General features: G+C 38.5%; 53 protein-coding genes and 1 pseudogene (1 of these 54 only partly in view). 32 read left to right on the top strand and 22 right to left on the bottom strand.

Annotation, left to right across the window (positions count from 1 at the left end):
• The 3 genes from nhaA to LC419_RS22280 form a co-directional block, all read right to left on the bottom strand.
• Positions 1-331: the start of a Na+/H+ antiporter NhaA gene (gene nhaA / locus LC419_RS22290; protein WP_223609418.1), read on the bottom strand. Its footprint begins 848 nt before the window's first position; 331 of the gene's 1,179 nt are visible here — the first part of the coding sequence; its start codon is at positions 329-331; its stop codon lies off the left edge, out of view.
• Between the two features lie 2 nt (positions 332-333).
• Positions 334-2,544 carry a bifunctional (p)ppGpp synthetase/guanosine-3',5'-bis(diphosphate) 3'-pyrophosphohydrolase gene (locus tag LC419_RS22285; RefSeq protein WP_034731136.1) on the bottom strand — a complete coding sequence of 737 codons (2,211 nt, stop codon included), beginning with the start codon at positions 2,542-2,544 and terminating at the stop codon, positions 334-336.
• Between the two features lie 112 nt (positions 2,545-2,656).
• Positions 2,657-3,019, bottom strand: coding sequence for a hypothetical protein (locus tag LC419_RS22280; protein ID WP_090026747.1), 363 nt, complete (start codon positions 3,017-3,019; stop codon positions 2,657-2,659).
• Positions 3,020-3,255: 236 nt separating this feature from the next.
• Here LC419_RS22280 and LC419_RS22275 point away from each other — a divergent pair, with 236 nt between their 5' ends.
• Positions 3,256-4,512, top strand: a complete 1,257-nt coding sequence (locus tag LC419_RS22275; RefSeq protein WP_223609417.1) for a YCF48-related protein — start codon at positions 3,256-3,258, stop codon at positions 4,510-4,512.
• 257 nt (positions 4,513-4,769) lie between these two features.
• Here the strand turns inward: LC419_RS22275 and acs are convergent, their stop codons facing one another.
• From acs to LC419_RS22230, 9 genes are all read right to left on the bottom strand, one after another.
• Positions 4,770-6,710, bottom strand: a complete 1,941-nt coding sequence (acs, locus tag LC419_RS22270; protein WP_368734508.1) for an acetate--CoA ligase — start codon at positions 6,708-6,710, stop codon at positions 4,770-4,772.
• A 29-nt stretch (positions 6,711-6,739) separates the two neighbouring features.
• A complete protein-coding gene (locus tag LC419_RS22265) occupies positions 6,740-8,626 on the bottom strand; it encodes an AMP-binding protein (protein ID WP_223609415.1) in 1,887 nt (628 codons plus the stop codon).
• A 130-nt stretch (positions 8,627-8,756) separates the two neighbouring features.
• Positions 8,757-9,119: a response regulator transcription factor gene (locus tag LC419_RS22260; RefSeq protein ID WP_223609414.1), complete on the bottom strand. Its 363-nt coding sequence runs from the start codon at positions 9,117-9,119 to the stop codon at positions 8,757-8,759.
• A 39-nt stretch (positions 9,120-9,158) separates the two neighbouring features.
• Positions 9,159-11,834, bottom strand: coding sequence for an ATP-binding protein (locus LC419_RS22255; protein WP_306666592.1), 2,676 nt, complete (start codon positions 11,832-11,834; stop codon positions 9,159-9,161).
• Entirely contained in the window at positions 11,824-12,018 is a 195-nt protein-coding gene (locus LC419_RS22250) for a hypothetical protein (protein ID WP_034731116.1), read from the bottom strand. The genes LC419_RS22255 and LC419_RS22250 overlap by 11 nt, the downstream gene beginning before the upstream one ends.
• 70 nt (positions 12,019-12,088) lie before the next feature.
• Positions 12,089-12,316, bottom strand: a complete 228-nt coding sequence (locus LC419_RS22245; RefSeq protein WP_223609410.1) for a DUF6814 family protein — start codon at positions 12,314-12,316, stop codon at positions 12,089-12,091.
• A gap of 43 nt (positions 12,317-12,359) precedes the next feature.
• Complete coding sequence (locus LC419_RS22240; protein ID WP_223609409.1) at positions 12,360-13,940, bottom strand: MFS transporter; 1,581 nt, start codon at positions 13,938-13,940, stop codon at positions 12,360-12,362.
• Between the two features lie 50 nt (positions 13,941-13,990).
• A complete protein-coding gene (locus LC419_RS22235; protein WP_223609408.1) occupies positions 13,991-15,370 on the bottom strand; it encodes a porin in 1,380 nt (459 codons plus the stop codon).
• A gap of 327 nt (positions 15,371-15,697) precedes the next feature.
• On the bottom strand, positions 15,698-16,114 hold the full coding sequence (locus LC419_RS22230; RefSeq protein ID WP_223609407.1) for a helix-turn-helix domain-containing protein: 417 nt from the start codon (positions 16,112-16,114) through the stop codon (positions 15,698-15,700).
• A 160-nt stretch (positions 16,115-16,274) separates the two neighbouring features.
• Here LC419_RS22230 and LC419_RS22225 point away from each other — a divergent pair, with 160 nt between their 5' ends.
• From LC419_RS22225 to argH, 8 genes are all read left to right on the top strand, one after another.
• On the top strand, positions 16,275-16,880 hold the full coding sequence (locus LC419_RS22225) for a GNAT family N-acetyltransferase (RefSeq protein ID WP_223609406.1): 606 nt from the start codon (positions 16,275-16,277) through the stop codon (positions 16,878-16,880).
• Positions 16,849-18,042 carry an argininosuccinate synthase gene (argG, locus tag LC419_RS22220; RefSeq protein ID WP_223609404.1) on the top strand — a complete coding sequence of 398 codons (1,194 nt, stop codon included), beginning with the start codon at positions 16,849-16,851 and terminating at the stop codon, positions 18,040-18,042. Before LC419_RS22225 ends, argG begins: the two co-directional genes overlap by 32 nt.
• Before the next feature lie 121 nt (positions 18,043-18,163).
• Positions 18,164-19,126 carry an N-acetyl-gamma-glutamyl-phosphate reductase gene (gene argC / locus LC419_RS22215; protein WP_223609403.1) on the top strand — a complete coding sequence of 321 codons (963 nt, stop codon included), beginning with the start codon at positions 18,164-18,166 and terminating at the stop codon, positions 19,124-19,126.
• A 292-nt stretch (positions 19,127-19,418) separates the two neighbouring features.
• Positions 19,419-20,558: an aspartate aminotransferase family protein gene (locus LC419_RS22210; protein WP_223609402.1), complete on the top strand. Its 1,140-nt coding sequence runs from the start codon at positions 19,419-19,421 to the stop codon at positions 20,556-20,558.
• Between the two features lie 49 nt (positions 20,559-20,607).
• On the top strand, positions 20,608-21,567 hold the full coding sequence (locus LC419_RS22205) for an acetylornithine carbamoyltransferase (RefSeq protein ID WP_223609400.1): 960 nt from the start codon (positions 20,608-20,610) through the stop codon (positions 21,565-21,567).
• Positions 21,568-21,707: 140 nt separating this feature from the next.
• On the top strand, positions 21,708-22,502 hold the full coding sequence (gene argB / locus LC419_RS22200; RefSeq protein ID WP_223609399.1) for an acetylglutamate kinase: 795 nt from the start codon (positions 21,708-21,710) through the stop codon (positions 22,500-22,502).
• Entirely contained in the window at positions 22,477-23,559 is a 1,083-nt protein-coding gene (locus LC419_RS22195) for a M20 family metallo-hydrolase (RefSeq protein WP_223609398.1), read from the top strand. The genes argB and LC419_RS22195 overlap by 26 nt, the downstream gene beginning before the upstream one ends.
• A gap of 267 nt (positions 23,560-23,826) precedes the next feature.
• Positions 23,827-25,131, top strand: a complete 1,305-nt coding sequence (gene argH, locus LC419_RS22190) for an argininosuccinate lyase (RefSeq protein ID WP_223609397.1) — start codon at positions 23,827-23,829, stop codon at positions 25,129-25,131.
• A 134-nt stretch (positions 25,132-25,265) separates the two neighbouring features.
• Here argH and LC419_RS22185 read toward each other — a convergent pair whose 3' ends face one another.
• Positions 25,266-25,727, bottom strand: coding sequence for an Lrp/AsnC family transcriptional regulator (locus LC419_RS22185; RefSeq protein WP_034731090.1), 462 nt, complete (start codon positions 25,725-25,727; stop codon positions 25,266-25,268).
• 240 nt (positions 25,728-25,967) lie between these two features.
• Between LC419_RS22185 and LC419_RS22180 the strand changes: the two genes are divergently transcribed.
• The 14 genes and pseudogenes from LC419_RS22180 to LC419_RS22115 all read left to right on the top strand — a co-directional run bounded on the left by LC419_RS22180 (position 25,968) and on the right by LC419_RS22115 (position 42,749).
• Positions 25,968-26,858, top strand: a complete 891-nt coding sequence (locus LC419_RS22180; RefSeq protein ID WP_262901741.1) for an aspartate carbamoyltransferase catalytic subunit — start codon at positions 25,968-25,970, stop codon at positions 26,856-26,858.
• A gap of 175 nt (positions 26,859-27,033) precedes the next feature.
• Entirely contained in the window at positions 27,034-28,107 is a 1,074-nt protein-coding gene (locus LC419_RS22175) for a carbamoyl phosphate synthase small subunit (protein WP_223609396.1), read from the top strand.
• Between the two features lie 41 nt (positions 28,108-28,148).
• Positions 28,149-28,501: pseudogene (locus LC419_RS22170) on the top strand (four helix bundle protein).
• A gap of 59 nt (positions 28,502-28,560) precedes the next feature.
• Positions 28,561-31,743 carry a carbamoyl-phosphate synthase large subunit gene (gene carB, locus LC419_RS22165; protein ID WP_223609395.1) on the top strand — a complete coding sequence of 1,061 codons (3,183 nt, stop codon included), beginning with the start codon at positions 28,561-28,563 and terminating at the stop codon, positions 31,741-31,743.
• 150 nt (positions 31,744-31,893) lie between these two features.
• Positions 31,894-32,712 carry a M12 family metallopeptidase gene (locus tag LC419_RS22160; protein ID WP_223609394.1) on the top strand — a complete coding sequence of 273 codons (819 nt, stop codon included), beginning with the start codon at positions 31,894-31,896 and terminating at the stop codon, positions 32,710-32,712.
• Positions 32,690-33,826 (top strand): hypothetical protein, encoded by a 1,137-nt coding sequence (locus LC419_RS22155; RefSeq protein WP_223609393.1) that lies wholly within the window; start codon positions 32,690-32,692, stop codon positions 33,824-33,826. The genes LC419_RS22160 and LC419_RS22155 overlap by 23 nt, the downstream gene beginning before the upstream one ends.
• Before the next feature lie 164 nt (positions 33,827-33,990).
• On the top strand, positions 33,991-34,578 hold the full coding sequence (locus LC419_RS22150) for a hypothetical protein (protein ID WP_223609392.1): 588 nt from the start codon (positions 33,991-33,993) through the stop codon (positions 34,576-34,578).
• A gap of 168 nt (positions 34,579-34,746) precedes the next feature.
• The gene (locus LC419_RS22145) at positions 34,747-35,517 is read left to right on the top strand and encodes an isocitrate lyase/phosphoenolpyruvate mutase family protein (RefSeq protein ID WP_223609391.1); all 771 of its coding nucleotides are present in this window, start codon (positions 34,747-34,749) and stop codon (positions 35,515-35,517) included.
• Positions 35,518-35,522: 5 nt separating this feature from the next.
• Positions 35,523-36,566 (top strand): bifunctional transcriptional activator/DNA repair enzyme AdaA, encoded by a 1,044-nt coding sequence (locus LC419_RS22140; protein ID WP_223609390.1) that lies wholly within the window; start codon positions 35,523-35,525, stop codon positions 36,564-36,566.
• Positions 36,567-36,590: 24 nt separating this feature from the next.
• Complete coding sequence (locus LC419_RS22135) at positions 36,591-37,166, top strand: Crp/Fnr family transcriptional regulator (RefSeq protein WP_223609389.1); 576 nt, start codon at positions 36,591-36,593, stop codon at positions 37,164-37,166.
• Between the two features lie 60 nt (positions 37,167-37,226).
• Positions 37,227-38,051, top strand: coding sequence for an acyl-CoA thioester hydrolase/BAAT C-terminal domain-containing protein (locus tag LC419_RS22130; RefSeq protein ID WP_223609388.1), 825 nt, complete (start codon positions 37,227-37,229; stop codon positions 38,049-38,051).
• Between the two features lie 148 nt (positions 38,052-38,199).
• Positions 38,200-40,383 carry a TonB-dependent siderophore receptor gene (locus tag LC419_RS22125; RefSeq protein WP_223609387.1) on the top strand — a complete coding sequence of 728 codons (2,184 nt, stop codon included), beginning with the start codon at positions 38,200-38,202 and terminating at the stop codon, positions 40,381-40,383.
• A 58-nt stretch (positions 40,384-40,441) separates the two neighbouring features.
• Entirely contained in the window at positions 40,442-41,707 is a 1,266-nt protein-coding gene (locus LC419_RS22120; protein ID WP_223609386.1) for a PepSY domain-containing protein, read from the top strand.
• A gap of 10 nt (positions 41,708-41,717) precedes the next feature.
• Positions 41,718-42,749, top strand: coding sequence for an alpha/beta hydrolase (locus LC419_RS22115; RefSeq protein WP_223609385.1), 1,032 nt, complete (start codon positions 41,718-41,720; stop codon positions 42,747-42,749).
• A gap of 121 nt (positions 42,750-42,870) precedes the next feature.
• Here LC419_RS22115 and LC419_RS22110 read toward each other — a convergent pair whose 3' ends face one another.
• From LC419_RS22110 to LC419_RS22100, 3 genes are all read right to left on the bottom strand, one after another.
• Complete coding sequence (locus tag LC419_RS22110) at positions 42,871-43,284, bottom strand: hypothetical protein (protein ID WP_223609384.1); 414 nt, start codon at positions 43,282-43,284, stop codon at positions 42,871-42,873.
• A gap of 164 nt (positions 43,285-43,448) precedes the next feature.
• On the bottom strand, positions 43,449-44,498 hold the full coding sequence (locus LC419_RS22105) for a hypothetical protein (RefSeq protein ID WP_223609383.1): 1,050 nt from the start codon (positions 44,496-44,498) through the stop codon (positions 43,449-43,451).
• 7 nt (positions 44,499-44,505) lie between these two features.
• Positions 44,506-45,360 carry a hypothetical protein gene (locus tag LC419_RS22100; protein WP_223609382.1) on the bottom strand — a complete coding sequence of 285 codons (855 nt, stop codon included), beginning with the start codon at positions 45,358-45,360 and terminating at the stop codon, positions 44,506-44,508.
• Positions 45,361-45,436: 76 nt separating this feature from the next.
• On the opposite strand from LC419_RS22100, the gene LC419_RS22095 reads away from it, so the two are divergent.
• The 6 genes from LC419_RS22095 to LC419_RS22070 all read left to right on the top strand — a co-directional run bounded on the left by LC419_RS22095 (position 45,437) and on the right by LC419_RS22070 (position 48,216).
• A complete protein-coding gene (locus tag LC419_RS22095) occupies positions 45,437-45,955 on the top strand; it encodes a Crp/Fnr family transcriptional regulator (RefSeq protein ID WP_223609381.1) in 519 nt (172 codons plus the stop codon).
• Between the two features lie 60 nt (positions 45,956-46,015).
• Positions 46,016-46,558, top strand: a complete 543-nt coding sequence (locus LC419_RS22090) for a DinB family protein (protein WP_306666591.1) — start codon at positions 46,016-46,018, stop codon at positions 46,556-46,558.
• Positions 46,551-46,643, top strand: coding sequence for an MGMT family protein (locus LC419_RS24245; RefSeq protein ID WP_368734507.1), 93 nt, complete (start codon positions 46,551-46,553; stop codon positions 46,641-46,643). The genes LC419_RS22090 and LC419_RS24245 overlap by 8 nt, the downstream gene beginning before the upstream one ends.
• A gap of 73 nt (positions 46,644-46,716) precedes the next feature.
• Complete coding sequence (locus LC419_RS22080) at positions 46,717-47,322, top strand: DUF2911 domain-containing protein (RefSeq protein WP_223609379.1); 606 nt, start codon at positions 46,717-46,719, stop codon at positions 47,320-47,322.
• A gap of 4 nt (positions 47,323-47,326) precedes the next feature.
• Positions 47,327-47,854, top strand: coding sequence for a GNAT family N-acetyltransferase (locus LC419_RS22075; RefSeq protein ID WP_223609378.1), 528 nt, complete (start codon positions 47,327-47,329; stop codon positions 47,852-47,854).
• The gene (locus LC419_RS22070) at positions 47,851-48,216 is read left to right on the top strand and encodes a cupin domain-containing protein (protein WP_223609377.1); all 366 of its coding nucleotides are present in this window, start codon (positions 47,851-47,853) and stop codon (positions 48,214-48,216) included. Before LC419_RS22075 ends, LC419_RS22070 begins: the two co-directional genes overlap by 4 nt.
• A 231-nt stretch (positions 48,217-48,447) precedes the next feature.
• On the opposite strand, the gene LC419_RS22065 is transcribed toward LC419_RS22070, so the two are convergent.
• The 5 genes from LC419_RS22065 to LC419_RS22045 form a co-directional block, all read right to left on the bottom strand.
• The gene (locus LC419_RS22065; RefSeq protein ID WP_223609376.1) at positions 48,448-49,191 is read right to left on the bottom strand and encodes a dienelactone hydrolase family protein; all 744 of its coding nucleotides are present in this window, start codon (positions 49,189-49,191) and stop codon (positions 48,448-48,450) included.
• 165 nt (positions 49,192-49,356) lie between these two features.
• A complete protein-coding gene (locus LC419_RS22060; protein ID WP_223609375.1) occupies positions 49,357-51,018 on the bottom strand; it encodes a S41 family peptidase in 1,662 nt (553 codons plus the stop codon).
• A gap of 15 nt (positions 51,019-51,033) precedes the next feature.
• Positions 51,034-51,750, bottom strand: a complete 717-nt coding sequence (locus LC419_RS22055) for an outer membrane beta-barrel protein (protein WP_223609374.1) — start codon at positions 51,748-51,750, stop codon at positions 51,034-51,036.
• Positions 51,751-51,978: 228 nt separating this feature from the next.
• The gene (locus LC419_RS22050; RefSeq protein WP_223609373.1) at positions 51,979-52,593 is read right to left on the bottom strand and encodes an HAD family phosphatase; all 615 of its coding nucleotides are present in this window, start codon (positions 52,591-52,593) and stop codon (positions 51,979-51,981) included.
• Between the two features lie 357 nt (positions 52,594-52,950).
• Positions 52,951-53,382 (bottom strand): type I restriction enzyme HsdR N-terminal domain-containing protein, encoded by a 432-nt coding sequence (locus LC419_RS22045; protein WP_223609372.1) that lies wholly within the window; start codon positions 53,380-53,382, stop codon positions 52,951-52,953.
• A 7-nt stretch (positions 53,383-53,389) separates the two neighbouring features.
• On the opposite strand from LC419_RS22045, the gene holA reads away from it, so the two are divergent.
• The 3 genes from holA to trxB all read left to right on the top strand — a co-directional run bounded on the left by holA (position 53,390) and on the right by trxB (position 56,820).
• Positions 53,390-54,427 (top strand): DNA polymerase III subunit delta, encoded by a 1,038-nt coding sequence (gene holA / locus LC419_RS22040; protein WP_223609371.1) that lies wholly within the window; start codon positions 53,390-53,392, stop codon positions 54,425-54,427.
• An 84-nt stretch (positions 54,428-54,511) separates the two neighbouring features.
• Positions 54,512-55,408, top strand: a complete 897-nt coding sequence (locus tag LC419_RS22035; RefSeq protein WP_223609370.1) for a hypothetical protein — start codon at positions 54,512-54,514, stop codon at positions 55,406-55,408.
• Between the two features lie 470 nt (positions 55,409-55,878).
• The gene (gene trxB / locus LC419_RS22030) at positions 55,879-56,820 is read left to right on the top strand and encodes a thioredoxin-disulfide reductase (RefSeq protein ID WP_034731014.1); all 942 of its coding nucleotides are present in this window, start codon (positions 55,879-55,881) and stop codon (positions 56,818-56,820) included.
• Between the two features lie 620 nt (positions 56,821-57,440).
• On the opposite strand, the gene LC419_RS22025 is transcribed toward trxB, so the two are convergent.
• Positions 57,441-57,656, bottom strand: coding sequence for a hypothetical protein (locus LC419_RS22025; RefSeq protein ID WP_223609369.1), 216 nt, complete (start codon positions 57,654-57,656; stop codon positions 57,441-57,443).
• Positions 57,657-57,671: the final 15 nt, after the last annotated feature.

Below are 57,671 nucleotides of genomic sequence, written 5' to 3'. Positions count from 1 at the left end.
TCACCGCGGGAACCAGCATTCCGCCCACAGCTGCAAAAATAGGAAGAGAGGCATTTTTAAAAGAAGAAAGCTCTCCTTCCACCATTTCCCTTTTGATCTCTAGTCCTACCAGCAGAAAGAAAACAGCCATTAGGCCGTCATTGATCCAGATGCTGACCGGATAGGTAAGGTGGAACAGGTGAGTGCCCACTTCTTTGTCTAAAAAGTTCTGGAAGCCTTCACCTGCAGACGAATTTGCGATTAATAATGAAACCAGTACACAAAAAATAAGGATAATTCCTGATGCCTGATTACTGCTGAAAAATTTTTTGAAATATAGAGATAAATTCATGCTTAGGATTGTACCCGTCTCACTCTTGAAACGCCGTCAATATTTTTAAGTTTTTTAAATGTTTCTTCCAACTGACCTTTATTTTTTACTTCGAGATTGATATTCCCGGTAAAAATGCCGTTGTTGGATTCTATGGACATGCTTTTCATATCCATTCCCATACTTCCGCTGATCACCGTGGTAATATCGTTGATCATTCCCATTCTGTCCAGACCTTCGATTTCGATCTTCACTCTGTTCTTGAAGCTTTCCGCATTCACCCATTTGGCGGGAATCACACGGTAATCGTACTGAGCTCTCAGGTTGATCGCATTCGGGCAGTTATCGCTGTGAACTTTAATACCATCAGAAATTGTTATAAATCCGAAAATTTTATCACCGGGAATTACCGTACAGCATTTTGCATAGCTATAATTCAGTTTTTCTTCGTCTTTCCCGAAAATGATCATGTCGAGGTTCTGCTCTTTCGGCTCCTCATAATGCACGTTTTTCGGTGGCGATTTTCTGAATCTTGAAAGTAAATTGTTGAATACGTTTTTACTTTCGATATATTTTCTCAGGCTGCTGACATCCAGTTCATTGCTTTGAAATTTAAGGAAGAGTTCCTGAGAGGTTTTTAAATTAAAGAATTTCTGAAGTTTGTTGACCTCTTCATCATTAAAATTGATTTTCGCATGGCGCAGTTTTCTCTGAAGGATTTCTTTTCCTTCTTCCACCAATTGGTTTTTCTGAGAGTTCAGATAACTTTTAATCTTCGACTTTGCTTTGGACGTAACCACAAATTCCAGCCAGTCAGACTTCGGTTTCTGGTTTTGTGAAGACAGAATGTCGATCTGGTCACCATTCTGAAGCACATAGGAAATAGGAACAAGCTTTCCGTTGATCTTCGCCCCAAGACATTTCATCCCAAGGTCAGAGTGAACGGAAAAAGCAAAATCCAGCGCCGTAGCATTGGTGGGAAGGATTTTAATTTCCCCTTTTGGCGTAAATACAAATACTTCCTTGGAATATAAATTGAGTTTAATATTATCCAAAAGTTCAGACGTAGAAAGATTTTGCTGCTGTTCAAGAACTTCACGGATTTCCGTCACCCATCTTTCGAAATTACGGTCTTCAGAGCTTTGTTTGTAGCCTTCTTTGTATTTGTAGTGAGCGGCAACCCCTTTTTCTGCAATCTCATTCATCCTTTCCGAACGGATCTGTACTTCGATCCATTTTTTATCCGGACCGAGAACCGTTAAATGGAGACTCTCATACCCTGTGGAACGGGGCTGTGTGATCCAGTCTCGCATCCTTGACGGATTACTGTGATAAACGTCGGTTACGATAGAATAGATCTTCCAGGCAAGAAATTTTTCATTTTTTGCATCCGATTTGTAAATAATCCTGATCGCATAGTTGTCAAAAACTTCCTCGAAAGAAACCCCCTGCTTCAGCATTTTTCTATAAATGGAAGAAATAGCTTTTGCGCGGCCTTTGATATTAAAGTTTAAACCTTCTTCTTTTAATCTTTCCGAAACTTCGGTTTTGAACTCTTCAATATATCTTTCACGGTTTTCTTTGGCAGATTCCAATTTTTCCGTGATCTCGTTGTAAACTTCCGGGTTGTTATATTTTAATGAAAGATCTTCAAGCTCTGATTTGATATTATACAGACCCAGACGGTGTGCCATGGGAGCATAAATATACACGGTCTCCGAAGCGATTTTTTTCTGCTTATCCGGAGCCATGCTTTCCAGCGTTCGCATATTGTGAAGGCGGTCGGCAATTTTGATCAGAATAACCCTGAAATCTTCAGAAAGAGTCAGCAAAAGTTTTCTGTAATTTTCAGACTGAACAGAAATGTTCTGATGGTTCATGATGGAGATCTTCGTGAGTCCGTTCACAATATTGGCGATCTTTTCTCCAAAAATCTTTTTCAGATCCTCATAGGTGTAGTCAGAGTCCTCTACTACGTCATGCAACAGGGCACAGGCAATAGAAGTAGCCCCCAAACCGATCTCAGTAGCTACAATTTTAGCAACGGCAATAGGGTGGTAGATGTAAGGTTCCCCGGATTTTCTCCTTTGGTCCTTGTGAGCATCCAATGCGATATCGAATGCCTTCCGGATGAGCTTGTTATTTTCCTCGTCCAGAGTTCTGTATGTATTAGAAATCAGATCCTTATACCGGGCAAGGATCTCTTTGTTTTCCTGTTCTAAATCGTAACTCATTTGTGCTAATGCCTATATTTAAACGAAAATACGAAATTTTTTAAACTTTTCACGCATAAAAAATCCGCAGAACGCTCCGCGGATTTCCGGTTATTAGATTTTATGTTTTTTGTCAGAATTTCACTTCTGAATCCATGCCACTGCTTGATGCCTTTATTTTCACATCGGGGCTGTTATGGATGTCGGCTCTGTTTCTGGCATCGATAAATCTTTTGAGATTATCGTAATTCGCCTGCCCAATACCCATATTCTCGAATAAATAGGTCTTCAGTACTGAATTTTGGCTAAAAATATTCCGGGCGCCATCAGTTTGGTTATTATCTTTTACCGCAACACTCGCCAGGTACTGAGAGGTTTCAGAGCCATTAAGATATACTATGTAATCTGAATTTTCAAATCCTGAATTTTCCAGATCGGCTTCAAGCTTTTTGTAATCGCTGTGATGTGCAAATAATCCAGCTAATATATTTGACATAAGCAATAGTTTTTAAATTGTACTTAAAGATAATAAATATTTTCTAATATAACTACTATTAATTTAATAAAACTTATTATTTATTATTTTATCTATAATATAATGTTAAAATGTTTGAGGATATCTATTGAACATACGTTTGATTTTTCATAAATTTTAAATTTTACATGCTTCAAAGTATTGTACGGATCCTTTAAATAATTCAAATTTGTTTTTTTATTAAAAATTAATCAACCATGAGAAAAATTTTATTTACTTTTTCCTTACTGTCTTCGCTGATGCAGGCGCAGTACAGCTGGACTGCTTTTTCCTATCCGCCATCTAACGGAGGTGGAAGATATGATGATGTGTTTTTTCTGAATGAGAACTTGGGTTGGGCAGTACGCGGAGGAGGCGGAGCTGTTTTTAAAACAACAAACGGAGGAGATACCTGGGTGCAAAAGACGGTGAACGGGCCTGCTAATCAATATTACCGGAATATAGAATTCCTCAACGAAAATGTAGGCTTTCTTGGAACTTTGAATAACAGTTTCTATAAAACCGTTGACGGCGGAAATTCATGGGAAAGAATAAATAATATTTCACCTTATCCTGCTGCCATCTGCGGTTTAGACTGTGTAGGTACGTCCACCGTTTATGGCTGTGGCGCATGGTTTTCCCCGGCCTATATTATAAAATCTACAGACAGTGGAACTACATGGGAGTATATTGATATGTCTTCGTATGCCAATGCCCTGGTGGAAATTACTTTCATTAACGAAAATGTAGGTTTTGTTTCAGGAAATGACAATGACGGAGCTGTCATTCTTAAAACGCTTGACGGTGGGGCAAGCTGGACAAAAATTTACAACAGCAATATCGCCAGTGAATTTGTTTGGAAAATGCAGCTTCTGGATCATAATAAAATTTTTTGCGCTATTGAATCTGAGGCTACCAACGCGGGGAAACTTCTTAAATCAACGAACGGGGGATTTACATGGGAGACAAAAGATTTTCCGGATCCCTATGTGCAGGCTGTTGGTTTCATATCGGAAACCCATGGCTGGATGGGCGGACACAGTACAGGATTTTATGAAACCTTAGACGGTGGAAGTAACTGGACCAATACCGGAGTAGGCGGTTCTTTGAACAGAATCTTTTTTGTTAACAATAATCTTGCTTTTGCTGCGGGATCTAATATTTATAAGATGACGAGAGGAACTTTAGACGTTAAAGAAAACCCTGGTGAAAATCAGGAAAGAAAGCTGAAAGTGGAAGTCGCTCCGAATCCTGTAAAAGATAAGCTGAACCTTAATGTTTATTATTTACATACCGATCATATCGTTGTGGGGCTGTATGAAGCTTCTGGAAAGTTTATTAAAAATATTTTGAAAGATGATATTGATGCTAAAGGATTGAAAAAATATTCTTTGGATTTCAATTACCCAAAAGGACATTATCTTCTTGATGTGCATTCTAATTTGGGAAGACAGTCGATTAAAATAATAAAGTAGGCTGGGGAAGGAAGTTGGAAACCTGAAGAGGGGAGTTGTTGAAAGCTACAGGAGGAATCTTAAAACTGCCTTTTACATCTATATGCCGGATCAATTTCAAAACTTGATCTCCTTCCCAATTCTATACCTCATACTCCTGAAACTTATAACTCATCATTTTAAAACTCATAACTCTGTTGACTCGAGCTCAGGTTAAAAATAATAAATGCGCAGAAAAAACTCTGCGCATTTACTTTATAGTGTTTAGATCAATTTATTTAACTGATACTCTCATTTTTGATTTCCTCTACGATTTCCGGATTCAACAGCGTAGAAATATCTCCGAAATTACTGAAGTCTCCTTCTGCAATTTTTCTTAAAATCCTACGCATAATTTTCCCGGAACGTGTTTTCGGCAGCCCGGAAACAAACTGTATTTTATCAAGCTTGGCAATTGGCCCAATCTGATCTGCAATAAGCTGGTTAATCTCCTTCTTCAGGTTTTCTTTATCACGGCCTTCTCCGGTTTCTTTTAAGATCACGAAGCCGTATAAAGCATTTCCTTTGATATCATGAGGATAACCCACGATCGCAGATTCAGCAACGGCAGGATGTTCATTGATGCTGTCTTCGATGGGAGCAGTTCCCAGATTATGTCCGGAAACAATGATCACATCATCTACACGGCCTGTAATCCTGTAGTATCCGACTTCATCTCTCAATGCTCCGTCACCCGTGAAATATTTCCCCGGAAAAGCACTGAAATACGTTTCTTTATATCGTTGATGGTCGCCCCAGATCGTTCTTGCGATTCCCGGCCATGGAAAGCGGATGCAAAGGTTTCCGGTCACCTGATTGCCTGTAATTTCATTGCGTTTATCATCCATTAAGACAGGCTGGATTCCAGGAAGTGGAAGGGTAGCGTAAGTCGGTTTGGTTGGAGTTACAAATGGAAGCGGGGAGATCATGATACCTCCTGTTTCCGTCTGCCACCATGTATCAACTACCGGACATTTTTTCTTTCCGACATGGTCATTGAACCAGTGCCATGCTTCTTCATTGATAGGCTCACCTACGGAACCAATTACCTTCAAAGTACTCAGGTCATGCTTGTCTACCCATTCTGTGCTTTCTTTAGCTAATGAACGGATCGCAGTAGGAGCCGTGTAAAACTGAGTGATCTTATGTTTTTCGATCACTTCCCAGAAACGGTCCGGTTCAGGATAGGTAGGAACACCTTCGAAAATAACGGTGGTCGCCCCATTAAGAAGCGGTCCGTATAAAATGTATGAATGTCCTGTGATCCATCCGATGTCTGCGGTACACCAGTAAATATCATTTTCTTTATAATTGAATACATTTTTAAACGTATACGCAGTGTACACCATATAACCTGCGGAGGTGTGAAGCATTCCTTTAGGTTTTCCGGTAGAACCTGAAGTGTACAGGATGAAAAGAGGATCTTCGGCATCCATGATGACCGTTACGAAATCAGCGGAGGCTTTTTCATACAGATCAGCCATCCAGTGGTCTCTGCCTTCTTTCATTTTGATCTCGTTGTGTGTTCTTTTCACCACAAGAACGGAGTCTACACTTGGTGTTTTTTCCAGTGCTTCGTCTACGATCGTTTTCAGATCCAGTACTTTATTACCTCTGTAACTTCCATCTGATGTGATGATCATTTTGGCATTACAGTCATTGACTCTAGAAGCTACGGCAGAAGCAGAAAATCCTGCAAAGATCACGGAATGTACGGCTCCCAGTTTGGCGCAGGCCAGCATGGTGATAGCCAGTTCGGGAATCATCGGAAGGTAGATACAGACTCTGTCTCCTTTTTCAATGCCCATTTCACGTAAAACATTGGCGGTTTTATTGACACGGTTGTACAGTTCATTGTAGGAAATATGCTGTGCTGCCTCTTTTGGGTCGTTGGGTTCCCAGATGATCGCGGTTTTTTCGCCTCTTACCGCAAGATGTCTGTCTATGCAGTTTTTGGTGATATTTAATTTAGCATTTTTAAACCATGTGATTTTGGCTTCATTCATATCATACTTAACCACCTTGCTCCATCTTTGGTACCACACAAAATTTTGATCAGCTATTTTGTCCCAGAATTTCTTAGGATTTTTAATAGACTTCTTATACTCTTCAAAATAATGCGGCAGATCTTCAATTAAGTAATTTCTCATATCCCTTCTTTTTTGAAATTTGAATTTTATTAATATTAAATATATGTTTAATTTATTGCCTAAGCCCTATAGTCATTGATTTTTTCCTGAATTTCCTCAATGATTTTTTCATCGTCGATGGTTGACGGAATCTGAAACTCTTTTCCATCCAGCAAGGTTCTTATCAGTTTTCTTAAGATCTTTCCTGAACGGGTTTTTGGTAAGCGTTTGACAACCATGGCATTTTTTAAAAAAGCCACAGCCCCGATCTTTTCACGAACCATTCTGATGATATCTTTTTCTAGTTCTTCTTCAGAGATGGCTGTTCCGTTTTTCAAAACAACCGTAGCAAAAGGAACCTGTCCTCTCAGTTCATCATCAATGCCTACGACAGCGCATTCTGCGACATCGGGATGTGATGAAACAATTTCTTCCATTTCCGAGGTGGAAAGCCTGTGTCCGGCTACATTGATCACATCATCCACTCTTCCGGTAATGAAAATATAACCGTCTTCATCCCGAATAGCGCCGTCTCCCGAGAAATAATACCCCTTATACTGCGAAAGATAGCTGCTCTGAAAACGGTCATTATCATTCCAGATGCCTAAAAGCGCCCCCGGAGGAAGAGGGAGTTTGATGATTAAGTAACCTTCCTGATGAGCGTCAAGTTCGTATCCGTTTTCATCAAAGATCTTAATATCATATCCGGGAATCGGTTTTCCGGCGGAAGCTCTTTTAATTTTATATTGATCATCGAAAGTCATCAGTCCCAGCATAGGCCATCCGGATTCGGTCTGCCACCAGTGGTCAATGGCGGGAACTCCAATGTGTTCTGCAAACCAGTCTAAAGTGGCTACATCACATCGTTCTCCGGCCAGAAACTGTTTTTTGAAATGAGACAGATCGTATTTTTTAACCAGCTCACCGTTCGGATCTTCTTTTTTTATCGCTCTGATGGCTGTAGGAGCTGTAAACATCGTAGATACTTTGTATTCTGAAATAATTCTCCAGAACGTACCTGCATCAGGTGTCATGATAGGTTTTCCTTCAAAAATAATCGTTGTATTCCGGTTGATAAGCGGTCCGTAGACGCTGAAACTGTGACCTACCGCCCAGCCGAAATCTGAAGCCGCCCAATAGGTTTCTCCGGGCTCAACTCCGTAAATATATTTCATGGAAAACTTAAGCGATGTGGCGTAACCTCCGGTATCCCGTGCAATTCCTTTTGGTTTTCCTGTAGTTCCTGAGGTGTAAAGTAAATACAACGGATGGGTAGATTCCACGGAAACGCAGTCTGCGGGCTCTGATTTTTGAACCAGTTCTTCATAATCAATCAGTCCATCGAACATTTCATCCTGATTGTCTACCAGTTTTCTGTTGTAAACGATGATATTGTCCACTTTATCCTGCGCCAGTTCAACAGCTTTTTCAACGAGTGGTAAGTAAGGAATTCTTCTGGCTATTTCTACACCGGCAGTAGCGGTGATCAATGCTTTTGGCTTACAATCATCAATTCTTACCACCAGTTCATTCGGGGCAAAACCTCCGAAAACCACATTGTGAATCACTCCGATTCTTGCACAGGCCAGCATCGCAAAAAGAGTTTGCGGAATCATCGGCATATAAATAACGGCTGTATCTCCTTTTTGTAAGCCTAATGAAACCAGTCCTCCTGCCAATTTTGAAATTTCTTCTTTGGCCTGATTAAATGTATAAGTCTTCTTTTTATCCGTAACCGGAGAATCATAGACAATGGCAATCTGATCTCCGAAACCGTCTTCAATATGCTGATCAATGCAGAGATAACACATATTGAGTTTTCCATCCGCATACCACTGCGGATAATTGTTTTTATCTTTAGAAAGAATATGTTCCGGAAACTCAAACCATTGGATCTCTTTGGCCTGTTCTTTCCAGAAACTTTCTTTGTCTTCTATGCTTTGTTTAAACAGAGTATCTGCGTCCATATTAATTTTTGTGTTTCATGTTTTTTTTGTTTTAGATCCATTGCCTAATATTCAGTTGTAAGTCTGAATTTTCTATCCCTGGCAAGGATGTCTCAAAACTCACATCTCTTGTCTGATATCTGAAATCTTCTTACTCAAACATCTCTTCAATTTGCTGCATCAGCTTCTTAATGGAATAAGGCTTCGTTACATACGCATCAGCGCCCATTTTGAGACCTTTTTCTATGTCTTTGGGATTGTTTTTTGCGCTCAGAAATATGACTTTTGTGTTATTCATTCTTTCGTCTTTTTTAATGGCTTCCAGTGTGCTGTATCCGTCCAGATTCGGCATCATGATGTCCAGAAGGATGACGTCGGGAACCATGTTCTTTAGAAAATCCAGAACTTCTGTTCCGTCTCTTGCGATATAAACGTCGTAGCCGTTTTTCTTAAAGCTGTATTCCAGCGACATTAATATTTTGTGTTCGTCATCGGCAATAATGATCTTTCTCATAGATGGTTATTGGTTTTGTTCAACTTCATTTATAATCTCTTATAGTCTATTGTAAGGAATGCGTATTGTAAAAGTGACACCCAAACCGCTGTTTTCTGCCTGTATGGTTCCGCTGTGAGCCTGAACAATCTTTTTTGAAATAGCCAGTCCGAGTCCGCTTCCTGTGGGTTTTAAAATATTCTGATTTTTTGACTGATAAAATTTGTCAAAGATCATCTCCAGATCTTCTTCCGGAATATGTCTTCCGGTATTGAAAATGCTGATGATCAGGTCATTTTCTTTTTCAGACAGTTTGGTTTGTATGGTTCCCAGTTCATCGGTAAATTTTAAAGCATTTCCGAGAATATTCTGGAAAAGCTGAATCATTCTTGCCTCGTCGTGTTCAAATGTAGGATGATTCAGGAGATTCACTTCACTTAAATGAATATTTTTCTGCAGGATCAGATGGAGTAGAGGATTTAAAGCTTTCTTGTAAGTTTCAAGAATATTATTTTCTTTAATGTTCAGAGCAATTTCGCCGTGTTCCAGTTTGTCAAGATAAAGAATATCGTTGATGATTTCGCTCAGCCTGTCAGATTCAGTGATGATGTTGTTTAAAAATTCCTGCTTGATATCTGTTGGAATATCGTCATCGTCCGCTAAAATTTCTCCTGCTGAACGGATGGCGGTGATCGGTGTTCTTAATTCGTGAGCCACTGAATCCAGGAAGTCGTCTTTCTGACGGTCTTTGACGATTAAGTTTTCATTGGCTGTTCTCAGATCATCAGAAAGTTTCTGTAATTCTTCAGACTGTTCCGTCAACTTTTTATTGAGCGTGATATTTTCTTTGGATTCCTCTAAAATGTTTAAAACTTCCCTTAAGGATATTTTATCTTCTTTGGTTACACCTTCGATCAGAATTTTTGCAGATGCGGTCCCGATTCTTCCTGCGAGAAGGTTTTCAGAGAACTTGATAAACCTTGAATCCGCGGTTTCCGTTTTAGAATCAATATTATACTTTAAATTAAAAATTCTTAGAGCCTGCTCCGTTTTATTTTTGCCTAAAAATCTTTCCAGAATATTCCTGATATCTGAAACATAGGCAGTTCCTCGCCATACAAAAGCATTTTCATGATTTAAGATATGCTTATCAATATCCACGTATAATTCTGCGAAATTTCTTTCGCGGTAGTTTCCTTTAACGCTGACGGAGATAATCGTAAATAAAGCAGTATTGGTAAAAATTGACCAGAAAAAGATCTCAGGAATTCGGCTTAAAAAAGAAATATTAAAAAACCCGAAAGCATCATACGTTTCCCGAATAACGCCTTTGAGTTCCTGATTGTATGAGAAGTAATACTGCGGAATAATCAGTCCGAAATAACAGATCGCCAAACCTGCCAGAAGCCCTGCCACAGCACCTTTATAACTTCCTCTCCTCCAGAATATCGCTCCGAAAAAAGAAGGTGCCAGCTGCGCGATCACAACAAATGAGATAAGGCCTACAGAATCCAATGATGTTTTCAGGATGAAATATTTATAGAAAACAAAAGCCATGATGATCAGCGCAAAAATGCTGAATTTTCGGATATTCGTAATGTTTCTTGTATTCTGAACCTCGTTGTCGGATTTGAATTTTCCCAGCAAACCATAAGGAATGATAAGGTTATTGGAAAGCATAATGGATAGCGTGATGGCTGAAATAATGATCATGGAAATGCATGAACTCAATCCCCCAAGAAATACAAAAACGGTGATTAAAGTATTGTCAAAATGTTGGGGAATCAGAATAGAATAGAACTCTGGATTTACCTTTTCACCGTCAAAAATAAGTCTTCCTCCCCACGCAATCGGGAAGATGAATATGGTGAAAATCAATAAGTAAAGAGGAAAAAACCAGATCGCTGTTCTGATATGTTTCTCTTGTCTGTTCTCAATAATCGCGGTGTGAAACTGTCTCGGCAAAATGCAGATGGCTGTAGCGGAAATCATGCATAAAACCATCCAGTTCATCGCGCCTTCAATACCGTTGAACGTATTCTTTTCTTTAAAATCTTCAAACTTGCTGGCCTTTTCATAAATATCGGAAAAGCCGTCGAATACGAAGTAAATGACAAAAATACCCAGAATGATAATAAAGAAAAGCTTTAAAAAACTTTCCAGGGCGATGGCGGAAATAATGCCAAGACGTTTTTCTGAAGCATCCACATATCGCGTCCCATAATAAGATGAGAATAAAGCGATTAAAACAACCACAAACGTCGCATTGTCAGTCAGTATATTGTTTGACATCGAAGTTTCAGTGACCAAATGAAAAGTTTCGGAGATGGCTTTGATCTGAAGTCCGATGTATGGAACGATGGCTAAAAGGCAGACGATTGTGATGATCGCACTGAAGCTTCTGCTGTTCCCGTACCGCAAAGAAATAAAATCGGCAAGACTGCTGATTTTATTAATTCTGGAAATTCTTACAATTTTCGTATTGATGTAGATCCATGCGGGAATAATCATAATGGGGCCAATGTAAATCGGCAGATAATTCAGTCCGCTTGTGGCAGCTACGCCGATGCTTCCGTAGTACGTCCAGGCTGTGCAATACACCGCCAGGGACAATGCGTAGATGTAGGGATTGTTGATCCACCGCTTGCTCTTCTTCTTCTCTGCCAGGTGGGCAACTAAGAACAAAAGGGCGAGATAGAGTAAAACAACAACAAATAACGCGAAACTACTCATCATATTTTTTTACGATTACAAAAGAAATAATGATGGAGATCATCCAGACCGCGAACAGATAGATCAGAATCATCGGATAGCCGAAAACATCTTTTTCACTGTTGAAAAGCAGTGAAATAGGGATGCTGAAAGCCATCATCAGTCCGATGCTCAGGATAATCAGTTTTTGTTCGTGTCTTTTTTTCATAAATGATGATTGATAAAAGATAATTGATGAGTAACCTATCACTCATCAATTATCATTAATCTTTTATAAATTAAATCTTATCGTCTGAATATTCTCCTATCAGCGAATAGTATCCGAAAATAGCCATTCCGCCCGAGATGATCGGCATCAGCACAAATAAGATGATGATCCCGAATACCAGATCTTCCTGCTTTCCGGAAGTGATCTTTGGAATTCCCAGAACCGTAGTTCCGAAATATCCCACCAACAGTGCCACTGCGATCCAGAGTATGCCTAATATTTTTTTTAGTCCGTTCATTTTAGTAGTTTTAAAATTAGTAAAAAATTAAGTGATGCGGTGTTTAATCATGAATATTATTATTCTTATTTTTAAGATAAAACAATCCGATGACTAAACAGACTGCGGCGACTCCAATCGGATACCAAAGTCCTTCCAGATACCACGTGGGATGTCCTGCATCTTTCCCCTGAGTGACCAGATATGTTGCCACTGCCGGAAGAAGTCCTCCAAATACTCCGTTTCCGATATGATAAGGCAGAGACATTGAAGTGTAGCGAATCCTAACCGGGAACATTTCAACAAGGAAAGCAGCGATAGGACCATAAACCATAGTTACAAACAATACCTGAATAAAAACCAGAAACACCAGATACCATCTTGTATCATTATTTAATGTAATAGATTTTGTAATTTTTGGTTCTTCCGCTTTTCCGTCTTTCATCACAGGGCCGGCTGCGGACCAGTGTACGATGCTGTCTTTTTTCATGAAAGTTCCGTCTGTGTACGTCGTTTCTTTGTGAAATGTAATTAAGCTGTCTGATGCAATATCTTTATGAATGGCGGCCGTTCTTGTCTCTTTGATCCCGGCGTTTGCAACCGTTTTAGCTTCTATGTTGACACTTTTGTACATGCTGTCATAAATCGGCCGGTAGGCTAAAATAGCCACCAGCATACCGGTCATCATAATTGCTTTTCGTCCGATTTTATCAGAAAGCCAGCCGAAAAACACGAAGAATGGGGTTCCCATTAACAGCGCAGTAGCCATTAAATAATCCACCTGCATCGAATCTATATTCATGACTTTTTGCAGAAAACTCATGGCGTAGAACTGTCCTGTATACCAGATGACACCCTGTCCCATTGCAGCACCGAAGAGTGCCAGTAAAACAAATTTAAAATTGAATTTATTTCCGAAACTTTCTTTTAAAGGATTTTTAGAAGTTTTCCCTTCGCTCTTAGCCTTTGCAAAAAGCGGAGATTCTTTCATGTTTTTTCTGATGAAATAGGAAACGCCCACCATTAAAATTGAAATCCAGAACGGAACTCTCCATCCCCAGGAATCAAATTCTGCGGCTGATAACGTGTTTTTAGTAATCAAAATAACAATCAGTGAAATGAAAAGTCCTGCAGTGGCTGTAGTTTGAATCCATGAAGTCCAGTAGCCTCTTCTGTGAGGTTGTGCGTATTCTGCAACATAGGTAGCGGCACCTCCGTATTCTCCTCCCAGTGCCAAACCTTGTAAAAGTCTTAAAATTAAAACTAAAACCGGTGCCATGAATCCGATGGTTTCATATCCGGGAATACATCCTATTAGGAAAGTGGAGAATCCCATGATCAGCAAGGTGACAAGGAATGTATATTTTCTTCCGATGATATCACCCAATCTTCCGAAGAACAAAGCTCCGAAAGGCCTTACCACAAATCCGGCTGCAAAAGTGGCCAGTGTGGATAAAAATGCGGCAGTGGGATTATCGGCAGGGAAAAATTTGGTCGCTAAAACGATCGCTAAACTTCCAAAAATATAAAAGTCATACCATTCTATCAGAGTACCGAGTGATGAGGCGGTGATCACGCTCCAGATGGTGCGGTTCTTCTGCCGGTCGGTCATATTCTCGTAGTTTTCGTGGTGATTTTCGCTCATGTTGATTGATTTTGATGTTAATGGATTAAGATATTAAGTTCATCCTGAGTTTAAAGGTAAATTTGAAACTGTACAATGAATTCGCCTTTTGAGGAAGGGCTTTCCGTAGGACTGGTATAAACCGGTCTTGTGGAATATTGGGTAGTAATTTTTGCGTGATGTCCGTCTATGAACCAGTTGGCACCTACATCAAACTGTGAAGATGATTTGTCAAATGCTTCAAAGCTTTTGTGCGTATACGCCGCGAAAGGCTGTATTCTGATCTTAGGTTTTTCTGTTTGATTCGGAAGAAGTAAGCCTGCCTGAGCATACACTACATTTCCCGTTCCGATCATAGGTTGTAAGTTTCCAGGACCTGCAATGGCTCTATTTCCCGCAAAATTGGGGTCATTGGCTGCAATATTCATTGTTCCCAGATTTCTTATGTAGTTGGGGCCGAAATTATAGTTGTAATATCCGGCATAGGCAGAAACTGCCATCTTATGTTTGGCATTTCCCAAGGGAATATCTGCAAATGCATCTACGGCTACGAGGGTGATGTCATGTTTTTCAATATTGGAATTGATGGAAGTTCTGGTTCCGTCAGCCTGATGGTAAAAACCGGCACCCACATTGAACACTTTCTTTGTTCCTAAATACGAACCCACCTTGAAAGGAAGCGTATTGGACTCTTCATCAAGGAACTGGTATTCAACATAACCCGCTTTTGAAAAACTTGGATTTCCATTGTTATCTACGGCTGCAGCTCTTGAGGGATCTGTAACATTGACCGGAACCAAATCTGTCGCAAAAGGTTTGTTTAAACTGAAGCGGTATTCCAGTTTACCATACTTTCCTTTAGCAAACATTCCAAGCTGTCTTGCAAATTGATCTGAATTATCGATTAATGGCCATGAGAAAATAGGAGAGTCTACGGTAAGGAAATTCAAGGTCGAAGCCATGGTCATACGGGAAAGTCCCATATAGTAATGAAGCCCTGCTCCTAAGGATAAACTGAATTTTCCGGCTTCTCCAGGTAAAATAACTGCGTATTCATTCCATGCATCATGAAAAAATAACTGCGGTTTCTTACCATTTCCGTAACCTCCTGTTCCTGTGGTGCCTGTAGCTCCGCCATTGATGAAGGTTTGGTTATTGATCCCAAAGTGAGCCAGGATCATGTATCTTTTAGAGATTTGGGCATACATTAAAGCACGTAATCTTCTGTTTCCCAAGCTCCATGAGTTGTCAGTAGGTTCTCCGCCTACCATACTTCCCTGATTCATTTGGGTGTTTCTGAGCCAGAACTGGTCCCATAAAATAAATCTGATGTACTTATCTCCTTCCTGATTGAGGTTTAATTTTAATCCGCCTCCGTAATCAGGAGAACCCTGTGAATATAAAGAACTGCTTATTAGGGCTAATCCAATAAATGAGAGTAATTTATTCATAAATTATCAATTTTTGGCGTTGTTTTTTGTGAAAGCCAAATTGTAATTAATAATTTAGTTACAAAAATTTAATATATATTAGTGGTAATGATATAGTTTTTTTGTAACTGTTTGGTTTTTAGTTACGAGTTGCGAGATTCGGGTTGGAAGGTTGGAGAGTCTGAGAGCTGGGAAGTAAATAAGTCTGAAGATGGTTACTCGTTCAATCTTGGCTAACGAGGGGTATGTTTGGTGGCTTAGGTTCTCGAAGCCACCACTTCTCATGTCGGAAATCTGAAATCTGATGTCTAGTATCTTGGCCCTTGGTTCTTGATTCTAATATCTCAGCTACTTCTTAAACCTCTCCCACTTAATCAGCATATACTTATCCGCAAACTGAGTAATGATAAGGCCGGAGTTTTTGATATTGTCTTCCTGGGCGATATATTCAATCAATTCATTCTGTTTTAGTATTTTATAAACCGGATGGAATTCAGAATGGGGTGGTCTTGTGATGTTGTATTTTTTGATCCAAGAGCTGATCGTAACGTGGGAAACCCCGATAATCCGTTCTATTTCACGGAAGCTTAAGCCTTCAAGATAGAGCTGGAGTGCCTTGGTTACATAATAGTCGTCGATCTGTTTTCCCATTTTTTTGACGGTGAAATAGTAGTTGCAGTCTTTGCAGAGAAAACGCTGTTTTTCGTTGATGATTCCGCTTTTTACAATGGTGTGGCCACCGCATTTGGGACACGTGTTTTCCATAACTATATGTTTTTAGCAAATATATAATAATTTAGCAAAGTTATATTTTATTGTAAAGATAAAATTACCTGTTTATTTCTTTAAATCAAAAAAAATATCTTTTTAATTTGGTTTTTAAAGTTATTATGCTTTAAATTTGCCAAAAAAATCAGATAAATAAATGGAAATAGAAATTTCCTCATGCGAACATCTCATGTATGTGAGTGAAATACAGCAGGAAATGTATGATTCAGCACAGCGCAGAGGAACGGGGATCGCAAAACGTTCCATCGAATACTTAACGAAAAAGATTTCAGAAGGTAACGCTGTGGTTGCCACTGAAAATGGCGAATGGGTGGGTTTCTGTTACATTGAGACCTGGTCACATGGTCAGTTTGTAGCTAATTCGGGACTGATTGTATCTCCGAATTACAGGAACAGGGGAGTTGCCACTTTGATTAAGAATAAGGTTTTCCAGTTATCTAGAGAAAAATATCCGACTGCGAAGGTATTTGGTTTAACCACAGGACTTGCCGTCATGAAAATTAACAGTGATCTGGGTTACAAACCGGTGATCTATTCTGAATTGACTCAGGATGAAGAGTTTTGGAGCGGGTGTAAGAATTGTGTGAACTATGAAATTTTAATGAAAAAGGAACGCAAAAACTGTTTGTGTACAGCGATGCTTTTCGTTCCTGAAAATAATAATAAAGTAAACGGGACTGAAATTCAGCAGTCCGAAATTGATGAGTACAATGGAGAAAAAGAAAGTCGTCTTAGCATTTAGCGGAGGTTTAGATACCTCTTACTGTGCTAAATATCTTAGTGAAACACTTGGATATGAAGTGTATGCAGTGACTGTAAATACCGGAGGTTTTTCTAAAGAAGAAGAAAAAGAACTGGAGAAAAAAGCCTTCAATCTGGGGGTGAAAGAATACAGGTGCGTTGATGCTCAGGAGGATTATTATAATTCTTGTGTGAAGTATCTGATCTTCGGAAATGTGCTGAAAAACAATACCTATCCATTGTCTGTGAGTGCGGAACGTACGGTTCAGGCACAGGAAATTGCAAAATATGCCATTGAAACCGGTGCTGGTGCTATTGCCCACGGAAGTACGGGAGCTGGAAATGATCAGGTTCGTTTCGATTTGATTTTCCAGGTGATGTGCCCGGAAGTGGAGATCATTACGCCAATCCGTGATATGAGCCTGTCCCGTGAAGAAGAAATTGAATTTCTGAAAAATCATGGGTATGAAATGGAGTTCCATAAAGCACAATATTCTGTGAATAAAGGTTTGTGGGGAACGTCAGTTGGAGGAAAGGAAACATTGACATCGAGAAATTCTCTTCCGGAAGAAGCTTTTCCATCGCAAATTAAAGAAACCCAGCCTTCAGAACTGGAAATTGAATTTAAAAAAGGTGAGGTTGTAACGGTAAACGGAGAACATTTTGAACATTCCGTGAAGGCGATTCAAAAAATTGAACAACTGGCTTCCGCTTATGGAATCGGTCGTGATATTCATGTTGGAGATACCATTGTTGGAATCAAAGGAAGAGTAGGATTTGAAGCAGCGGCAGCATCAGTGATCATCAAAGCGCATCATTTATTGGAAAAACATACGCTTTCAAAATATCAGCAGATGATGAAGTCCCAGCTTTCCGACTGGTATGGAAACTGGCTTCATGAAGCATTATTCCTGGATCCGGTGATGAGAAATATTGAATCTTTCTTAACGGATTCTCAGGAAACGGTCAGCGGAAAAGTATTTGTAACCCTTCATCCATACAGGTTTGTGTTAAACGGAATTGAATCCAAGCACGATCTGATGTCCGATAAATTCGGAAGTTACGGTGAAGCCAATAGAGCCTGGACAGGTGAAGATGTAAAAGGATATACAAAAATTGTAAGCAATTCTTTAAACATCTACCACCAGATCAATTCAAAATAAAAAGCGTCAGTTAAGGAACTCTAAATAAAGATTTATAATTAAAGAGTTCCAACGGAACGATTTACCCCAGGATAGGATGAAATCCTATCAATCATAATCAAATCATCATATCATTAAAAATATGAAAAAAGCAGGAATTGTAGGCGCCAACGGCTACACAGGAAGCGAATTGGTCCGTGTGCTGGCTTTTCATCCCAATGTGTCATTGAGTTTTTTATATAGCCGTTCCAATTCGGGGACAAAAATTTCAGATTTGTACCCGGATTTAACGGCAGTTTGTGAACAGGTTTTAACGGATCAACCGGAAGACGTGGATATTTTATTTTTGTGTCTTCCTCATAAGGAAAGCAAGAACTGGCTTATTAAAAATCCAGTAAAGGAAGATACTTTAGTTATTGATCTTGGAAATGATTTCCGTTTGGACGGAAGTTTTGGAAAAAGAAATTTTACCTACGGACTTCCTGAAATCAATAAAAAAAATCTGGCAGGAGCAAAAAGCATTGCCAATCCGGGATGTTTTTCAACGGCTATTCAGCTGGCTCTTCTTCCGTTAGCGGAAAAAGATTTGTTGAATGAAGTGTATACGACAGGAATTACAGGTTCTACAGGTGCGGGTCAGTCTTTGCAGGCAACGACACATTTCACCTGGAGGAATGATAATATTTCGGCATACAAAACGCTGACGCATCAGCATGTGGATGAGATTTTACAGCAGTTAGTTTCGTTTAATCATAAAGATATCAGTCTGAATTTTGTTCCATGGAGAGGAGATTTTGCAAGAGGGATTTTTACAAGTTCTACAGTGAAAACGGATTTAGTACTTTCAGATATCATTCAGTTGTATCAGGATTTTTATGAAGGGGAGCCTTTTGTGAAGGTTAGTGAAAATGCAATTGATTTAAAGCAGGTTGTCAATACCAATCGCTGTGTGATTCATATAGAAAAGAGTGGGAATGTAGCGGTTATTCACTCAGCGATTGACAATTTGTTGAAAGGGGCTTCTGGACAGGCGGTACAAAATATGAATATAGCGATGGGCTGGGAAGAAAACCTGGGACTGAACTTAAAGCCGGTAGCATTTTAAAAAAAAGTGAATGGTTAATAAGTCAATTGTGAATTGAAAAACCGAAATATTCGACTTAGGAAAGCGGAGCGGGAAGAAAATTAATTCTATGAACGTTAAGAAAATTCTACTGTTTGAAGCGCGACAAAAATATTGAATCGAAAAACAAATAGTGAAATCGCGCAAGTTTAGAATTTTTAGAGAATAGAATAATTTTTAGCGGAAGTTTCCAGGTCTTGAACTTTTGTTTCTTTTGTTTGACTACGTCGAATCTTCGATTTCAAGACAAAAGAAAATTAATAAAATAAAAAACATGAATTTATTCAACGTATATCCATTATTTAACATAAATCCGGTAAAAGCTAAAGGATCTTTCCTTTGGGATGATAAAGGAGAAAAATACCTTGATTTCTATGGCGGTCACGCAGTGATTTCCATCGGACACAATCATCCGCATTATCAAGCGCAGTTGAAAGAGCAGCTGGAGAAAATATCTTTTTATTCAAACTCGGTTCAGAATGAATTACAGACTGAACTGGCTGATAAATTAGGCAAGCTTTCAGGCTATGAAGACTACAATCTTTTTCTGTGTAATTCAGGAGCTGAAGCTAATGAAAATGCATTGAAGCTTGCGTCTTTCCATAACGGAAAAAGTAAAGTGCTTTATTTCTCAGGATCCTTCCACGGAAGAACTTCTGCGGCGGTTTCTGTGACGGATAATCCAAAGATTGTTGCTCCGGTTAATTTTTCCGAAAGGTTTATTAAATCTGAATGGAATGACATCAAGCAGCTCGAAGAGATCTTTGAAACTCAGGGAAGTGAAATTTCATCCGTTATCATTGAAGGAATTCAGGGTGTAGGCGGAATTATGATCCCAGAGGCAGAGTTTTTATCCAAAATTAAAGAATTGTGTGAAAAATATGATGCAGCCTTGATTCTTGATGAAGTCCAGTCAGGATATGGAAGAAGCGGGTATTTCTTTGCTCATCAGGAATTTGGTGTCGAACCGGATATGATCACGACAGCAAAAGGAATGGGAAATGGTTTCCCGATCGGAGGTGTTTTGATTCATCCGAAGTTTGAAGCAAGCAATGGTTTGCTAGGAACGACTTTCGGAGGAAATCACCTGGCCTGTGCCGCAGCCATCGCTGTTCTGGATGTAATGAAGGAGGAAAATCTTACGGCCAATGCTCAGCAAATGGGTGATTATATTGAAAACGAAATTAAAGACTTTCCCCATATTAAATCCATTCGAAGGAAAGGTTTAATGATTGGAGTAGAGTTGGATCAGGACTGTTCTGAAGTGAGGAAAAGTCTGTTGTATAATCATCACATTTTTACAGGAAATTCCAATGATAAAAGTGTATTGAGGATCCTTCCGGCTCTCAATATCGGCAAAGAGGAGACAGATCTTTTTGTCGGTGCTTTAAAAGTAGTTTTAGATAAGATTTAACTTACAAATGATGGTTAAGATTATCACAATTAATTAAAAAATTCATCAAATGAAAAAATTCACCTCTGTAAGCGACGTAAAAAACTTACAGGAAATCATAAAAAAAGCTTTACAGATTAAAGAAAACCCCAATTCCGAACCGGAAAAAGGAAAGGGAAAAACCATAGGCCTTGTGTTTTTAAATTCAAGTTTAAGAACCCGTTTAAGCAGCCAGATTGCCGCTCAGAATTTAGGATTGAATGTGCTGACTTTAAACGCAGCTCAGGAAGCCTGGAATCTGGAATTTGCAGACGGAGCCGTAATGAATGGCGATACGGTTGAACATATTAAAGATGCGATAGAAGTACTGAACCAATATTGTGACATCATTGCAGTGCGTTGTTTCGCAGGGATGAAATCTAAAGAAGACGATGTTAATGAAAGTATCCTGAGTCAGTTTGAACAGCATGCCAAAGTGCCTGTGATTTCTCTGGAATCCGCAACGCGACACCCGCTTCAAAGTTTGGCAGACTGTATTACCATTACAGAAAACTGGAAAGAGGAACGTAAACCGAAAGTAGTTCTCACCTGGGCGCCACACATCAAACCGATTGCTCAGGCTGTAGGAAATTCCTTTACAGAGTGGATGCAGGAAATGGACGTGGATTTTGTAATAGCCAATCCTGAAGGTTATGATCTGGATAAAAATTTTACGAAGGACATCAAAGTGATTCATAATCAGGAGGAAGCTTTACAGGATGCTGATTTTATCTATGTGAAAAACTGGTCCTCTTTCGATGATTATGCAGCTATGCCGGAAGTAAAAGAAAACTGGATGCTGACCGGAGAAAAACTGGAAAACACCAATCATGCAAAAGTAATGCACTGTCTTCCTGTCCGTCGTAATGTAGAATTAAGCGATGAGGTGATGGACGGAGAAAACTCCATCATCTATCATCAGGCCAAAAATAGAATTTTCTCTGCACAAGCCGTTTTTTCAGAAATTTTGAATGAATTGAATTCTAAATAACTGGAATTCATCAAGGTTCAAAACCTTGACAAGGATAAGAATCTCAAGAACGTTTTTTAATATCTTAAACCCATAAAGAGTTCCAACGGAACGATTTAATCAAGGATAGGATGCAATCCTATCAGTAATATCAAACCAAAATGAAAGAAAAATTATACATCATAAAAATAGGAGGTGCTCTGATCGACGATCCAGAGTTGCTTGACCAATTTTTAGAGCAGTTTTCTGAAATTAAGGAAAAGAAAATTTTGGTTCATGGAGGCGGAAAATTAGCAACTACGCTGGCTGATAAATTGGGTGTTGAACAAAAAATGATCAACGGAAGAAGAATTACGGATAAAGAAACGCTGGATATTGTTGCGATGGTATATGCAGGAGGAATCAATAAAAATATTGTGGCTAAACTGCAGCAGAAAAAATGCAAGGCGATAGGTTTTTCCGGAGCTGATGCGAATTTGATTAAAGCAAAAAAAAGAGAACATCCCGAAATAGATTTTGGATTTGTGGGAGATATTGAGAAAAAAAGTGTGGACAGAAAATTGATCTCAAAGTTGATTAAACTTAAACTTGTCCCGGTTTTTTCAGCGATTACCCATGACAAAAAGGGAAATCTTTTTAATACCAACGCAGATACGATTGCTTCAGTCATTGCTCAGGCTTTATCTTCAAAATATGATGTGGAATTGTTGTATTGTTTTGATAAAGAGGGGGTTTTGGAAAATGTTGAAGATCCCGGATCGGTTATAAAAAGTGTATCCGCAGAAGAGTTTTCTGTGTTAAAAGAAGCGGGAAAACTTCATAAGGGAATTTTGCCCAAACTTGAAAATGCTCTAGGAGCTGTAAAAAATAATGTAAACAAGGTGTTCTTAATTAAAGAAACCCAATTAAAAAACCATATAGAAAGCCATCATGGAGGAACTGAAATCTGTTTATAGTAAAGACGAGTTACTGACTCACGCCGTTGAATTGCTTAAAAAACTGATTGCAATTCCTTCATTCAGTAAGGATGAGTACAATACATCCGTGGAAATTGAGAACTTTTTCAAGAAGCATCATATTCCTACGAAACGTTTTAAAAACAACATCTGGGCTGTCAATAAAAACTTTGATGTGTTGAAGCCGTCCATTTTGCTGAATACCCATCACGATACGGTAAGACCGAATAAAGCCTACACACTGGATCCGTTTCTTCCGGTTGAGAAGGACGGAAAACTGTACGGATTGGGAAGTAATGATGCCGGAGCTTCTCTGGTTGCTATGGCTCAGGTTTTTTTACATTTTTATGAGAAAGAAGATTTAAAATATAATTTAGTGATAGCGTTGACGGCTGAGGAGGAGATTTCAGGATTTGATGGAATTGAGACCTTATTTCCACAGCTTCCGAACATAGAACTCGCCATTGTAGGAGAACCCACGCAGATGAATCTGGCGATCGCGGAAAAAGGACTGTTGGTGATAGATGGGGAAATGAAAGGAACTCCTTCTCACGCTGCTCATCCGAATGACGATAACTCTATTGTAAAATGCATGGAAGATCTTCAGCATATTCTGAATTTCAGATTTCCGAAAGTTTCGGATTATTTGGGGGAAGTTAAAGTGACGCTGTCGGGTATTCATGCTGGTGTTCAGCATAATGTAGTTCCGGAAGCCTGTACGTTCACTTTGGACGTGAGAGTTACCGATGAATATTCCAATAAAGAAGCTTTTGAAATCATTCAGTCTCAAATGAAATCTTCATTAACGGCCAGATCTTTCAGGTTAAATTCCTCAAAAATAGAAATGGATCATCCTTTTGTACAGGCAGGTCTGGAAATTGGAAGGACTACTTACGGTTCACCAACATCGTCTGACCAGGCTATTATTCCATGTACATCCGTGAAAATAGGTCCCGGCGACAGTAGGCGCTCCCACACGGCAGATGAATACATCTATATCAAAGAGATCGAGGAAGGAATTGAGATCTATATAAGGATCTTGGAAAAAGTTTTATAAAGAGAAGTTAGAGGCTAGAAATTAGAAGTTAGATGCCGGAAATTTACACACACACCTTAGCACTAACATCTAATTTCTAACATCTAACATCTAAAAAAAATGTTTTAACCACGCTCAGCAGGCCAATCAAAGTTCAGTTTTTAATAAGGATTTATGCAAAAAAGAAAATTAAAGACGAAGACTTTTCAATGCGGAGATGTTTTTTTATAGTTAAAGAGGCTTTGCTGAGCAGGTTGAAACGAATTGATTATTGTAAAGAATATTATTATGAAAAAAATATGGCAAAAGGATGACCTGGCCACCAATATATTAGTCAACACATTTACAGTCGGGAAAGATCTTGACTTTGACGAACGTTTAGCAAAATATGATGTTAAAGGTTCTATGGCGCACTGCCAGATGTTGGCAGAAACCGGAATTATCACCGGTGAAGAATCGGAGCAGATGCTTTCTGTTTTGGGAGATATTTTAAAAGATATTGAGAACGGAAGCTTTGAAATCGATAAAGAAGCAGAAGATATCCATTCTCAGATTGAAGCGATACTGATTGAAAAGTTGGGTGATATCGGAAAGAAAATTCATACCGCAAGATCCCGTAATGATCAGGTTTTACTGGATATCAAACTTTATTTACTGGATGAGATCCGTGAGATTACAGCTTTAACGGACGAGTTTTTCCAGATTCTGATCCAACTGGCTGATCAGCACAAAAATAAATTGCTTCCGGGGTATACTCACCTTCAGATCGCAATGCCATCATCGTTTGGATTATGGTTTGGAGCCTATGCGGAAGCATTGTTAGATGATGTTGAACTGTTGTTTTCGGTGAAGAATATCATCAATAAAAATCCTTTGGGCTCAGCGGCAGGATATGGTTCCTCTTTTCCTATTGACAGAGAAAGTACGACCTATAATTTAGGTTTTCAATCTATGAACTATAATTCGGTGTATGCGCAAATGACCCGTGGTAAATCTGAGAAAATGTTGTCTATGGCCATGGCTACTTTGGCGGGAACGCTTGGGAAATTTGCCTACGATGTCTGCTTGTATTTAAGCCAGAACTTCGATTTTATAAGCTTTCCAAAAGAATTTACCACAGGAAGCAGCATTATGCCTCATAAAAAGAACCCGGATATTTTTGAATTGGTTCGGGCACGATGCAACCGAATTCAATCCTTACCAAATGAGCTTATCTTATTGACGAATAATTTACCGTCAGGTTACCACAGAGACGTACAGCTGACAAAGGAAATTCTTTTCCCGGCTATCGATTCCTTGAAAGAATGTCTGGAAATTCTAAGTTACACCCTTCCGAATATTCAGGTAAAAGACGGAATTCTGGCAGACGAGAAATACAAATATCTTTTCAGTGTAGAGAAGATCAATGAAGAAGTGAAGAAAGGAAGTTCATTCCGCGATGCTTATGTAAAAGTAGGGCAGGAGATTGAAAATAATGAATTTGAGTTTGAAGTTGGAAACTTAGACCATAGTCATCAGGGGAGCCTTGGAAATCTCTGTCTGGATAAAATAGAATATCAGTTTAATAAGCTGAAGAATAAATTATTGGGTTAGTATTATCTTGATGTTTCGGCTCGCTCAGCATGACGTCGCTACAAAATGACGTTTAGTATTAGAAATGTCATGCTGAGCATAAACTATCGGTTTACGAACGAAGTTCACGAAGCATCTATTAGTTTAAATGAAAATTATTCCAGATCAATTTTAAACTTAGTCGATTTTTTAACCTCGTGAAGCACAATAGAACTGTGATACTGGCCAATGTTTGGAATATTTGAGATGACATTCACTGCGAAATCATTATAAGAATTAATATCCTTTGCTATGATCTTAAGCATGTAGTCGTACTCACCGGAAAGACTGATGATCTCCTGAACTTCATCATGTTTCATAATGTTTTTCTCAAAGGTTTCCAGTACTTTCTGGGATTGCTCCTTAAGACGGACATTACAGTAAACCACGATATTCAAACCCAGTTTTTCACGGTTCAAAAGACCGACATATTTCTCAATGATGCCATGTTTCTCCAGCTGTTTAATCCTTTCATACGTAGGAGTAAATGTAAGACCTATCCTTTCTGAAATTTCTTTTACAGATAGAGTAGAGTCTTCCTGAATAATGCTGAGAATCATTTTGTCTTTTAAATCCATAGGGAGAATTGAGTTTTAACAAAAATATCAATTAAAAATGAAAATAAGGAAAGATTACAGGTTTAAATTTTTTTAGAAATTTGGTTTTGTAGATTCGTGAAAATATTATATCTTTGCACCTAATGAATAAAAGAGTATTTATATCATTAGATTTACCGGGCGAAAGCGCCCTTTACGATATTTATTGTTATTAAGCGAAGATCCTGTCTTCGCTTTTTTTATGCTCAAAAAATAAGAATTATGTTTACGATTACAGAACTAAGCACCGAGAGAATCAACAGTATACTGGCCGAAGCACTGGCTTTTGCCAATGGGAAAACTGCAAAAATTGAAGGAGAAATTTTCTGCTCAAATCTTTTCTTTGAAGACAGTACAAGAACAAAGACAAGCTTTGACATCGCAGAAAGAAAACTGGGACTTCAGGTAGTACCTTTTGATGCTTCCCACAGTTCTGTAAACAAAGGGGAGAGTCTTTATGACACGGTAAAAACCATAGAAAGTCTGGGTGTGAATCTGGTAGTGATCAGAGATAAGAAGGACAGGTATTTTGAAGAATTAAGCAATATCAAAATTCCGGTGATCAACGGAGGAGACGGAACAGGAAATCATCCTTCCCAATGTATGTTGGATCTGATGACCATCTATCAGGAATTCGGAAAATTTGAAGGACTGAAGATCGGAATTGTAGGAGATGTAAAACACAGCCGCGTGGCCAATTCAAATGCTGAAGCATTAAGAAGATTAGGTGCTAAAGTATATTTCTCAGGACCGGAACACTGGTTTGATGAAGGCGCTTTAATTAACGGAACCTATTTACCGGTTGATCAGCTGATCGCGGAGGTAGATGTTCTGATGCTGTTAAGAATCCAGCACGAAAGACACGATGCAAAAATGAGTTACACCGCTTCTGAATACCACAGAAAATACGGTTTAACGAAAGATAGAGAAAAAGCAATGAAAAAAGGAGCGATCATCATGCACCCGGCACCTATCAACAGAGGTGTTGAAATAGATACAGACCTGGTGGAATGCGATCGTTCAAGAGTGTTCAAACAGATGCAGAACGGAGTCTTCGCAAGAATGGCCATCCTGAAAGAAGCACTGGAAAAAGAAGGGTATACCTTTAAATAGTTAAAAGATCTTAAGATCCGGGTGCCGAGTCTTGGACATACAAAAATTCCCCTCCCATGGAAGGGTGTCGAAAAAATAGAATATTTTTTGACGGGGTGGTTAAAAAGAAAAAAAATAAAACAGAACGAGGAAGTTTAACTTCTAACTTCTTAAATCTAATATCTAATTTTTAAAAATGAAGAAAAAATTAATACTGGAGTCCGGTGAAGTGTTTCATGGAGAAGGTTTCGGAGCAGAATTGGAAACTGCCGGAGAAGTAGTTTTCAATACCGGAATGACAGGGTATCAGGAGTTGATCTCCGATCCGTCATACTGCGGTCAGATTGTTTGCATGACCTATCCGCTTATCGGAAATTATGGTATTAACCGTGATGATTATGAAAGCATTGAGCCGGCTATTAAAGGACTTATCGTAAAGGAACTTTGCGACCTTCCTTCCAATTTCCGTACTCAGATGACTTTAGAGGAATTATTTAAAAAGAAAAACCTTTCAGGAATTTCCGGAATCGATACCAGAAGACTGACCAGAATTCTACGTAATTCAGGAGTTGTGAAAGGGAAAATTGTAAACGTTGAGGCTGATGAAAACGAAGTGGTTGCAGAATTAAAAGGCACCAACTTCCCGACCAATCAGGTGGAAGCAGTTTCTACAAAAACAGCTTATGCCAATCCTGGAAGAGGATTTAAAGTGGTACTAGTAGATTTTGGTTCCAAATTAGGAATCATCAGAGAACTGTCTCAGAGAAACTGCGACATCACTGTAGTTTCCCACGACACCACAGCAGAAGAGATTTTGTTAATGGATCCGGATGGAATTATGCTTTCAAACGGTCCTGGTGACCCGGAAGACAACCCTCAGGCATTAGACATGATCCGCGGATTACTGGGGAAAGTTCCGATCTTCGGAATCTGCTTAGGACATCAGCTGATCGGTTTGGCTTGTGGGGCAAAAACATTCAAACTGAAGTTCGGACATAGAGGAGGAAACCACCCGGTACTGGATCTTGAGAAAAACAAAGTATCCATTACTTCTCAAAACCACGGCTACGCAGTAGATCAGGAAAGTCTTAAAAATACAGATCTAATCGAAACTCACATCGCCCTAAACGACAGAACCAACGAAGGTCTTAAACACAAGATCCACCCATGCTTCTCCGTTCAGTACCACCCGGAAGCAAGCCCCGGTCCTGAAGATGCAAACTATTTGTTTGATGAGTTCATCGATTTAATGGAGGGATTTAAGAAGTAAGAAAGACTTCAGATATTAGACATCAGATAACAGACTTTATCATGCACAATTTTGAGAAACTACTTTTCTGGCAGAAATCAATAGAACTTGCGAAAGAGATCTATATAATTTGTACAGAGTTACCCAAAGATGAAAAGTTTGGTTTGATTTCTCAAATTAAAAGATCTGCAGTTTCCATTACTTCAAATATAGCTGAAGGAGTGGGAAGAAACAATGACAGTGAGTTTTATCACTTTCTGGTATTGCCAATGCTTCTTCCTTTGAATTGCAGACCCAGTTAATTTTAACAAGAGAGCTGAAGTTGCTGGATGTTCAAAAAGTTAACAGTCTGATATCAAATGTAAATGAAATCCAAAGAATGATTTATACATTCAAATCTAATTTAAAAAAGTAAAACACAACGCTGGAAGTCTGAGATCTGAAATCTGACATCTGGTATCTAAAAAAAGAAAAATGGCAAAACGTACAGATATAAAAACAATTTTAGTAATCGGTTCAGGGCCCATCATCATCGGGCAGGCAGCTGAATTTGATTACGCGGGAACGCAGGCTTGTCTGTCTTTGAGAGAAGAAGGCTACAAGGTGATTTTGATCAACTCAAATCCTGCGACCATTATGACGGATGTAGAAATCGCAGATAAAGTATATATCGAGCCGATTTCACTTCAGTTTGTAAGCCACATCATCAGAAAAGAACGTCCAGATGCTTTGCTACCAACGCTTGGAGGTCAGACAGGTCTGAATATGGCGGTTGAACTGGAAAAATCAGGAATTCTTGAAGAATGCAAAGTGGAAGTTTTAGGAACTACACTTTCTGCGATCAACAGAGCGGAAGACAGAGATCTTTTCCGTGAACTGATGAGAGAACTGAATGAGCCGGTTCCTGAGTCAGATATCGTAACTACAGTAGAAGGAGCGATCCGTTTTGCTGAAGAAATCGGATATCCGGTAATTGTTCGTCCTGCCTTTACAATGGGAGGAACAGGAGGAGGTATCGCCTCTACGGAAGCTGAATTGAAGGAGATTGCTGAACTGGGATTAAAATACAGTCCGGTAACGCAATGTCTTATCGAAAGATCAATTGCAGGTTTCAAAGAAATTGAATACGAAGTAATGCGTGATGCGAACGACAATGCAATTGTGGTTTGTAACATGGAAAATATAGATCCGGTAGGAGTTCACACAGGGGATTCTATCGTAGTGGCACCTTCTCAGACACTTTCTGACAGAGAATATCAGTTATTGAGAAACGCTTCTCTAAAGATCATCAGAGCCCTGGGAATTGAAGGAGGATGTAACGTACAGCTGGCTTTAGACCCGCATTCATTCAACTACTATATCATCGAGGTGAACCCTAGGGTTTCCCGTTCATCAGCATTGGCAAGTAAAGCGACAGGATATCCGATCGCGAAAATTGCAGCAAAAATAGCAGTAGGTTTAACGCTTGACGAGATCATGAACCCGGTGACAGGTAAAACATACGCATGTTTCGAGCCTGCTCTTGACTATGTGGTAACGAAATTCCCAAGATTCCCGTTCGATAAATTCGAAACCGCAGACAGAAGACTGTCTACACAGATGAAAGCGACCGGAGAAGTAATGGCCATCGGAAGAAACTTCGAGGAATCTTTACAGAAAGCCGTTCGTTCTTTAGAAACCGGTTTAAGACACCTGGGATTAAAAACAAAACAGGCAGCTGCTTTAACGGACGAAGATATCGAAAGAAGAATCAGAGTTTGTGATGATGAAAGACTGTTCATTATTTGTGATGCTCTAAGAAGAGGTTACGATTGGGAGCAAATTGTAGAATGGAGTAAAATTGATAAATTCTTCATCTGGAAATTAAAGAAACTTGTTGATTTTGAAAAAGAAATTGCGGCAAATAAATTCGACAAAGAAACTTTAATTCAGGCTAAAAAATTAGGATTCTCAGATCAGAATATCGCTCACTTATGGGGATCTTCCCAGAGAGAGGTTTATAATTTCAGAAAAGAAAATGGCGTGATACCGGTTTACAAAATGGTAGATACGTGTGCGGCAGAATTTGAAAGTGAAACCCCTTATTTCTACGGAACTTACGAAGAAGAAAACGAAAGTGTAGTAACCGATAAAGAAAAAGTGATCGTTCTGGGTTCAGGACCTATCAGAATCGGCCAGGGAGTTGAGTTTGACTACGCAACAGTTCACTCGGTTTGGGCCATCAAAGAATTGGGTTACGAAGCGATTATCATCAACAATAACCCTGAAACGGTTTCCACAGACTTCTCAATTTCAGATAAATTATACTTCGAACCTTTAACGGAAGAAGATGTAATGAGCATCATTGATCTTGAGAAACCGATGGGAGTGGTGGTTCAGTTTGGAGGTCAGACCGCGATCAACTTAGCAGATAAACTGGCTAGCTACGGCGTAAAAATTCTGGGAACTTCACTGGAGGACTTAGACAGAGCTGAAAACAGAGATAAATTTGAAAAGGCCCTTCAGGAAATGGGAATTCCACAGCCTCTGGGAAAAACTTCAACGTCAAAAGAAGAAGCAATAAAAATTGCCAACGAGATCGGGTATCCGGTTTTGGTTCGTCCAAGTTATGTATTGGGAGGTAGAGCAATGGAGATTGTGTATACGGAAAGCGAATTGGCTCACTACATGGAATTTGCGGTAGATGCAAGCCCGGAACACCCGGTTTTGGTAGACCGTTACATTACAGGAAAAGAAGTGGAAGTAGATGCAATCTGCGACGGTGAAACGGTTATTATTCCAGGAATCATGGAACACATCGAAAGAGCGGGAGTTCACTCCGGAGACTCTATTGCAGTGTATCCGCCTCAGAATGTTTCGCAGGAGGAAATTGATACTTTGGTAGATTATACTCAAAGACTGGCAAAAGGATTGAATGTGATTGGTTTAATGAACATCCAGTACGTTCTTTTCGAAGGAAATGTATATGTGATCGAAGTGAATCCGCGTTCATCAAGAACAGTTCCTTTCCTGTCTAAAATCACGGAAGTTCCTATGGCGAACTTAGCAACAAAAGCAATTTTAGGACAGAAACTGAAAGATTTAGGATACAAAAACGGATTGGTTCCGAATAAAGAAGGAGTTTTCGTAAAAGTTCCTGTATTCTCTTTCTCAAAACTGACGAAAGTAGATATCTCTCTGGGGCCTGAAATGAAGTCTACAGGAGAAGTAATGGGGAAAGACACCACATTGGAGAAAGCCCTTTACAAAGGACTGATCGCAGCAGGAAGAAAAGTTCCGATGCACGGATCAATTTTGTTCACAGTAGCAGACAAGCACAAGCAGGAAGCCGCAGATCTGGCGGCAAGATTCCATGAAGTTGGCTTCAGAATATGGGCAACGGAAGGAACGGCTAAATTCTTTGAAGAAAAAGAAATTCCTTGTAAAATAGGATACAAAATCGGAGAAGATGATGTCAACCTGATCGACCTGATCCAGAAAGGAAAAGTGCAGTACGTAGTGAATACCATGACCAAAGGTAAGCAGGTAGAAAGAGACGGATTCCAGATCAGAAGAATGAGTGTGGAAAACGGCGTTCCTTGTTTAACATCTATGGACACAGTAGAAGCCATCCTGAAAGTAATTGAAAGCATGAGTTTCAAAATGGAGACGATGTAAAACATAATTTTATGATTTAACCCCCCTCGTAAGAATGCTTGCGAGGGGGCTTTTATTTAATATAATCTTGTCATTGAAATACTACAAAAGGGTAATTGACGAATAAACATATGTGTAGTAATTTTAAGCGATAAAAATAAAACTACTATTATGAAAACTATTACAACATTCGGATTATTTGCATTGTCTCTGTTGACTTTTTTTCTATCATGTAATAAATCAGCAGGTGATAAGCCGAAATCAAAAACAGAGCCTACCACAAATATGAAAATTGCAACTTTGTCAAATGATTCCCTGAGAAAAATAAAAGTTTGTACAGCTTTAATAAACGAGTCACATGCTCTTGATTCAGGAAAGGAAGCTTTTGGTAACTCTGACTTATTCTGGCCTGAAGACAAAAGAACTCTCTACGTCAATTTTCTCGATGGAGATCCAGTGGTTCAACAAAAAGTTATGAATGTAGCAAAACAATGGGAAAATTATTGTGGCATTAAATTTATTTTTTCAAATAGCCCTAATCCCGATATTACCATTTCTTTTAATGAAATAGGCTCCTGGTCTTATATAGGAAAAGATTCCAAGGGTAAAATACCATCAATGAATTACGGTTGGCTTAATGCTGATACACCACAATCTGAATATGACAGAGTGGTACTGCATGAGTTTGGACATGCGATTGGATTGCATCATGAGCATCAAAATAATAATAGCAATCCAATTATTTGGAATAAACCGGTTGTTTATCAATATTATATGGGGCCTCCGAATAATTGGAGCAAAGAAGAAGTAGATTATAATCTTTTTGCGAGATACAGCTCAAGTGAATATAATGGAACCGAATTCGACCCGTTTTCAATAATGCAATACTCACTACCAGCAGAATTTACTACAAATGGATACCATTTGAGTTCTGTTTATAAGTTATCAGAAACGGATAAAAAATTTATTGCAAGTATATATCCAAAGTAAAATAGATATGTGTAAAATTTTGTTTTTAACTATTATAGGGATTTCTACTTTATTGTATGTGTCCTGTAATCCAAAAAGAGCTGAGGAAAATTTTGTTCTGCCAACAGAAATGAATAAAGGTGCTGTAGAAAATTTCAAAAAAGCATGCTTTTTTGTTTCATCACAAAAAGAAATAGATTCATTAAAAAAAGTTTCTAAGATAGATATAGAGCTGCCTACAAATAGGGAAATTGAACAGGTTAGACAAATTACAGACTTTATTGGGCTGCCTCAAAATTTTGGAATTTATAAGGGAAATATACGTAATGCAATGGCAGTTGTTATTAACGGAAAAAGAATTATTATTTTTAGAAAAGATTTGTTAAGAAGAATTGATAGAGCGGGAGGAAGCGAATATTGGTCTTCAATGTTTATACTTGCTCATGAAATTGGGCATCATTTAAGTAATCATTTTTCTAATGATAGTATGGATTCAAAAGATGCAGAACTTGAGGCTGATTTTTTTGCAGGATCTGTGCTTTGTAGGCTTGGAGCATCATTAGAAGAAACAATAAAACCAGTTAGTTTTGGGTTTTTAACCACCTCTCTTGATCATAATAAACATCCTGATAAAAAAAGTAGAGTAACAAGGATTACAAATGCGTGGAATAGTACTAATTTTCAACTTAATAATACTTTTGCTGTCCCGCCACCGCCGCCAGATGATGATATAGATTTTGGAACACAATCAATATTTACACCGGAAGATTTCCATTTAATGCATGATGATATATTAAATAATGTGATTGAAAATAAGGCATATTACGAGTTGGAGGGCATTATTACCAGAGTTCATTATAATGATTCTATATATTTCAATTCGATAAATAATATTCAAGAAATCCAAGTTGAGATAACCAAAGACAATACAGGTTTCTACAAAAATAAAGAAGATGGTATACAAATAGGGAATCGGATATTAGTACAGGTTCCTGAGGGTAAAGAAATGTGTCACGCCTGTATTCGAAATTATCTCTCTATTTTAGTTAGAGGCAGAAAAATTCGTTTCAAAACATATGTCTATGGCTCTGGTTTAGATTCATATATGTTCCATTTGGAAAAATTAAAAAGATAGTATCAAAAAAATAATTTAAAAAATCGTTTTAAATGTAAAATTTAAAGCGATTTTTTGTTTTTAATTAACAAATTATTGACGGTTACTAAGGCGAAAAAGCACCACGAAATCGATAAAATATGTAAATTTGCATCCTCGTAAAAATAATATAGAAAAAAAATCAAATGAAATCAAAGTTTAAAATTTTTGTTTTGGGTGTTTCATTAACTTCTTTGACAAGTTGTGCATTATCAAATTCCGTTCAGCAGATTAATTATCAATCAAATTTGAAAATTGAGAATAAGCTGGCTTCCAGTAAAATTGTTCAGATTGAGCCTATGAAGGATGTAAGAGGGTATCAGGATGACAAAGTTATTTTCTACAAGAAAAACATGTACAACCAAACCATGTCTGGTGCTTATATGGCTGAAAAACCTGTTTCGGAAATTCTGACAGATGCAATAAAACATGGGCTCAGCGAAAAAAATATTACACTAAGTACTGATAATAAAAATTTTACGTTAAAATCAGAATTACAAAAACTAGATTACGAAGCTATTTCTGGATTTTCAACAGTTCAGCTCATTCCTCAGATTACAGTTAAATTTCAATTGATTGATAATGAAGGTAAAGTCGTATGGACTGATTTAATAACCGGAAAAGCGAATACAAAAGGATCTAAATTTGAAAAATTTCTGCCCCCGGCTATTGACAATTTAGTACAGCAATTAATCAACAGCCAAGACTTCTTAAATAATGTAAAGAACGATTAACAGTAATTTCTGTTAATGAAAAAATGGAAACGATCTAACTATCGGAACCAGATGATATATTTTAAACCCTGCGAGTTTTCTTGCGGGGTTTTTAATGAGATAAAAAATACTTGTCCGTTTTTCGGTTGTGTACAAACAGGATCTGTATTACTTTTATAAAAAAATAAAATGACAGCAATTCAGAGATTCAGAGAGCTGCATAAGCAGGATGATCCATTATTAATAGGGAATGTTTGGAATGTACAAAGTGCCAGGGCATATGAAAAACTGGGCTACCAGGCAGTAGCAACTTCGAGTTCTGCGGTAGCATTTAGTCTGGGATATGAGGACGGCGAAAACATGAGCTTTGATGAATACTTTTATATCGTCGAAAGAATTTTGAGATCTATCACCATTCCTCTGTCTGTGGATCTGGAAGGAGGTTATGGGAAGACGGTGGAAGAGATTGTTTTAAACATTTCCAGGTTGGCAGAGGCCGGTGTCGTTGGAATTAATATAGAAGACAGCGTCATTATTGATGGAACCAGAAAACTATTGAGTACAAATGATTTCTATGAAAAACTAAATGCAGTCATTCTCCAACTTAAAGAGCAGCATATTGATATTTTCATCAATGTCAGAATAGATCCGTTTCTTTTGGGTGTAGATCATATCATAGAAGAAACGATCAACCGGATGAAAATCATTGAGGAAGCAGGTGCGGATGGAATTTTTGTCCCATGCATTACCGGAGTGCAGGATATTGAGAATGTTATCATTACTTCAAAACTTCCGTTCAGCGTCATGTGTATGCCGGAACTTCCGGATTTTAAAACCCTTAAAAGTTTGGGCGTTAAAAGAATTTCCTCAGGAAATTTCTTAAATGGTTATATTTATGGGCAATTGGAAACCGCATTAAAAACCATTGGAGAGGCCGGAAGTTTTTCTCCGATTTTTTAGATATAATGAAACTTACAGAAGAAAGAATGTATCAGGCATCTTTAGAAAAAGATTCCTCATTTGAAGGCATTTACTGGATGGCTGTAAAAACGACGGGTATATTTTGCCGGCCCACATGTACAGCCAGAAAACCCAAAAGGGAAAATGTAGAATTCTTTGTCCATCCGGAAAACGCGATAGAAAACGGCTACAGACCATGTAAAATCTGCAGACCGCTTGAAAAACTGAACGAAACACCCCGGTACATTCAGGATTTGTTGGTTGAACTGCAACAGAATGAATCATTAAAAATCAAAGATGCAGACCTTCTGAAAAGAAATATTGAACCGGTAACGATCAGACGCTGGTTTCTGAAAAATCATGGAATGACCTTTCAGGCTTTTCAAAGAGAATTCAGAATGAATAAAGCATTCAAAAAAATAAAAAACGGTGAAAGCATTATGGAAGTAGCAATGGAATCAGGCTATGAAAGTTTAAGCGGCTTCAGTGAACGGTTTAAAGGAGTTATTGGAATTACCCCTAAGAATACAGGTCGCCGCACAATAATTGATCTGAAAAGAATTGAAACTCCATTAGGCCCCATGTTCGCCTGTTCATGCGAGGAAGGAATCTGCCTGCTCGAATTTACGGACCGGAAAAATGTAGAACGGCAGTTTGCCCATTTGTCCAAAGTGATGAATGCAGAAATTGTTCAGGGTGAAAATAAACATTTCGAACAGCTGGAAAACGAACTCAATGAATATTTTGAGGGAAAACGAACACAGTTTGAGGTACCTCTTTATATCACAGGAACAGATTTTCAGAAAAAAGTATGGCAGCTTTTAACAGAAATACCCAAAGGAGAAACCCGTACCTACAAACAGCAGTCTGAATTTTTGGGTAATCCCAAAGCCGTACGCGCCGTAGGAACAGCTAATGGAATTAATAAAATTGCCATTATTATTCCGTGTCACCGGGTGATAGGCTCAGACGGGGAATTGGTGGGATATGCCGGAGGAATCTGGAGAAAGCAAAAACTCCTGGAACTGGAAGGCGCCATCTTATTTTAAATATCTTTATAGGAAAACAATACCATGGCCTCAGAATTTGACCCCGTTCTACATCACTTCAGCCAATATATAAAGCTCAGCGAGACTTTAAAAAAAGAACTGCTGGACAGATTATCCTTTCAGACTTTTGAAAAAGGGGAACTTCTGCATGATGCTGATAAAATCTGCGCCAAAAGTTATTTTATTCTGAACGGACTGACCAGAACTTATTATCTGAAGGACGGAACCGAGATCAGCGAATATTTCTCCAGTGAAAACGAATGGGTCAATTCCCCAAAGAGTTTTATAGGACGCATAAAAGATATCTATTCCATCGACTGTCTCGAAAAAACAGAAACCTTCTGCCTCAAAATAAATGACCTGGGCTATTTATTCGATCATTTTCCAGAAATGGAGCGGTATGCAAGACTGTCAATGGGAAGCGTATTCGGGCACCTTATGGAACGGATTACGTCTCAGAGATTCACCACTGCTAAAGAAAAGTATGAACATTTTCTGACTGTTTATAAAGGAATTTATCACAGAATTCCACTGGGAATGACAGCATCTTATCTAGGAATTACCCAGTCTACGCTCAGCAGATTGCGGGCAGAAAAGTAGTTTTTGATCTGGAGCAAAAATTATCCGGATTCGCTGTGATATTTTTGTTAAAAAAAAACAATGAAACTACTATCTAACATTTTCTTCCTCCTGATGTTTGTTTGCACTTTTGTTAAAGCTCAGGATACCATTCACTCAAAGAATACGGATGCCATTTTGTATCAGCCTTCCAAAAATATTCAGGGTCTAGTCGTAGGACTTGGTGGTTCGGAAGGAGGAAATGCATGGGCATCAAAACATTGGAAAACCGTAAGAGATCAGTTTTTAGACAAAGGATATGCATTTCTTGCGCTGGCTTATTTCGGCTCAAAGAATTCTCCGAAACGGCTTGAAAAGATTGAAATTCACGATGTATATAATTCAATGAACCTTTCAAAACAGAGAATTCACACAGATAAAGTTGCTATTATAGGTGGTTCGAGAGGAGCAGACCTTGCTTTACTTCTGGGAAGTTATTATCCTGATATCTCGTGTATCATCGGACTGTCAGCAAGCCATGCTGTTTTTCCGGGGAATACAGATCATTTTTCGACTTCAAGCTGGACTTTTGGTGGAAAGGAACTTCCTTTTGTTCCGGTGAATGAAGCGGCAGTCCCTTTTATGATGGAGCGGAAAATAAGAAAAGCTTTTGAAGCGATGCTGCAGGACAAAGAATCCGAACAGAAATCCCTCATCAGAGTGGAACAGATTAAAGCTCCGGTTCTACTGATGTCCGGAACTGAAGACGAAATCTGCCCCTCATCAGAAATGTCTGAAAAAATCATTCAAAGATTAAAAAACAGTCATTTCAAATACCGTTATGAGCACATACCGTTCAAAGGTGGCCATTCCGAACCGTATCAGCATTTCGATAAAGTCTTCGATTTTCTTCAGAAAAACTTCTGATTTACTTAATCTCAACCTTAGCCTAAGTTTTAGCCTCAAACCCCTCTATTCATCATCTATTGTAAAAAGTTAATTTTATGATATCTATCAGTTTTTATTTAGAATTAATAAAAATAAGATAATTTTGCGGAACTAACTTACTTATACAATGAAAAGAATAATTATTTCTGCTTCCTTACTGGCGGCAACGATGCTGAGTGCCCAAAAAACGGATACCGTCAAAGTTTCTGAAATTCAGTCCGTATCGCTGCAGGGAACCCACAATTACAGAACGAAAAAATCTGAATCTGTAGCGAGACTTCCTCTCGAAAACCTTGAAAACCCCACAGTGTACAACATTGTTCCGAAAGAAATCATCAGTGAGATGAACGCCGTTGATTTTAATACGGCAATGGCTTCCGCACCGGGAGTTGTGGTGAATAACAGTGTGAACGACAGTGGAAATGACATCTTTCTCAGAGGTTTCAGTTCCTCTGCCAATTTCAGAAACGGACTGCTTCAGAATCCAAGAGTACAGTCCGAAATTGCCAATGTGGAAAGGGTAGAAGTGATCAAAGGGCCTTCGGGAACTCTATTTGGAGGAACTCTGGCGAATTATGGAGGTGTCGTGAATATTGTTACCAAAAAACCTCAGGAAAATTTCGGGGGAATCATTGGATACACCACCGGAAGCTGGGGAATGAGCAGGATCACGGCAGATGTGAACACTCCTTTGAATAAGGAAAAAACGGCATTGGCAAGATTTAATGTAGCAGCCTATTCTCAGGATTCTTTCCAGGATGCTGGCTACAATAAAGGTTTGTTTTTCTCAGGAAGCATTCTGTACAAAGTCAGCGACAGAACAACCGTAACTCTCGATACAGAATTCCATGCACCGGAAAAAACATTGAATGCCTATGTAAGACAGTCTGAAAAATTAACGATCGGTTCCATGAAAGATCTCGCAGGAGCGCATGAAAGATCATTTACCAGCAATGATATCGGATCGAAAAGAACCAATTTTGTGACGATGGCTGAGGTGACCCATAAATTCAATGACCAATGGACTTCCAGAACTTCATACCAAAGAGGTCAGGCCAATGAAAACGAATCTATATTTTTAGTTTTGAATTATTTAAGCAATAATTCCGTTAGCAGGAGCATTCGTCCCTTTGACAATTACAAAATAACGACAGACAATATTCAGCAGAATTTTATTGGTGATTTCAGAATCGGAAACCTTAGAAACCGTTTAGTAGTGGGAGTAGATTATTTCCAACAGACCAGCAAGAACCAGTACCCAACGTTTAAAGCGGGAAGTAATATGTCATCTGTTTTTGCCCCGTATCCTTTGAACGGAGTATTTACAAGTGATTATGGTACTCCGAAAGGAAATGACATTGTCATGCTGGATTCCAGCTCTCCATGGACTTCAATTTCCAGAGATGTGGTCAGATCCATTCCAAGAACAGGGACGGGATATGATATCAACAAGATCAGTACTTTCAGTGTATACGCTTCCGATGTCCTGAATATCACAGATAATCTGTTGGTGATGGCAAGTTTAAGAATGGATAATTACAAAAGCGATAATATTATTTCCAATGGGGTAGAAGGAAAGGGGAAATATACCCAGACCCAGTTTGCTCCTAAATTTGGTGTGGTATATGAAATCGTAAAAAATGAAGTTTCATTCTTTGCTAATTACGTCAACGGATTCAAGAATGTAGCCCCAACAGTGGACCCAAGAGATAAAAATAATTATATAGAATACGATCCTGAGCAGGGAAACCAATTTGAAGCAGGTTTTAAAGTAGACTTATTTGGTAAAAAACTTCTGACTACGGTAAGTTATTACAACATGAGAATTAAAAACCGTTTGATGCCTGATCCTTCAGGAATTACAGGACTTTATATTCAGGATGGAAATATTAAAAACCAGGGTTTTGAACTGGACTTTGTAGCCAATCCTGTCAAAGGTTTAAATATAGTCGCCGGTTATGGATTTAATGATAACAAATTTGATGACAGAAGTAAAGATGCAGGCAAGAGAAGTGCATGGTCTCCAAAGCATGTTGCCAATCTCTGGACAAGCTACAAGATCATGGATGGTTCCTATGAAGGTCTGGGATTCGGAGCTGGATTTAATTTTGTAGACAAAACCTATATCAATATCACCAATCATTTTCTGGCACCGGCTTACACTACCGTAGGAGCCACTGTTTTCTATGATAAAAAGAAATACAGAATCGGGGTGAAGATGAATAACGCACTGAATGACACCTACTGGAATTTCTACGGCCAGCCTCAGAAGCCGAGAGAGATTCTTGCCAACTTTGCCTTTAAATTCTAACCTTAATGAAACAAAAATAAGAGCGGTAATTTCTTGCCGCTCTGCTGTACTGATAGATATGGAAAAGAAAACAACAGATAAAAAGAAAAAACAGGGAAAGTCCCTCACCAAAAAAATTACAGGATGGCTCCATCTCTGGCTGGGACTGGTTTCGGGAATTATTGTACTCGTGGTGACCCTTTCAGGAACGATGTTCGTCTTCTGTGACGAGATTATTGATCTCTGTGGAGGCAACGCCAAATATGTACAGGCTCCGGCCAATGCAAAAAAAATGTCACCTGAAGAACTGCTGGCCAGATTCCATCAGCAGGTTCCGGACAGAAAAGCATTTTATTTTGACACCTATAAAGATGCAGACAGAACGTTCAGGGTAGCTTCAGCCACAAAACCTCCCAAGGATAAGAACGCTCCCAAAGCAGGAAAGCCAAAGGGCCGCGGACCAAGAGGGGTATTTGCCTATCATTATCTTGATCCTTACACCGGTAAAATAACAGGTTCTACGAAAAGTTATGAATTTTTCTATATCGTGGCGCATATTCATGCCCAGCTTCTGGCCGGAAAATTCGGAAAAACAGTAGTCGGGGTGGCTTCCATCATATTTTTTGTTCAGCTGATTGGCGGGCTCATCCTCTGGTGGCCGAAAAAGTGGAACAAAACGACCAGAACAGCTGCCTTTAAAATAAAATCAAGAACCAAATGGCGCAGGAAAAACTATGATTTTCATAATGTTTTCGGGTTCTATTCATTATTACCGGCTGTATTTATTACCATTACGGGATTAATTATGGCCTACAAGATTTTGACAGACCTTACCCAGGAAGCCTTTGGCGGAATCGCAGATGCCCATGAAATTGCTGAGAAATATGAACCCAAATTTGATCCTGAGAAACAAGCATTGTCTTATGTAGATTTCGTAGATAAGAATTTCAAGGAATTTCCGGAAGCGAAACAGTTCAGAATGAGTATTCCAAGGAATGATTCAGCGACAGTGTACAATGTCGTTGCCGCAAAATTTATCGGTTTGAAAAGCCTTGTCAACGGTAAAAGTATGGAAACCAATAAATATACCGGCGAGGAAATTCAGTATCCAAAGGAAGTCATCATGCATGAAGTGATCGAACACATGAACTTTGATCTGCATGTAGGATATTGGGGCGGCATGTTCGGGAAGATTTTCACCTTTGTGATCGGAATTATCTGTACAAGCCTTCCGGTTACGGGCTTTCTGATCTGGTGGGGCAGACGCAAAAAATCACCGAAAAAATCAACAGAAGTTAAAAACATTCATCAACACAGAAAAGAACATCATGAACAGCCGGCTTAAATTTTTATTATTGAACCTATTCCTTCTTTGCAGTATCTCTGGCAGAGCACAGGAAAAAATAAATATCGGAGAAAAACAGATCATATCCTCAGCGATTCTTAATGAAAAAAGGGAAATCTGGATCCATCTTCCGAAAACCTATCACGACAGCAGCATCAGTCCTGCAAAATATCCGGTGATCTATCTTCTGGATGGAGAAATCAATTTCGAGTATTACAGCGGAATGAGCGATTTTCTATCCAAACCGCCCTATGCCGAGATTCCTGAATGCATCGTTGTCGGGATCAAAAATACAGAAAGGACCAGAGATCTTACTCCAACAAAATCACAGAAGAAAAGCCCGATAAATCCGAATGTCGTTCTTTTCGGGGACAGCGGCGAAAGTGAAAATTTTGTCAGATTTATGCAGGAAGAGTTGAAACCTTTCATCAGTAAAAACTACAGAACGCAGGATTACTCTATCTTGGTCGGGCATTCTTTCGGGGGACTTTTTGCCGTGAATGTACTGCTTACCCATCCGGAATATTTCAATGCTTATGTAGCTAATGATCCCAGTTTATGGTGGGATAATAAGGTTCTGATTTCCAAAACAAAGGAATATCTGGAAAAAAATAAAACGTTTCCGCTTCACAAATTCTTGTATGTTGCTCAGGCTGACAATGAGGAACAGAATAAAAACTGGAACTCGGATATGACTCAGGCGATTGATGAGTTTAAAAGAATTATTGAGAAAAACGGCACACTAAGTTATAAACACCATTTCTTTGAAAGTGAAGTTCACGGGACGGTTTCTTATCCGGGAAATTATGATGCTTTGAAATTCATCTTTAAAGGTTTCAGATCCGATATTAAAAAACTGTCTAAGAACCCGCAGCTGCTTGAAGAAGAGTATAAAAGATTTTCAGAGAAAGCCGGAACTGTTTTTACCCCTTCCGAAACCTATCTGAATACGATCCTTAAATTCATGAAAAGCAATGGTTTTAAAGAATCAGAGGATTATTTTATAAACTTAAAGAACAGACAGTATCCGAAGATTAAATAATTGATTAATCATATAAAAACTCATTAGTTTAGGGTAGATTGAGGACATATTCAATCTGCCCTTTTTTGTTGGTGATCTCAAAACAATAATGTAATCCTTTTTAAATGGGCCTTTTTTGAGTCTAATTAATTTTTGGTTTCATGAACATAAGACAGACAAAATTGAATAGCGCGGAAATCACCCAGAAAGGAGAAGCAAAAACGACCGCAAATACAAAGAGAGGAATGATTCCCTTTAATCCTGCAATGATGATTCCGTCCGTAGCCATACGGGTAGCCATTGAAGTGAGAATGCAGGCAAGCAACAAGGATGAAAGGCTTAAACCGATAGCAGTAGCGGCCAGTTTCCATTTTCCTGAAATCCCTGGATGTACATGCATTCTGTAAAATACAGCACTGCACATTAAAAAGATACCTGATGATATAAGAACAGGATAGATAGGAGATAAATCTGCAGCCATGATCACTAATGCTAAATTGGCAACCAGTACATTAATGAAAGTACACAGTATAAAAAGGAAAACATTTTGTGTCATGGTCATTGGTTAATCAGTGACTTAAATTACAACTATTTTTCAGACTTTATCCTGAAAAGTAACTTAGAAATCCATGATATATTAAAAGAGCAAATCTGAAGATTTACAGATTTGCTCTTTAATTTCTATAGAAGAATCAGGCTCGGTTCTTTGATAAGGTCTGCCTAATGCCTGTTGTCACAGTTGATGGTAAGATCCTTATGTGCTTTATCTAAAAATGTAATAGAAGGGCAGCCAAAAGATTGGGAAACAAATCCAAATACCACCGGAGGTTTTCCTTTGAAAAGATTGCCGGTCCATTGGAATCTATTGGCTTCGTCAGTGTCTATTCCATTCAGTGGAGTAAATTCTGCACCATCACCACCCGTGATGATCGTTTTATCAAAGATTTTTTCGTTACGGTTGTTAATTACTGCGAGCTGACGTTCCTGCACGATATCGTCTTCAAGAAAATCCTGAAGATAATAGGTGAGGTCGTTATCCTTAAATTTAAAAGTCTTTCCGTATTTAAATCGGGAGCCAGAGAAATATTTTTTCGAAACATCTGTGGCTGATTTTTCCCACTGCATAGGTTTTATCTTATTTTGAACAAATGGATCCTTATTTCCAAAATAGGCAATAGCGTTCGAATAACGGTCAAAAATACCCATATCTTTTTGAGTTTCGATCTGGAAACCAATCATATAAGACCCAGCGTCAACTTCTTCTCCTTCTGGGGCATATGGCGTAAGATAGGCCACCGCTTTTAACTTGTTGAGAGGAGTTTTCTGTAATTTATTGAATTCATAATTGAAAAGATACAGAGAATCATTCTCAGTAAGATGCATGCCGGTGAGCATTTTCTTTCTGTGCTCACTGTCAAGTTCCAAATACTGAAGCTTTTCAAAAGGAATATCTTTCTGATTTTTGATGAAGTCTGAGGGGATAGAAAGAGAATCTGTATAGATATCTGATACAGAAATAAAAACATCCATCAGCTCATTACGCTGTACAAGAGAGACATTATAAATATTGAAATGATTATAGTCTATTTCATTGGTCGTCTTCGCTGTTTTTACAGAATCATTGGTGATGCCTTTTGAATGGGTTGCCTGCTTACTGTCATCTTTTTTACATCCCGTAATAACCAGTTGTAAAAATAAAAGGACTAAGGCTGTACTGAATTTCATCATGTTTCTTACCTGAAAATAGGGATGGTGTTTAGAATGTTGCACGTTTTAATTATTTTATAATATAATAGGGTTCTGAAAAATATTTGCTAGGCTTGATATAGGCCGTTTTCCTGTCTGCATCAAACACCCAGTTGAATCTTCGCAAAAGGTCTGCACCAAAATAATTGACTGTTTGTTTTTTCAGGTCACCGATAAAAAATCCGGCTGAAACATCTTTTAAAACACTATTTCCTACCTTCAGAAAAGGAAGTATACCTTGTTTGGTGATGATGCTTTTCCCGCTGGAATTTTTTAAGGTTTTTTCGCCGGTGATCTTCAGTTTTTTGTCCAGTTCTTTTTCTGCAGCAAAATCATTACTGTACAGCAATCCTCCTGAGTATCCGGATTGAAGTACAAAATAAGCTTCCTGCTGTTTGTCACCGTCAATAACGTTGTCCGCTACAATATAAAATGCTTCCTGATCATACATTGTGACAATAGGTTGGTAGCCTTTCACATCTGGTGCTTTATCATAGACAATAAACTGATTGTGGTCGTAATCGATTTTAAATGCTTTTCCTCCAAACAGGACGGTTCCGATCTTTCCGTCTGCCTCGTGACCAGCCATTTGATTGTCTATAAAACGGACGTTATTCAGTGTTAGTTTTCCAATCTGCACGGTATTATTTTCGCTGATATCATCTTTGTCAAAAACAATATGATCTGCTTTTCGCTGTCTTTCCGGAGAAATAGCGGCATCTTCCATTGCGATCTGAAACATCAGATCCAGAGAATCCTTTTTATTGACTAAAGTCTTTACGATGATATTATTGTGTTTTGTGAGTCTGAAAGGAATGGTCTGCTGTGCCTGTACACTGAAAAAGACCGTAGAAAACAATAAAATGAGACCTGTTTTTTTGAACATGATGAAGTGATTAGTGGTTAAAATCCGGAATTTTAAAATTACCTATTATCTTTGGAACAGCAAACATTAATATCAAATGATTCAAAAACTGCTTAATGGTGGATTGCACTGGGAAAAAAAGGAATTCAAACGGAATGAATTTCTGAAGATTTCAGGGAGTTCCGATACCGATATTTATTTTGTAGAAAATGGCAGCGTCCGGATCTTTATCATGGACGAAAATGAAGAAAGGATTATCCGTTTCGGGTATGCCGGAAATATTGTGGTTTCTATGGATTCGTTTTTGTCGGGAAAGCCTTCGGATTTTTATATTCAGGCGATCAAGAAAACAACCGTAAAAGTGGCTTCAAAAAAGGATTTCTATACATTGATCCAGTCTAATGAAGAGCATCTTAAGTTTTGGATCTCAATTTTAGAAGATCTTGTCCTGCAGCAGCTTGAAAGGGAGAAAGATCTTTTGACCCATTCACCTAAAGAACGTTTTAAAAGAGTTTTGAAAAGAAGCCCGAAACTTTTTCAGGAAGTCCCGAATAAGTATATCGCCAATTATCTCAGAATGTCTCCGGAAACTTTATCACGACTTAAAAAATCTTGAGTTCCGTCAAGATTTAAGAAGAGTACGATTCGGAAATTTGCATAAAAATCATCAATGAAAATGTCTACATCACAATTGCTGGAAGAATTGAAAAGTCTTGCTCAGACCCATTTGAAATATGCAGAAAACCTTTTGCAGGAAACGGATGAAAAACTCAATTCCAGAATTTCGGAGGGCAGCTGGAGTGTGCTGGAATGCCTGGAGCATCTCAACCGGTACGGCGATTTCTATATCCCTGAAATCAATCAAAGGATTTCTTCTTCAAAAACATCTTCTGCCCCTGTTTTTAAACCTGGATTTTTGGGTAATTACTTTGCAAAATCGATGCAGCCTAAAGATAAATTAAACAAAATGAAAACTCTTAAAAGCATGGATCCCATCCACAGTCAGCTGGATAAAAGGGTAGTGGAGAAATTTATCCGACAGCAAAATCAGTTTTTAGATTTGCTTGAAAAAGCGGCAAGTGTTGATTTAAATACAATAAAAACCAGCGTCAGCATTTCAAAACTGATCAAAATTAAGTTGGGAGATACTTTTCGTTTTGTGATTTATCATAATGAAAGGCATATTCGTCAGGTAGAAAGCGTTTTGAAGAATTTGTAATCATAATGAAATCGGCATTTTAATACCTTTTCACCGGGTTATTGGCTCAAACGGAGGGTTAGTGGGCTATGCAGGAGGATCATGAGAAAGCAAAAATTATTGGAATTAGAGAAGGCTGTTTTATTTTGATTTTCGTAAATTTAGGCAAAAATTTACACGTGAAAAAGTTACTATTTGCACTTTGCATATCGGCTTCGGCTTTAAGTTTTGCTCAGGATTATTCTGTACCGGCTGCAAGTCCGCGTCAGAAGGTAGAGCAGCAGTTTTCAATGTCTAAAATAAGCATTGATTATGGAAGACCGGGGGTGAAAGGACGTAAGATCTTCGGAGAACTGGTTCCTTACGGACAGGTTTGGAGAGCTGGAGCGAACTCATCTACCAAAATCACATTCGGACAGTCTGTGAATTTCGGTGGGAAAATGGTTCCGGCTGGAACATATGGTCTTTTCATCGTTCCTACAGAAAAAGAATGGAAAGTAATATTGAATAAAGATTTCCAGCAGTGGGGCGCTTACACTTATGACCCGAAACAGGATGTAGTAGATATTACAGTACCTGTCAATAAACTGGCAGATAAACAGGAATGGTTTGAGATTACCTTAAATCCTACCGACGAAAATTCAGGGAACTTAGTCATTAAATGGGATATGGTTCAGGCAGAAGTTGCATTAAAACCTGCAAAACCTGATGCAGTAATCAAAATTTCAGATAAGCTGAAAGAAATCAAAAAAATTGAATCAGACGCAGCAAAAGCTAAAAGCTAAGCAAATGAAATTTTCAATACAATCTGTTTTAGACAGTCAGGAATACCAATTAATCCCCTTACAGCAAGGGGATTTTGAGTCTGTATATGAAGTGGCTTCAGATCCACGGGTTTGGGAGCAGCACCCTAATAAAAACCGCTATCAAAGAGAAGTTTTTGAGAGCTTTTTTAAAGGAGCTATGGAAAGCGAAGGAGCTTTTAAAATCATTGAGAAATCCTCAGGTGATGTTCTCGGCAGCACGCGTTTTTATAATTATGATGAAGCTGAGAACCGTATTTTCATTGGCTATACGTTCTACGGAACAAAATCCTGGGGAAGGGGAATCAATCCCAAAGTGAAAAAGATGATGCTAGATTATATCTTCCAGTTTGTAGATAAAGTACATTTTCATATCGGTAAAGAGAACATCCGTTCTCAGACTGCTTTGGAAAGAATTGGCGGGCAGAAGATCGGTGAAGAGGAAGTGGCTTATTTTGCAGAGCCTACAAGAACTAATTTTGTGTATGAAATAAAAAAAGAAGATCACACATGAAAAAATACAAAATACAGAAATCACCGTTTGTAGTTCCCACGACGGATGGGAAATTAATACAAGAACATTGGGGAAATTCCACAGGAAATTCAAACGTTTCCATTGCTCATATGGTGGCACCACCGGATTGGAGTGAGCCGCATCAGACTCCGGATTTTGATGAATTCACTCTGATTATTTCAGGGAAAAAACAGTTTGAAATAGATGGTGAAATTGTAGTTCTGGAAAAGGGACAAAGTATTCTCATCGAGAAAGGCTCAAGAGTATGTTACAGCAATCCGTTTTCAGAACCATGCGATTATATTGCCATCTGTCTTCCTGCGTTTTCTATGGAACTGGTGAATAGAGAGGAGGGTGTTTGAGTGTTGTAGAGTTTTAGAATTGGAGGGTTTGAGTGTTTTAGCGTAAAAAACCTGAAATATAAAGAAACTTTTAACTGATTTAAGATCAAAATATAAATGCTTCGACTCCGCTTAGCATGACAAAGCTAATACTAACTGTATTTTCTCACTGTCATGCTGATCGGAGTCGAAGCATCTTTTGTTATATTAGGCCAAATATTTGTAAAGATTCTTAATTATCACATCATCCAATCATTTCAAAACTTCTTTTAAAAACATCACCGTATGATTCCACGCTCTTTTGGCCATCATCTCATTATAATCCGGTGACTTCGGATCGGTGAAGGTATGTTTTGAATGCGCATAAGTGATAATTTGCCAGTCGGCATTACCTTCATTCATTTCTTTGATTAAATTATTGTAATCTTCCGGAGTTACGCCTTTATCATCCGCAGGGTTTTCAACTAAGATCTTTGCAGCAATAGGTCCGTTTTTTCGGGTCTGATCTTTTCCGATACTTCCATGAATAGACACAACGCCGGCAACCGGAAGACTTCCTCTGGCAGATTCCAAAGCACCCGTTCCACCGAAACAGTAGCCGATCACGGCAATTTTATCAGAAATAGCTCCGTTTTTTTTCAATTGTTCCAAAGCCAAAGAAATACGTTTTTGATAAGCGTCATAATTCTGTTTGTAATATCCTGAAGATTTCCCTGCTGAAGCATTATCTGCCGGAATATTTCCTTCCCCGTAAATATCTGCAATAAAAGCAATATACCCTTGTTTCTCAAGTTCGGCAGCGGCAGTTTTAGCTTCATCATCAATGCCTTTCCATGCGGGAAGGATGAGAACTCCCGGGAGTTTTTTTCCTGCGTTGGAAGTGACCAGACCATTCAGTTTCTGTGAACCGTCCTGATAGGAAACCGTTTTTAGTTTTTGACCGAAAATAGTTCCTGTACTCATTATACAAGCTGTTAATAGAAGGTTACGTATCATATTGCAAATTTTAATTAATATTTTGAATGTGTGCGGACATAAAAAATCCTCAACTAAATTACTGAAAATAACTTAGATTGAGGATCAGTTGTATACATAAGAAAATACCTTGATTTTTATTTTAAACTTAGCAAAAGCTGAATGTTTAAAACGAAAAAAAGATTTCTATTGGGTCGAAAGATACTTAAGCGCTTCTTCTATGACACGGTCTATGAATGTTGCCGGACTGTTTTTCATCTGCTGTAATTCTGCATCGGTAGGAGGTGTTACATAGATGTCAGGTTTCACTCCAATTCCTTCTATAACTGCTCCGCTAGCATCTTTTGCAGCCATTAATGGTATATAGAATTCAAGAATACCACCGGCAACAAGATCTCTGCTTCCCCCGTTAAAATCATCAGAGCCTCCAAGTCCTGCAGTTGCACCAGCGCTGTAATCACCCATTGAAATTATATGATTCCCCTGGCTCTTCAGCATCAATGTTGTTATTTCAGACATACTGGCACTTGCTTTATCTGTTAAAATGACAGTAGGAATATTTTTTGGAATACCAAATAAATGAGGAGTAGTCTGTACAGGCACCCATGGTGTATAATTGAATTGCCCGTTTCCTTCTTTGGTTCTCTGGTAATAGGCGATCGCATTTTTAGTGATGAAGCGATCTGAGAAAAAGCGGGCATCAATAACTGCCCCACCACCATTGCTTCTTAAATCAATGATGATTTTTTTGATATTTCCCCTACGTAAAGGATTTAAAAACTTTTTGTAAAATGGAGCTTTCGCTAAAATTGCGGTTGCTGCCGTTTGAAACTGGTTTAAATTATATCCATATTTTACATGTTCATCCATCTTCTGAATAAACCATTGGATATAGGGCAGGGTTTCATTAGTCGAAACCGATGAATAGGTTGCAGCTGCAGAATACTTTACCAGATTATTTGATTGCGTTAGCGCTTGCTGGGTCAGGGTTAAAAATGGGTCTGATAAGATTTCAGTAGTTTTAAAAGTCTTGATCTGCTCATTAAATGCTTTGATATCATTGGAATTTGGAAAAGTATTCCATTGATTTAAGATGTTGAGCGTGAAATTTTTAACCTGATTTCGTACAGTAATATTGGTGATAGCATTGAGTTCAGAGCTGTTTTCAATCATTGCAGGGGTTAGTACCAGATTGTTACCGGGGTCAGGGCTGAGGTATTTGTCAGAAAGATTAATCTTTTGGGAGGAAGACAGCGTAAAATTCTTAAAACTGAAGTAATAGACTCCGGGATTTGCTTTTAAACTTCCTGCCAGTAAAAAATTATTAGATAATAAGGCTCCATCTTCCAACCTCTCTTTCATGTAAGCGTATTTGTTGTCAAAAGGATAAGTATTGGGTCCTTTGGTTTTCATACCCCCATAAAAGGTATACGTAATATTAATTCCTGAATTGGAATAAGGCATTTTTATTTTCACATTAAAATGACGGTCAATGATAGGATCTACAATTTCTGTAAAATATTGTCTTGCTTTTTCAGCATCTGCCTGATAATCAGCATCGCTTGCTCCGGAATTTTGGTTGTAGGATTTCAGCGCTTCAAACTTCGGATAATAGGTTTTATAGATAGTATTCCAGTCCATATCATCGTTTCTCTTTTGCTCATAAAAGTAATTATAACGCTGATCCATAACCTTCCAGAAGACTTTGAAAAGATCTGCATAAGATTTTACATCATTACTGGTATACCGGGTAGCCTCAGTAATAGATTCGCTTTCTTCAAGACATGAATTCAATGTTCCTGAAGCCATAGATAACAGTAAACCTAAGGTGATTAATTTCTTTTTCATATTGTATTTATTTAGTTATTTAAATTTATAAGACGCTCCTACAGAGATCATATAAGACCTTACAGATGCTTTTTGTTTTTTATCTTCATTATCTTTATTGATATCCGAAAGCCCATGCTGATAAGAATATGATGCGTATACATTCATCTTTTTGAACGAGTAGCCCAGCTGTGTTTTTCCTGTTAAACCATAATTCCAGCGGTTCAGCTGATTTTCATTTTTCTTGAAGTCATAAGTATCTGATAATTCCGTATAATTGTAAGTTCCGTTTTCCTGCAGTTCCCCGAATACAGGATATCTTCCTTTTCTTTTCATGCTAAGCCAATACTCAGAATACATTCCACCTTCCACTTTAAGCCATACTCCCGTAGTTTCATAGGGATTGTTGAAGATATATGCACCTACTGTCAAAGGGAGGGTAAGAAAGTTATTGGTGTACCGGGTATACCAGCCCGTACGGCTCCCTGTGCGTTGAAACTCATAGTTTTTCTGTTGAAAACCAATTCCCGGGGAAACGAAAAAGGATTTCCAAACTAAATACTCTCCGGATAAATTGACACCAAAACCCAGGCGGCTTTTATATTTGGAGTCCACAAGGTTTGAAAGATCGGCATGTAATATACTGGATGTATATCCTGCATCCAGTCCTAAATTAAAATGATGCTGGGCCGAAACAAATGTGCCCAAAGACAACAAGCAAAGACTGACTGCTTTACATAATTCTTTTTTCATAAAGTGAGTTATTTAAATTTTGTAGCGGCCAAAATAATGAAAAATAGCCGGATTTTAAGCGTTTTTAATTTTTTAAATAACTGATTATGATTTAGTTATGGTGTTGTTGGGGTTGCTTTTTTTAATCAATTAATGGAAATGGTAGGAATATTTAACAATGAATCTTTTCACAAAGAAAAATCCTCAACTAACAATTGAGGATCTGTAGAATATTATTAAAAGTAAAATTTAATGAAGTTTTACCCCTAAGTGATCAAGTTCTCTTTCTAAATTGGTCTCCGGCAGCACATGAATCGTATGAAAACCTAAAGTTTTCGCCATCTCAATATTTTTTGGATTGTCATCAATGAAAACAGACTCATCCGCCTGGATATTGTATCTTTCCAGTAAAACATGCCAGATTTTAGGATCGGGTTTGATCAGCTTTTCGGTTCCTGAAACCACAATCTTTCCATTAAAAATTTGAAAAAAATCATAATTTTCCAAAGCGTAAGGGAAGGTTTCCTCAGACCAGTTGGTCAGTCCGAACAATTGATAATCCGTATTTTTTAAACGTCTTAAAATCTCTACATTCTCGGGAATATCGCTTTTCAGCATCACCGTCCAGTTATCATAGTAGGCTCTGAGCTCCTTTTCCCATTCCGGAAATTTTTTCACCTGAATGTTGGTGCCTTCTGCCAGACTTCTTCCTTTATCTTGTTGCTCATTCCATTCAGACTGAGCAATATTCTCCAGGAAATGTTCCATTTTTTCATCGTCATTGAAATAATCTTTAAAGAAATATCTTGGATTCCAATCCATTAAAACGCCGCCAAAATCGAAGATGATATTTTTAATTTTCATAGATGTTTTTAAACTTATTTGATTACTTAATTACAAAAGTCGCAAAAGTTTTGATATTTAAACCCTTAAGAATACTTAAATTTCAAAAGATTCTTATGCTGGAAATGCAGGGTTCATATAAGTGGTTAATTAAACTTTTATAATTTTATTTCACCACAAAAGTCACAAAAGTTTTAATTCATTAAACACTTTAGATCACTTTAGCTTCAAAAGATGACCATCCTGAAAAAAATAAGATCACATAAGCAGAAAATCAGAGATTTTCATAAAAACTTAAGTGTAATTATTTTGCGTAATGTATGTACTTTAAAATAACTAAAGTGTTCAAAAACTTTTGTGGTAAAAAAAAACAGCAGTTTATTCCGGTTTATAGAATTGATATTGCTCATTTTCATAATACGCATTGATATGATGAAGACCGTTTGTAAGGATAATTTCTTTCGCTCCAATGACGGAATTATATCTCGCTGTCTGTTCAAATGTTTTCTCCGTCAGTTTGATCTGAGGGGCTTTGCATTCGATCAGGATTACGGGTTCGGTTTTTTCCGTTACCAGAAGGTCTATTCTTTTGGTAAGGCCGTTCAATAGGATCTTTTTCTCTGTGATCAGGGCAGATGCAGAATAGCCTTTTACCGTAAGATAATAGTGAATCCAGTGCTGGCGTACCCATTCTTCAGGAGTGAGCAGAAGGTAAGTTTTTCGGACTAAGTCATAAATAAAAAACTTATCTTTGTCTTTCTTGAATTTAAAATCAAAAGTTTCCTGAAAATTCAGTTTTGGAAGTTCCATTAATAAGATGAAAGAATTAGATTTAATCCTCAAAAATATTAAAAATAAAGAAGTTTTACCTATTTATTTTTTCCACGGAGAAGAACCTTACTTTATTGATGCTGCTGTAAAAGTGCTTGAACACGACTTTCTGGAGGAAGATGAAAAAGCTTTTAACCAGACGGTAGTGTATGGAAAAGATACTTCTTATCAGGAGATCCTTTCCCTTGCCAGACAGTTTCCGATGATGGGCGACAGGCAGGTGATCATCGTTAAGGAAGCTCAGGATCTGAAATTCAATGAGGAAGAAAACCGCGTTCTGGAAACCTATGTGGAAAATCCGGTTCCTTCTACAGTCCTTGTTTTTGCCCATAAGCATAAGAAGCTTGACAGCAGGAAAAAAGCGACAAAAGCATTGGATAAAGCCAAAGCACTTTTCCTAAGTGAATCTGTAAGAGACAGCAATCTTCCCAAATGGATCGCAGACGAATGTGCAATGCTGAAAATCAAAACTGCCCCGAATATCTCCAATCTACTGGCAGAATATCTCGGAAACGACCTTTCAAGAATTGCCAACGAACTGAACAAACTCAAGATCATTCTTAAAGAAGGTGAAATGCTGGATGGAACGATCGTAGAAAACCATATCGGGATCAGTAAAGAATACAATGTTTTTGAACTTCAGAAAGCTTTAGGAACCAAAAATGCCGATGCAGCCTTCAGGATTGCTCATTTTATGGGTAAAAACCCAAAGAACAACCCGTTTGTGATGATGCTCGCCAATCTATACAGCTATTTTTCCAATGTGATCATTTACCAAACCATGGCCGGACAGCCGCCACAGGTCATTGCTTCACAAATGGGCGTTAATCCCTATTTCATTAAAGATTATGCGGAAAGCGCAAGACTGTATCCCCTGAAACACGCCACCAGAGTTATTTCTATTTTAAGAGAATTCGATATGAAAGGAAAAGGCCTTGGAGCCGTGAATATGGGAGAAGCTGAGCTGATCAAGGAGTTGGTGTATAAGATTATCAATGTGGATAAGATTAAGATGAAGGTTTGATGAGTATTAGCGTTGGAGAGTATGAGAGTTTTAGTGTGGGAGCGTTTTAGAGTGGGATAGTTTAGGATTTTATTTTTTGTTGGTATGAGAAAAAGTGTTTTCCTGATTGTTTTGTCTGCGGTTATAATGGTTTTTGCGACTCAGAATGTTTTAGGACAGATAAAAGGGAGTCATTATGAATTAACTATTGCACCGGATCAGAAAGCAGTCCTTATTCTATTTCCCTGCTTTCCCTGCAATATACAACATACAAAAACGGAAGCCGGATTTTTAAAAAACATCGAAAAGAAAGGCGTTACTACGATTCTTTTAGACTACAATCAGAAATTATTTTTAACGGAATCTGAAAAGCAGGAGTACGCAAAAACTTTACACAGGATCTTTAAACGCAACAAAATTTTGCCCGATAATATATACATCGGAGGTTTTTCCGGTGGTGGAAATGTTGCCCTTTTGATGACGGCTTTCCTCATTAAAAATCAGGATCCTCTACAACCCAAAGGCCTGCTGGTCGTAGATTCTCCAATCGATCTTGAAAAGCTCTATGATAACGCCAAAAAAGATGTAGCCAAAAATGCGGATCCCGAAGCTGTAGAAGAAGGAAAGTTCCTGACGGAACTTCTGGAAAAAGAAATAGGGAAACCAGATATCAATCGCGAAAAATATAAAACGTTTTCACCTTACTTAATGTCTGCATCTCCTGATGAAGGCAATATCCAATATCTCAAGCATATTAAAACAAGATTTTACTGTGAACCTGCCCTGAAATGGCAGCTTGAAAACAAAAACCGAACCTACGAAGAACTTAACGCCTACATACTGGAAAAAGCCCATCAGACATTACTTAAAGCAGGAAATATACAGGCAGAACTGATCCAAACCAAAGACCGGGGCATCCGTGCTGACGGAACAAGACATCCTCATTCATGGAGTATCGTGGATGGGAATGAGCTGGTGAAGTGGATGGTGAATTTTAGGTAGCAGATATTAGGTAGCAGGTTGTAGGGATTAGGGATTAGGGATTAGGGATTAGGGATTGTGCTGAAGGTTGAAATTATATTTTTTCGATTTTAGTCAACAGCTAGGATATAAGACATCAGATATCAGAAGCTGAACTTATTGTCTTAATTACTACGAACCAGCAACCAGAACCTAACAACCTCTCAAACCAAAAAAACTCGTCCATTGAGAAACCCGAAACTCGCACCCCGCACCCAGGGTATCTCAACTCTAAGAACCAGCAACCAGCAACTGACAACGTTCCCCCAACTCATTTACTCTAAAACCCTCCAACTCTCCAACTCCGAAACCCTCCCACACTCAAACACATACCTCCCAATCGACAGCCCCCATATTTCATATTGACAAGTATCATTAAAAATACTTTAATAAAACATTAAAAATTACGAAATTAGCGGTCTGAATTAAAATCTTTTTGAACAAAGTAAATTATGGAACAAAACATTTTAGATTGTGTGATCGTTGGATCCGGGCCTTCTGGCTTTACAGCGGCTATTTATGCAGCAAGAGCAGACTTGAAACCAGAATTATACACAGGTTTGGAGCCGGGCGGACAATTAACCACAACTACGGAGGTTGATAACTTTCCAGGATATCCGGCAGGGATTACAGGGCCTGAAATGATGATGGATCTGCAGAAGCAGGCGGAAAGATTCGAGACTAAAGTTCATTATGAAATGATCACTAAAGCTGAATTCTCCAAAGAAGAAGGCGGTGTTCACAAATTATACGCAGGAAATAAGGAAATCCTGGCCAAAACAGTAATTATCTCTACAGGAGCTACCGCAAAATATCTGGGCCTTGATGATGAGAAGAAATATGCAGGAGGCGGTGTTTCCGCATGTGCTACGTGCGACGGATTCTTCTACAGAGGAAAAGACGTGGTAGTAGTAGGAGCAGGAGATACAGCGGCAGAAGAAGCGACTTATCTGGCAAAGCTTACGAAAAAAGTAACGATGCTGGTAAGAAAAGACGTGTTCAGAGCTTCCAAAGCTATGATCCACAGAGTAGAAAACACCCCGAATATCGAAGTGAAATTCAACCATGAATTAATTGGAATTGAAGGGGAGAACAGCCTGGTAGAAAGAGCAATGATCATCAACAACCAGACTCAGGAGAAGTCTTCAGTAGATGTAGACGGTATCTTTATCGCCATCGGTCACAAGCCGAATACCGATATTTTCGTGGGACAAATCGATCTTGATGAAAACGGATACATACTTACTGAAAAAGGGTCTACAAGAACCAATCTTCCGGGTGTATTTGCTGCAGGAGATGTTCAGGATCATATCTACAGACAGGCAATCACCGCTGCAGGAAGCGGATGTATGGCTGCTATGGATGCAGAGAAATATCTTGCTGAATTACATTAATATTCAGCTTTTACAATACAGAGCGTACCCGGTGGGTGCGCTTTTTTTATTTCACTTTATCCCTTTTCTTGCCACAAAACTTTTAATTAGTGGGATCACATTCCCCTCCTCCGGAGGGGTGGCGAAAATTCAAAGAATTTTTGACGGGGTGGTTTAAAAGATATATATATAAACCCCACCGTTTCATGAAAATCTTTAGTTTTCCATTGAACGGAAACTTATTTTATTCAAAATTTCATCCGGCTTCAGCCAAAACCTACTGTTTCAGTTTTTATCTCCCGCAGATTTCTCAGATAACACAGATTTCTTAGAGCCATGTTGAGGTTTTTATCCTTCAGCCAGCTCTAAACTCCTTCCTGATGGTCTGTAAACGGGCTCTCTCCGGTTACTGAAGTGGTTGCAGGCTCTTTGTAAGTGTCTGTAGGTTGTTACTGAACGACCTAGACCCGGTTGATGAACGGGTTTTATCCACTTATGGAAGGGGAGATACCCCCTTGTGTAAGGGGGTAGAGGGACTGATGCAAGGGACTCCCGACGGTTGTAGCACGGGGTAACGGCCACAAACAAAAAAACTGCTTCCGGTGTGGAGCAGTTTGGGTATAATGATCTGTTTTACAGATTTATTTTCTGGACTTTAACTTCTTATTTTCCTCTTTTAAAGCTTCTATCTGTTGTTTCAATAGGACGATGTATTCCTGTTGGTTTTCTAACAGATAATTAGGAACATTACAGAATTGATTATAGTTGATACTTGAATTATCATTAAGAGTAGAATTCTCGTTGTTTTGGATCTGAGCTTTTCTTTCTTCTTTAATATCCTCTACCTTTACGTCCAAAGCATTAGCCAGCTT

Source organism: Chryseobacterium sp. OSA05B, from assembly GCF_019970065.1.
Classification (GTDB): Bacteria; Bacteroidota; Bacteroidia; order Flavobacteriales; family Weeksellaceae; genus Chryseobacterium.
This window is presented reverse-complemented; position numbering and strand designations above follow the sequence as displayed.

What these genes read in the sequence shown, in the direction of transcription:
- LC419_RS22285 (WP_034731136.1), bottom strand. Translation starts at nt 2,544, where the DNA reads ATGAGTTACGATTTAGAACAGGAAAACAAAGAGATCCTTGCCCGGTAT.
- LC419_RS22280 (WP_090026747.1), bottom strand. Translation starts at nt 3,019, where the DNA reads ATGTCAAATATATTAGCTGGATTATTTGCACATCACAGCGATTACAAA.
- LC419_RS22275 (WP_223609417.1), top strand. Translation starts at nt 3,256, where the DNA reads ATGAGAAAAATTTTATTTACTTTTTCCTTACTGTCTTCGCTGATGCAG.
- LC419_RS22265 (WP_223609415.1), bottom strand. Translation starts at nt 8,626, where the DNA reads ATGGACGCAGATACTCTGTTTAAACAAAGCATAGAAGACAAAGAAAGT.
- LC419_RS22260 (WP_223609414.1), bottom strand. Translation starts at nt 9,119, where the DNA reads ATGAGAAAGATCATTATTGCCGATGACGAACACAAAATATTAATGTCG.
- LC419_RS22255 (WP_306666592.1), bottom strand. Translation starts at nt 11,834, where the DNA reads ATGATGAGTAGTTTCGCGTTATTTGTTGTTGTTTTACTCTATCTCGCC.
- LC419_RS22250 (WP_034731116.1), bottom strand. Translation starts at nt 12,018, where the DNA reads ATGAAAAAAAGACACGAACAAAAACTGATTATCCTGAGCATCGGACTG.
- LC419_RS22245 (WP_223609410.1), bottom strand. Translation starts at nt 12,316, where the DNA reads ATGAACGGACTAAAAAAAATATTAGGCATACTCTGGATCGCAGTGGCA.
- LC419_RS22240 (WP_223609409.1), bottom strand. Translation starts at nt 13,940, where the DNA reads ATGAGCGAAAATCACCACGAAAACTACGAGAATATGACCGACCGGCAG.
- LC419_RS22235 (WP_223609408.1), bottom strand. Translation starts at nt 15,370, where the DNA reads ATGAATAAATTACTCTCATTTATTGGATTAGCCCTAATAAGCAGTTCT.
- LC419_RS22230 (WP_223609407.1), bottom strand. Translation starts at nt 16,114, where the DNA reads ATGGAAAACACGTGTCCCAAATGCGGTGGCCACACCATTGTAAAAAGC.
- LC419_RS22225 (WP_223609406.1), top strand. Translation starts at nt 16,275, where the DNA reads ATGGAAATAGAAATTTCCTCATGCGAACATCTCATGTATGTGAGTGAA.
- argG (WP_223609404.1), top strand. Translation starts at nt 16,849, where the DNA reads ATGGAGAAAAAGAAAGTCGTCTTAGCATTTAGCGGAGGTTTAGATACC.
- argC (WP_223609403.1), top strand. Translation starts at nt 18,164, where the DNA reads ATGAAAAAAGCAGGAATTGTAGGCGCCAACGGCTACACAGGAAGCGAA.
- LC419_RS22210 (WP_223609402.1), top strand. Translation starts at nt 19,419, where the DNA reads ATGAATTTATTCAACGTATATCCATTATTTAACATAAATCCGGTAAAA.
- LC419_RS22205 (WP_223609400.1), top strand. Translation starts at nt 20,608, where the DNA reads ATGAAAAAATTCACCTCTGTAAGCGACGTAAAAAACTTACAGGAAATC.
- argB (WP_223609399.1), top strand. Translation starts at nt 21,708, where the DNA reads ATGAAAGAAAAATTATACATCATAAAAATAGGAGGTGCTCTGATCGAC.
- LC419_RS22195 (WP_223609398.1), top strand. Translation starts at nt 22,477, where the DNA reads ATGGAGGAACTGAAATCTGTTTATAGTAAAGACGAGTTACTGACTCAC.
- argH (WP_223609397.1), top strand. Translation starts at nt 23,827, where the DNA reads ATGAAAAAAATATGGCAAAAGGATGACCTGGCCACCAATATATTAGTC.
- LC419_RS22185 (WP_034731090.1), bottom strand. Translation starts at nt 25,727, where the DNA reads ATGGATTTAAAAGACAAAATGATTCTCAGCATTATTCAGGAAGACTCT.
- LC419_RS22180 (WP_262901741.1), top strand. Translation starts at nt 25,968, where the DNA reads ATGTTTACGATTACAGAACTAAGCACCGAGAGAATCAACAGTATACTG.
- LC419_RS22175 (WP_223609396.1), top strand. Translation starts at nt 27,034, where the DNA reads ATGAAGAAAAAATTAATACTGGAGTCCGGTGAAGTGTTTCATGGAGAA.
- carB (WP_223609395.1), top strand. Translation starts at nt 28,561, where the DNA reads ATGGCAAAACGTACAGATATAAAAACAATTTTAGTAATCGGTTCAGGG.
- LC419_RS22160 (WP_223609394.1), top strand. Translation starts at nt 31,894, where the DNA reads ATGAAAACTATTACAACATTCGGATTATTTGCATTGTCTCTGTTGACT.
- LC419_RS22150 (WP_223609392.1), top strand. Translation starts at nt 33,991, where the DNA reads ATGAAATCAAAGTTTAAAATTTTTGTTTTGGGTGTTTCATTAACTTCT.
- LC419_RS22145 (WP_223609391.1), top strand. Translation starts at nt 34,747, where the DNA reads ATGACAGCAATTCAGAGATTCAGAGAGCTGCATAAGCAGGATGATCCA.
- LC419_RS22140 (WP_223609390.1), top strand. Translation starts at nt 35,523, where the DNA reads ATGAAACTTACAGAAGAAAGAATGTATCAGGCATCTTTAGAAAAAGAT.
- LC419_RS22135 (WP_223609389.1), top strand. Translation starts at nt 36,591, where the DNA reads ATGGCCTCAGAATTTGACCCCGTTCTACATCACTTCAGCCAATATATA.
- LC419_RS22130 (WP_223609388.1), top strand. Translation starts at nt 37,227, where the DNA reads ATGAAACTACTATCTAACATTTTCTTCCTCCTGATGTTTGTTTGCACT.
- LC419_RS22125 (WP_223609387.1), top strand. Translation starts at nt 38,200, where the DNA reads ATGAAAAGAATAATTATTTCTGCTTCCTTACTGGCGGCAACGATGCTG.
- LC419_RS22120 (WP_223609386.1), top strand. Translation starts at nt 40,442, where the DNA reads ATGGAAAAGAAAACAACAGATAAAAAGAAAAAACAGGGAAAGTCCCTC.
- LC419_RS22110 (WP_223609384.1), bottom strand. Translation starts at nt 43,284, where the DNA reads ATGACACAAAATGTTTTCCTTTTTATACTGTGTACTTTCATTAATGTA.
- LC419_RS22100 (WP_223609382.1), bottom strand. Translation starts at nt 45,360, where the DNA reads ATGTTCAAAAAAACAGGTCTCATTTTATTGTTTTCTACGGTCTTTTTC.
- LC419_RS22095 (WP_223609381.1), top strand. Translation starts at nt 45,437, where the DNA reads ATGATTCAAAAACTGCTTAATGGTGGATTGCACTGGGAAAAAAAGGAA.
- LC419_RS22090 (WP_306666591.1), top strand. Translation starts at nt 46,016, where the DNA reads ATGTCTACATCACAATTGCTGGAAGAATTGAAAAGTCTTGCTCAGACC.
- LC419_RS22075 (WP_223609378.1), top strand. Translation starts at nt 47,327, where the DNA reads ATGAAATTTTCAATACAATCTGTTTTAGACAGTCAGGAATACCAATTA.
- LC419_RS22070 (WP_223609377.1), top strand. Translation starts at nt 47,851, where the DNA reads ATGAAAAAATACAAAATACAGAAATCACCGTTTGTAGTTCCCACGACG.
- LC419_RS22065 (WP_223609376.1), bottom strand. Translation starts at nt 49,191, where the DNA reads ATGATACGTAACCTTCTATTAACAGCTTGTATAATGAGTACAGGAACT.
- LC419_RS22060 (WP_223609375.1), bottom strand. Translation starts at nt 51,018, where the DNA reads ATGAAAAAGAAATTAATCACCTTAGGTTTACTGTTATCTATGGCTTCA.
- LC419_RS22055 (WP_223609374.1), bottom strand. Translation starts at nt 51,750, where the DNA reads ATGAAAAAAGAATTATGTAAAGCAGTCAGTCTTTGCTTGTTGTCTTTG.
- LC419_RS22050 (WP_223609373.1), bottom strand. Translation starts at nt 52,593, where the DNA reads ATGAAAATTAAAAATATCATCTTCGATTTTGGCGGCGTTTTAATGGAT.
- LC419_RS22045 (WP_223609372.1), bottom strand. Translation starts at nt 53,382, where the DNA reads ATGGAACTTCCAAAACTGAATTTTCAGGAAACTTTTGATTTTAAATTC.
- holA (WP_223609371.1), top strand. Translation starts at nt 53,390, where the DNA reads ATGAAAGAATTAGATTTAATCCTCAAAAATATTAAAAATAAAGAAGTT.
- LC419_RS22035 (WP_223609370.1), top strand. Translation starts at nt 54,512, where the DNA reads ATGAGAAAAAGTGTTTTCCTGATTGTTTTGTCTGCGGTTATAATGGTT.
- trxB (WP_034731014.1), top strand. Translation starts at nt 55,879, where the DNA reads ATGGAACAAAACATTTTAGATTGTGTGATCGTTGGATCCGGGCCTTCT.